This window comes from Natronorubrum texcoconense (assembly GCF_900100335.1).
Taxonomy (GTDB): domain Archaea; phylum Halobacteriota; class Halobacteria; order Halobacteriales; family Natrialbaceae; genus Natronorubrum; species Natronorubrum texcoconense.
The window spans coordinates 346,029-398,115 of sequence record NZ_FNFE01000005.1 but is presented as its reverse complement, the minus strand read 5'-3'; the positions used below and the strand labels follow the sequence as shown (position 1 = coordinate 398,115).

General features: G+C 63.3%; 46 protein-coding genes and 1 pseudogene. 21 read left to right on the top strand and 26 right to left on the bottom strand.

Features of this window, described 5'->3' with window-relative positions; translation table 11 throughout:
- The 3 genes from BLT08_RS16565 to BLT08_RS16555 form a co-directional block, all read left to right on the top strand.
- The coding region (locus BLT08_RS16565) for an aminotransferase family protein (RefSeq protein WP_090310166.1) at positions 1-1,032 on the top strand (1,032 nt) is incomplete at its 5' end.
- A 130-nt stretch (positions 1,033-1,162) separates the two neighbouring features.
- Positions 1,163-1,678 carry an Lrp/AsnC family transcriptional regulator gene (locus BLT08_RS16560; RefSeq protein WP_090310123.1) on the top strand — a complete coding sequence of 172 codons (516 nt, stop codon included), beginning with the start codon at positions 1,163-1,165 and terminating at the stop codon, positions 1,676-1,678.
- Between the two features lie 107 nt (positions 1,679-1,785).
- The gene (locus BLT08_RS16555; protein ID WP_090310121.1) at positions 1,786-2,796 is read left to right on the top strand and encodes an ornithine cyclodeaminase family protein; all 1,011 of its coding nucleotides are present in this window, start codon (positions 1,786-1,788) and stop codon (positions 2,794-2,796) included.
- Positions 2,797-2,857: 61 nt separating this feature from the next.
- Here BLT08_RS16555 and BLT08_RS16550 read toward each other — a convergent pair whose 3' ends face one another.
- The 3 genes from BLT08_RS16550 to BLT08_RS16540 form a co-directional block, all read right to left on the bottom strand.
- Complete coding sequence (locus tag BLT08_RS16550; RefSeq protein WP_090310119.1) at positions 2,858-3,268, bottom strand: Zn-ribbon domain-containing OB-fold protein; 411 nt, start codon at positions 3,266-3,268, stop codon at positions 2,858-2,860.
- On the bottom strand, positions 3,265-4,440 hold the full coding sequence (locus BLT08_RS16545; protein WP_090310118.1) for a thiolase domain-containing protein: 1,176 nt from the start codon (positions 4,438-4,440) through the stop codon (positions 3,265-3,267). The genes BLT08_RS16550 and BLT08_RS16545 overlap by 4 nt, the downstream gene beginning before the upstream one ends.
- Positions 4,441-4,601: 161 nt before the next feature.
- Entirely contained in the window at positions 4,602-5,798 is a 1,197-nt protein-coding gene (locus BLT08_RS16540) for a 3-hydroxyacyl-CoA dehydrogenase (RefSeq protein WP_175529353.1), read from the bottom strand.
- A 173-nt stretch (positions 5,799-5,971) separates the two neighbouring features.
- Between BLT08_RS16540 and BLT08_RS16535 the strand changes: the two genes are divergently transcribed.
- Positions 5,972-6,406, top strand: a complete 435-nt coding sequence (locus BLT08_RS16535) for a GNAT family N-acetyltransferase (protein ID WP_090310114.1) — start codon at positions 5,972-5,974, stop codon at positions 6,404-6,406.
- Between the two features lie 162 nt (positions 6,407-6,568).
- Here BLT08_RS16535 and BLT08_RS16530 read toward each other — a convergent pair whose 3' ends face one another.
- Positions 6,569-7,543: an LLM class flavin-dependent oxidoreductase gene (locus tag BLT08_RS16530; protein WP_090310112.1), complete on the bottom strand. Its 975-nt coding sequence runs from the start codon at positions 7,541-7,543 to the stop codon at positions 6,569-6,571.
- 102 nt (positions 7,544-7,645) lie between these two features.
- On the opposite strand from BLT08_RS16530, the gene BLT08_RS16525 reads away from it, so the two are divergent.
- Both BLT08_RS16525 and BLT08_RS16520 read left to right on the top strand, forming a co-directional pair.
- A complete protein-coding gene (locus BLT08_RS16525) occupies positions 7,646-8,812 on the top strand; it encodes an enolase C-terminal domain-like protein (RefSeq protein ID WP_090310110.1) in 1,167 nt (388 codons plus the stop codon).
- Between the two features lie 6 nt (positions 8,813-8,818).
- Positions 8,819-9,601, top strand: coding sequence for an enoyl-CoA hydratase/isomerase family protein (locus BLT08_RS16520; protein ID WP_090310109.1), 783 nt, complete (start codon positions 8,819-8,821; stop codon positions 9,599-9,601).
- Between the two features lie 24 nt (positions 9,602-9,625).
- Here the strand turns inward: BLT08_RS16520 and BLT08_RS16515 are convergent, their stop codons facing one another.
- Positions 9,626-10,762, bottom strand: a complete 1,137-nt coding sequence (locus tag BLT08_RS16515) for an acyl-CoA dehydrogenase family protein (protein WP_090310107.1) — start codon at positions 10,760-10,762, stop codon at positions 9,626-9,628.
- Between the two features lie 152 nt (positions 10,763-10,914).
- Between BLT08_RS16515 and BLT08_RS16510 the strand changes: the two genes are divergently transcribed.
- Together BLT08_RS16510 and BLT08_RS16505 are read left to right on the top strand one after the other, a co-directional pair.
- Entirely contained in the window at positions 10,915-11,829 is a 915-nt protein-coding gene (locus BLT08_RS16510) for a CoA transferase subunit A (RefSeq protein ID WP_245724254.1), read from the top strand.
- 70 nt (positions 11,830-11,899) lie between these two features.
- Positions 11,900-12,664 (top strand): CoA-transferase subunit beta, encoded by a 765-nt coding sequence (locus tag BLT08_RS16505; RefSeq protein ID WP_090310105.1) that lies wholly within the window; start codon positions 11,900-11,902, stop codon positions 12,662-12,664.
- 24 nt (positions 12,665-12,688) lie between these two features.
- Here BLT08_RS16505 and BLT08_RS16500 read toward each other — a convergent pair whose 3' ends face one another.
- From BLT08_RS16500 to BLT08_RS16495, 3 genes are all read right to left on the bottom strand, one after another.
- A complete protein-coding gene (locus BLT08_RS16500; protein ID WP_245724253.1) occupies positions 12,689-13,735 on the bottom strand; it encodes a zinc-dependent alcohol dehydrogenase in 1,047 nt (348 codons plus the stop codon).
- A gap of 94 nt (positions 13,736-13,829) precedes the next feature.
- Entirely contained in the window at positions 13,830-13,991 is a 162-nt protein-coding gene (locus BLT08_RS23115; RefSeq protein ID WP_175529352.1) for a hypothetical protein, read from the bottom strand.
- Positions 13,992-14,011: 20 nt separating this feature from the next.
- Positions 14,012-14,386, bottom strand: a complete 375-nt coding sequence (locus tag BLT08_RS16495) for a VOC family protein (protein ID WP_090310102.1) — start codon at positions 14,384-14,386, stop codon at positions 14,012-14,014.
- A 176-nt stretch (positions 14,387-14,562) separates the two neighbouring features.
- Between BLT08_RS16495 and BLT08_RS16490 the strand changes: the two genes are divergently transcribed.
- Positions 14,563-16,206: a thiamine pyrophosphate-binding protein gene (locus tag BLT08_RS16490; RefSeq protein WP_090310100.1), complete on the top strand. Its 1,644-nt coding sequence runs from the start codon at positions 14,563-14,565 to the stop codon at positions 16,204-16,206.
- A 174-nt stretch (positions 16,207-16,380) separates the two neighbouring features.
- Here the strand turns inward: BLT08_RS16490 and BLT08_RS16485 are convergent, their stop codons facing one another.
- Positions 16,381-17,172 carry an HpcH/HpaI aldolase family protein gene (locus BLT08_RS16485; RefSeq protein WP_090310097.1) on the bottom strand — a complete coding sequence of 264 codons (792 nt, stop codon included), beginning with the start codon at positions 17,170-17,172 and terminating at the stop codon, positions 16,381-16,383.
- 174 nt (positions 17,173-17,346) lie between these two features.
- Between BLT08_RS16485 and BLT08_RS16480 the strand changes: the two genes are divergently transcribed.
- Complete coding sequence (locus BLT08_RS16480) at positions 17,347-18,534, top strand: CaiB/BaiF CoA transferase family protein (RefSeq protein ID WP_090310096.1); 1,188 nt, start codon at positions 17,347-17,349, stop codon at positions 18,532-18,534.
- Positions 18,535-18,555: 21 nt separating this feature from the next.
- Here BLT08_RS16480 and BLT08_RS16475 read toward each other — a convergent pair whose 3' ends face one another.
- Positions 18,556-19,776 carry an MFS transporter gene (locus BLT08_RS16475; protein ID WP_394328199.1) on the bottom strand — a complete coding sequence of 407 codons (1,221 nt, stop codon included), beginning with the start codon at positions 19,774-19,776 and terminating at the stop codon, positions 18,556-18,558.
- A gap of 242 nt (positions 19,777-20,018) precedes the next feature.
- On the opposite strand from BLT08_RS16475, the gene ddh reads away from it, so the two are divergent.
- From ddh to BLT08_RS16460, 3 genes are all read left to right on the top strand, one after another.
- The gene (ddh, locus tag BLT08_RS16470; protein ID WP_090310092.1) at positions 20,019-20,948 is read left to right on the top strand and encodes a D-2-hydroxyacid dehydrogenase; all 930 of its coding nucleotides are present in this window, start codon (positions 20,019-20,021) and stop codon (positions 20,946-20,948) included.
- An 83-nt stretch (positions 20,949-21,031) separates the two neighbouring features.
- Positions 21,032-22,201: an acyl-CoA dehydrogenase family protein gene (locus BLT08_RS16465; protein ID WP_090310090.1), complete on the top strand. Its 1,170-nt coding sequence runs from the start codon at positions 21,032-21,034 to the stop codon at positions 22,199-22,201.
- Positions 22,202-22,335: 134 nt separating this feature from the next.
- Positions 22,336-23,508 (top strand): MFS transporter, encoded by a 1,173-nt coding sequence (locus BLT08_RS16460; RefSeq protein ID WP_090310088.1) that lies wholly within the window; start codon positions 22,336-22,338, stop codon positions 23,506-23,508.
- A 219-nt stretch (positions 23,509-23,727) separates the two neighbouring features.
- Here BLT08_RS16460 and BLT08_RS16455 read toward each other — a convergent pair whose 3' ends face one another.
- The 4 genes from BLT08_RS16455 to BLT08_RS16440 form a co-directional block, all read right to left on the bottom strand.
- On the bottom strand, positions 23,728-24,276 hold the full coding sequence (locus BLT08_RS16455) for a helix-turn-helix transcriptional regulator (RefSeq protein WP_090310086.1): 549 nt from the start codon (positions 24,274-24,276) through the stop codon (positions 23,728-23,730).
- A gap of 207 nt (positions 24,277-24,483) precedes the next feature.
- Positions 24,484-25,005, bottom strand: coding sequence for a DUF7519 family protein (locus BLT08_RS16450; protein ID WP_090310084.1), 522 nt, complete (start codon positions 25,003-25,005; stop codon positions 24,484-24,486).
- Complete coding sequence (locus tag BLT08_RS16445; RefSeq protein WP_090310082.1) at positions 25,002-26,966, bottom strand: DUF58 domain-containing protein; 1,965 nt, start codon at positions 26,964-26,966, stop codon at positions 25,002-25,004. Before BLT08_RS16445 ends, BLT08_RS16450 begins: the two co-directional genes overlap by 4 nt.
- Complete coding sequence (locus BLT08_RS16440; RefSeq protein ID WP_090310079.1) at positions 26,963-27,790, bottom strand: DUF4129 domain-containing protein; 828 nt, start codon at positions 27,788-27,790, stop codon at positions 26,963-26,965. Before BLT08_RS16440 ends, BLT08_RS16445 begins: the two co-directional genes overlap by 4 nt.
- 175 nt (positions 27,791-27,965) lie before the next feature.
- Here BLT08_RS16440 and BLT08_RS16435 point away from each other — a divergent pair, with 175 nt between their 5' ends.
- Positions 27,966-28,550: a GNAT family N-acetyltransferase gene (locus tag BLT08_RS16435; RefSeq protein ID WP_090310076.1), complete on the top strand. Its 585-nt coding sequence runs from the start codon at positions 27,966-27,968 to the stop codon at positions 28,548-28,550.
- Positions 28,551-28,793: 243 nt separating this feature from the next.
- Complete coding sequence (solA, locus tag BLT08_RS16430; protein ID WP_090310073.1) at positions 28,794-29,951, top strand: N-methyl-L-tryptophan oxidase; 1,158 nt, start codon at positions 28,794-28,796, stop codon at positions 29,949-29,951.
- 125 nt (positions 29,952-30,076) lie between these two features.
- Here the strand turns inward: solA and BLT08_RS16425 are convergent.
- A pseudogene (locus BLT08_RS16425) lies at positions 30,077-31,028 on the bottom strand (D-2-hydroxyacid dehydrogenase).
- Positions 31,029-31,133: 105 nt separating this feature from the next.
- On the bottom strand, positions 31,134-31,586 hold the full coding sequence (locus tag BLT08_RS16420; RefSeq protein WP_090310070.1) for a RidA family protein: 453 nt from the start codon (positions 31,584-31,586) through the stop codon (positions 31,134-31,136).
- A gap of 135 nt (positions 31,587-31,721) precedes the next feature.
- Here BLT08_RS16420 and BLT08_RS16415 point away from each other — a divergent pair, with 135 nt between their 5' ends.
- Positions 31,722-32,738 carry an alcohol dehydrogenase catalytic domain-containing protein gene (locus BLT08_RS16415; protein WP_090310066.1) on the top strand — a complete coding sequence of 339 codons (1,017 nt, stop codon included), beginning with the start codon at positions 31,722-31,724 and terminating at the stop codon, positions 32,736-32,738.
- Positions 32,739-32,761: 23 nt separating this feature from the next.
- On the opposite strand, the gene BLT08_RS16410 is transcribed toward BLT08_RS16415, so the two are convergent.
- Positions 32,762-34,087, bottom strand: a complete 1,326-nt coding sequence (locus BLT08_RS16410) for an aminotransferase family protein (protein ID WP_090310063.1) — start codon at positions 34,085-34,087, stop codon at positions 32,762-32,764.
- A gap of 184 nt (positions 34,088-34,271) precedes the next feature.
- Here BLT08_RS16410 and BLT08_RS16405 point away from each other — a divergent pair, with 184 nt between their 5' ends.
- A complete protein-coding gene (locus BLT08_RS16405; RefSeq protein WP_090310060.1) occupies positions 34,272-35,081 on the top strand; it encodes a redoxin domain-containing protein in 810 nt (269 codons plus the stop codon).
- A gap of 112 nt (positions 35,082-35,193) precedes the next feature.
- On the opposite strand, the gene ggt is transcribed toward BLT08_RS16405, so the two are convergent.
- The 6 genes from ggt to BLT08_RS16375 form a co-directional block, all read right to left on the bottom strand.
- On the bottom strand, positions 35,194-36,831 hold the full coding sequence (gene ggt, locus BLT08_RS16400) for a gamma-glutamyltransferase (protein ID WP_090310058.1): 1,638 nt from the start codon (positions 36,829-36,831) through the stop codon (positions 35,194-35,196).
- 110 nt (positions 36,832-36,941) lie between these two features.
- A complete protein-coding gene (locus tag BLT08_RS16395; protein ID WP_090310055.1) occupies positions 36,942-38,375 on the bottom strand; it encodes a M20/M25/M40 family metallo-hydrolase in 1,434 nt (477 codons plus the stop codon).
- A 174-nt stretch (positions 38,376-38,549) separates the two neighbouring features.
- On the bottom strand, positions 38,550-38,957 hold the full coding sequence (locus tag BLT08_RS16390; RefSeq protein WP_090310051.1) for a Zn-ribbon domain-containing OB-fold protein: 408 nt from the start codon (positions 38,955-38,957) through the stop codon (positions 38,550-38,552).
- Positions 38,958-38,959: 2 nt separating this feature from the next.
- Positions 38,960-40,168, bottom strand: coding sequence for a thiolase family protein (locus BLT08_RS16385; RefSeq protein WP_090310048.1), 1,209 nt, complete (start codon positions 40,166-40,168; stop codon positions 38,960-38,962).
- A gap of 126 nt (positions 40,169-40,294) precedes the next feature.
- Positions 40,295-41,470: an MFS transporter gene (locus tag BLT08_RS16380; RefSeq protein ID WP_090310045.1), complete on the bottom strand. Its 1,176-nt coding sequence runs from the start codon at positions 41,468-41,470 to the stop codon at positions 40,295-40,297.
- Between the two features lie 119 nt (positions 41,471-41,589).
- Positions 41,590-42,765: an NAD(P)/FAD-dependent oxidoreductase gene (locus BLT08_RS16375; RefSeq protein WP_090310042.1), complete on the bottom strand. Its 1,176-nt coding sequence runs from the start codon at positions 42,763-42,765 to the stop codon at positions 41,590-41,592.
- A gap of 300 nt (positions 42,766-43,065) precedes the next feature.
- On the opposite strand from BLT08_RS16375, the gene BLT08_RS16370 reads away from it, so the two are divergent.
- The gene (locus tag BLT08_RS16370) at positions 43,066-44,226 is read left to right on the top strand and encodes an NAD(P)/FAD-dependent oxidoreductase (protein WP_090310040.1); all 1,161 of its coding nucleotides are present in this window, start codon (positions 43,066-43,068) and stop codon (positions 44,224-44,226) included.
- Between the two features lie 4 nt (positions 44,227-44,230).
- On the opposite strand, the gene BLT08_RS16365 is transcribed toward BLT08_RS16370, so the two are convergent.
- On the bottom strand, positions 44,231-45,523 hold the full coding sequence (locus BLT08_RS16365; RefSeq protein ID WP_090310037.1) for an MFS transporter: 1,293 nt from the start codon (positions 45,521-45,523) through the stop codon (positions 44,231-44,233).
- Positions 45,524-45,874: 351 nt separating this feature from the next.
- On the opposite strand from BLT08_RS16365, the gene BLT08_RS16360 reads away from it, so the two are divergent.
- The 3 genes from BLT08_RS16360 (at position 45,875) to BLT08_RS16350 (ending at position 48,432) form a co-directional block, all read left to right on the top strand.
- Entirely contained in the window at positions 45,875-46,840 is a 966-nt protein-coding gene (locus BLT08_RS16360) for a 3-hydroxyacyl-CoA dehydrogenase family protein (RefSeq protein ID WP_090310034.1), read from the top strand.
- A 291-nt stretch (positions 46,841-47,131) separates the two neighbouring features.
- Positions 47,132-47,968 carry an RNA ligase family protein gene (locus BLT08_RS16355; protein WP_090310032.1) on the top strand — a complete coding sequence of 279 codons (837 nt, stop codon included), beginning with the start codon at positions 47,132-47,134 and terminating at the stop codon, positions 47,966-47,968.
- A 185-nt stretch (positions 47,969-48,153) separates the two neighbouring features.
- Positions 48,154-48,432 carry a PadR family transcriptional regulator gene (locus tag BLT08_RS16350; RefSeq protein WP_006091191.1) on the top strand — a complete coding sequence of 93 codons (279 nt, stop codon included), beginning with the start codon at positions 48,154-48,156 and terminating at the stop codon, positions 48,430-48,432.
- A 529-nt stretch (positions 48,433-48,961) separates the two neighbouring features.
- Here BLT08_RS16350 and BLT08_RS16345 read toward each other — a convergent pair.
- Both BLT08_RS16345 and BLT08_RS16340 read right to left on the bottom strand, forming a co-directional pair.
- The gene (locus BLT08_RS16345; RefSeq protein ID WP_090310029.1) at positions 48,962-50,194 is read right to left on the bottom strand and encodes an orc1/cdc6 family replication initiation protein; all 1,233 of its coding nucleotides are present in this window, start codon (positions 50,192-50,194) and stop codon (positions 48,962-48,964) included.
- A gap of 691 nt (positions 50,195-50,885) precedes the next feature.
- Positions 50,886-51,194 carry a hypothetical protein gene (locus tag BLT08_RS16340; RefSeq protein WP_090310026.1) on the bottom strand — a complete coding sequence of 103 codons (309 nt, stop codon included), beginning with the start codon at positions 51,192-51,194 and terminating at the stop codon, positions 50,886-50,888.
- Between the last annotated feature and the right edge of the window lie 893 nt (positions 51,195-52,087).

Below are 52,087 nucleotides of genomic sequence, written 5' to 3'. Positions count from 1 at the left end.
GCGGAGGTGACGCCGGGGAACCTCTCGAAGACGTTCTTCTCGACCAGCGGCACCGAAGCCGTCGAAGCCGCGATCAAGATCGCCCGCATGTACACGGGAAAGCAAAAGATCATCTCGCGGTACCGCTCCTACCACGGGGCGACCCACGGCTCGATTAGCGTCACTGGCGACCCACGACGACTGATGGCCGAACCCGGCGTTCCGGGAACGATCAAGGCCCCCGATCCGTACGCCTACGGTTCGACCCTCGAGCCGATGGAGAGCCTCGAGTACATCGACGAGATGCTGATGCTCGAAGGCGACACCGTCGCGGCGGTGCTCGTCGAACCGGTCGTCGGCTCGAACGGCATTCTCGTTCCGCCCGACGAGTACCTGCCCCGGCTCAAGGAGATCGCTCACGATCACGGCGCGCTCTTGATCTGTGACGAAGTCATGGCCGGCTTCGGCCGCACCGGCGAGTGGTTCGGCAGCGACGTGTTCGACGTGACGCCCGACATCATGACGATGGCGAAGGGGCTCTCGGGAGCCTACGCGCCGCTAGGCGCGACGATCGTCACCGACGAGATCACCGACCACTTCGAGGACGAAATGTTCTGTCACGGCCACACCTACGCGGGCCACCCCGTCGCCTGTGCCGCCGGGCTCGCGGCCATCGAGACCTACCAGGAGGAGAACCTCATCGAACACGCGAGCGAGGTCGGCGACTACCTCGGCGATCGGCTCGAGGAGCTCGCTCAGGACCACCCGAGCGTCGGTGAGACGCGGGGTGTCGGCCTCTTCCGCGGGATCGAGCTGACGAAAGATCCCGACGAACGCGTGCCGTTCGGGGAGCGCGAGGACAAGATCTCGACGGGGACGACCGTCGTCGACGAGGTCGCCGCGGCCGCCTCCGACGGCGGCGTCTACGTCGCCAACATGATCAACACGCTCATCATCGCGCCCCCGCTGCCCATCACGGAAGACGACATCGACGAAGCCGTCACGGTTCTCGACGACGCCCTCGAGGTGTCCGACGCCGCGATGGATCGGTGAACCATTACAGATACGGAGACCGACGACGCCGTAACGGCTCTCGACGCTGCGATCACCGCGGCGCGTCGAAGCCGGGGACTTCGTCGCGACGTATCGAACCTTATTACTACGGTGCTACGTAGTAAATAGTATGAAACCCACAAAACCGCTGCCGGATCTGGACGAAAACGATCTCGAAATACTCAGAGAGCTCGAGCAAAACGACGAGAAGAACCTCGAGGAGCTCGCGGCCGAGCTCGATCTCTCGAAGTCGACGATCCATTACCGACTAAATCGCCTCAAAGAAGACGGCGTGATAACGGACATCTCCGCCGATATCGATCCCCAGTCGCTGGGGCTCGCGATGGTCGTCATCACCGAGGTGAACGTCTCGCACGAGCGCGGCTACGCCGACGAGATCGGTGACGGATTGGTCGACGTCGAGGGCGTACAGCAGGTCTACTACACCATGGGGGACGTCGACTTCGTCGTCATCTCGCGGGTCCAGAACCACGATCAGATGAACGAGGTCATCGACGATATCGTCGCTATCGACGGCGTCAACGAAACGTCCTCCCGATTCGTCATGCGGGAACTCAAGGACGGAAACAGGCTACTGGAGAACATGTCCGACGAGATGATCGGCAACGTCCTCGAGACCGAGTGAACGAAATCGAGACCCAGTAAGCGATCCACACGCGCCAGCGTGTATACTGCATCTTCACCCCCTGTCTAACGGTTGGCTTTTTCTACCCTGCGTGTGATGGATCGAGTATGACAGACACGCTGTTTCTCACCAGCGACGAAGTCGACGGACTCGCAACGCCGGCCGAATACGTCGACGTCGTCCGAGAGGGCTACCGCCAGCGAGGAGAAGGCGCCCCGGCCCTGCCGCGACAGACGTTCCGCAACGAGAATCCGGACGGAAAGCTCACGAACTACTCGACGATCCTCCCCGACACGGGTGCGATGGGTGGCTACGTGTACACGTCGGGCTTTAGCGGACCCAACGCCTGGTTCGTGACGCCGCTGTTCGACGCCGAAAGCGGCGAGCCCATCGCGCTGATCGACGGCGCGAGCATGAATCCGTTCAAGACGGGCGCGGCCGGCGCGGTCGCCGTCGACGCGCTCTCGCGGGACGATGCACGTACCCTCGCCGTCATCGGCAGCGGCGCGCAGGCCCGTGGCCAACTCCACGCGACGACGACCGTCCGCGACTTCGAGTCGGTCCGCGTCTTCTCGCCGACGCCGGAGAATCGAGAGACCTTCGCCGCGGAGTTCGACGACCACCTCGACGCGTCCGTCGAGGCCGTCGACTCGAGTGCGGCCGCCGTAACCGGTGCCGACGTCGTCATCACGGCGACGAAGGCGGCCGATCCGGTCTTCGACGGCGACGACCTCGAGCCCGGGACGCACGTGACGGCGATGGGTCAGTACACCCCCGGCCGCCGCGAACTCGACACGACCACCATCGAGCGCGCGACGTACGTCCCCGACCTCCGCGACCGCGTGACGCAGGACGCGGGATCGTTCCTCGCGGCGCTCGAGGAGGGCGTCGTCGACGAGGATCACGTTCACGCCGAACTCGGTGAGGTGGTGGCGGGGACCGCTCCCGGTCGAACGAGCGACGACGAAATTACGGTGTTCGACAGCGGCGGAACGGGTATCGAAACGGTCGCCGCCGGCTACATGCTCTACGAGAAGGCCCTCGAGGAAGGGTTGGGTACCGAACTCCCGATCGCCCCCGCCAGCGAGGCGCTGACCGGCCGGCTCCCGTCGGAATAGCTGCGACCGCGGTCCAGATCAGTACGGTCGATTTTCTACGCGAACGAGCGTGAACGATCCGTCAGTCGTCGACGGGAGTGAACACCGGGACGGCGACGTCCGACGCGTCCGTATCGACGAACCGGACGTCGACTCGCGTGCCGATTTCGACGTCCTCGGGATCGGCGTCGACGTTCGTCATCAGCCGCGGCCCGTCGTCGAGTTCCACGTACGCGAGTACGAGCGGAAGATCCGCCTCCGGCCAGCCGCTTATCGCTCGAGCGATCGAGTACGAGTACACCTCCCCGCCGCCCGACGCCTCGCGCCACTCGACGTTTTCGCTGAAGCAGTCCGGGCAGAGCGACCGCGGATAGTGGTAGACGAGGCCACAATCGAGACACTCGCGAACCAGTAGCTCGCCGCTCGCGGCCGCGGCCCAGTACCGTTCGGTCTCCGGGTTCGGTTCGGGAACGGGACGAGGCTCCCAACTCATGGGGCTTCCCTCCCCAGAACGACGGTCGCTGCGCCGTGGCGAGTGCCGATGCTCCCGCCGGTTCCGTGGGCGAGCGCGACGTCGGCGTCGACCTGCACCTCGGGATTGGCCTCGTTTCTGAGTTGGCGAACCGCCTCGATGACCTTCGTCATTCCGCCGCGGTTGGCGGGGTGGTTCGAACACAGTCCGCCGCCGTCGGTGTTGAACGGCAGTTCACCGTCTGGTGCGCGGAGCGTTCCGCCCTCGACGAACGACCCGCCGTCTCCTTTCGCACAGAAGCCGAGATCCTCGATCGCCTCGAGCACCGTTATCGTAAACGAGTCGTAGATCGACGCGTAGTCCACGTGCTCCGGCCCCAGGCCGGCTTCCTCGAAGGCGCGCGACCCGGACTGCTCCGCGGCGGTTCTCGTGAGGTCGATCCGTCCGGCGTCGTGGTGACCGATCGCCTCCCCGAAGCCGAGCACTTCGACGCACTCTCGGTCCAATTCTGAACGGACGTCCTCGGAGACGACGAGCAGCGCACCGCCGCCGTCCGAAATGACACAGCAGTCGAGGAGGTGGAGCGGATCGGCGACCACCCGCGACTCGACGACGTCCTCGACGGACACCGGCTCCCGATACATCGCGTGTTCGTTGTACTGGGCGTGGTGCGAGGCGGCCGCGCGGATCTCCGCGAGTTGCTCGCTTGTCGTCCCGTGCTCGTGCATGTGACGCTGTGCGGCCATCCCGTACATGCCCACGTTGGTGGCGCCGTAGACCCGTTCGAAACTGTCCTGGACCGTTCGAATGTCGCGCGCACCGGAGCCCGTCGCCTGTCCGCGCGACCGGGGACGGCCGGCGAGCGTGACGAGCGCGACGTCGCACCGACCGTCGCGAATCGCGCTGGCCGCGTGTCCGACGTGACTCACGTACGACGAGCCGCCGAAATCCGTCGTGTCGGCGTACGACGGGTCGAGTCCGAGATAGTCCGCCATGATGAGCGGCGACAGTCCGCTCTCGTACTCCGGAACCCCCGCCGTGAAGTAGCCGTCCACGTCGGCCTTCTCGAGGCCGGCATCCTCGAGTGCGCCCGCGGCGACCTCCGCGTGCAACTGCATCGTCGATTTGTCCGGTGCCTCTCTCGTGGGGTGTTCGAACGCCCCGGCTACGTATACTGACTCGGCCATTGCCATTAGCGAACAGTTCACAAGCAGTCCCGTAAGCGTTTGTGATTCGGCGGATCACGTTTGCAACGACGGAAGACAGCAGCGGGCCCAACCCGAAGGATGTCTCGTCACGGTCTGGATCGACTGAACGCTACATCGAGTCGTCAAAAACGTGTGTCCGCAACCGTTCAGTAGAACGTCTCGCCGGTTTTCGCCTTTTGGACGAGCAGATCGCACGGAAGCGTCTCCGCGAGTTTGTTCGTGTCCTCGTGGCGGCTCGCAACCTCGGTCAGCTTCCGGACGACGACGTCGGCGCCGACTTCGTCGGCCTTCTCCAGCGGCCCCATCGGCCAGTTGCCGCCCAGCCGAGCGCCGGTGTCGATATCATCGACGCTCGCGACGTCGTTTTCGACCATCTTGGCGGCTTCGTTGACGACCGGCGCCCACACCAACAGCGTGTCGAACCCCTGTCCGGCGTCGACGGGAATCCGGGGTTCGTCGCGTTCGTCGTACTCGTAGTAGCCGGCGTCGGCCTTCCGACCGTACCGTCCCTTCTCGTAGAGCTGGTGGAGGAGCGGACAGACTTCCGTGTCGTAGGACATCGGGCGGTCGTCGACGAGGTGATCCTGTTCGCCCTCGACGCGGAGCTGGATACCGCCCGTGAAGTCGGCGAGTTCGAACGGGCCCATCGGGAACCCCTCCTCGTACTTCATCGCGGAGTCGATCTCCGTGAGGGAGTGTTCGCCCCGATAGACCATCCACGCCGGTTCTTCGCCGTACGGCCGCATGAGCCGGTTGACGATGAACGAGGGAACGTCTACCTTACAGCGGATCGGCGTCTTACCGAACGACTCGACGAGCGATTCGGCGGTGTCGGCCACGCCGTCCGGCGTGTGTTCGGTCATGATGACCTCCACGAGTTCCATCAGCATCGGCGGGTTGAACCAGTGGGTCCCGATGACCCGCTCGGGATCGTCGGTCGTCTCGGCGAGTTCCGTGATGTTGAGTCCGGACGTGTTCGTCGCGAGGATGGCCTCCTCTGGTGTCGCCGCCTCGAGGTCCGCGAAGATGTCCTGCTTGACCGCCTGCTGTTCGACCGCCGCTTCGGTGACGAAGTCCGCGTCGCCGACGGCGTCGTCGAACTCGGTGGTGAACGTGAGCCGGTCGAGCGCGGCGTTCGTCTCCGCCTCGGTGGCGCCGTCCTTCTCGACGCGCTTCTCGTAGGACCACTCGATCCGTTCCGCCGCCTCCTCGAGTTGCGACTCGTCGATGTCGGTGATCGTCGTCTCGTACCCGGCCAGCGCGGCGACGGCGCCGATTCCGCGACCCATCTGTCCCGCACCGACCACTGCCACGGTCTCGATGTCGTCGATATTCACGACCATGACCACACGATTTTCGGGGCGCTCCATAAGGGTATGCGAAGGCGAGAACGCCCGCTCGTCGAACGGTCGAGCGGACGGACGACGACCAGTTCGACGCCCGAGCCGCCACACGAGGGCGGGACGACCCGTTCGATCCCCGGAATTTACGTCGTGACGATACCTAACTACGAGCGATGACGACAGCCGATATTCGAGAGATCACCACCGAGTCCGGCCGGCGCGAACTGTTCCCGCTCGTCACCGAACTCCGCGATCACCTCGATCTCGAGACGTATCTCGAACTGTTCGAGGAGATGCGCGAGGAGGGATACCGACTGTTCGCGCGGTACGACGGCGACGAGGCGGTCGCGGCCGCCGGCGTGAAGATCTCGACGAACTTCTACCTCGGCCGCCACGTCTACGTCTACGACCTCGTGACGGCCGAGGGTGAACGGTCGAAGGGACACGGCGAACGGCTCCTCTCGTTCGTGCACGACTGGGCCGCCGAGCGCGACTGCGACGCGGTCGAACTCGAGTCGGGGCAGTGGCGCGACGACGCCCATCGGTTCTATACGGAACGGATGGGCTACGAGGAGTACTGCACCTCGTTCGTCTATCATCTATCGTAGGGCTCTGTTGGACGCGAAAACGCAAAGCGAAGCCGGTCCAGCGTCGCAGCGATCGGTCGGACGGTCCGTCGGTGCACCGGTGCACCGCGGTGGGATCGTTGACTATCAGTTCGCGAATTCGGACAGTCGAACGCTCGAGTCGGAAAGCCGAACCGACGCGTCTCAGTCGACGATATCGGCGAACCGCCGCAACTGCTCGCGCTGATCCGCCGCGGTGAAGCGGGTGATGAACGTTTCCACGCCGGCGTCGGCGTACCGCTCGAGGTGGTCCGCGACGACCGACGGCGGGCCGAACGCCCCGCGGTTCCGAATGTCGTCGTCGCTCAGTGCACCCCAGGAGGGGTAGTACCGATCGAGGAAGTCGCGAGCCTGGTCGATCGCCGCCGCTTCTGTTTCCGCGATCACCACGTCGTGATAGTAGGCCGCGTCGAAGCCCGCGGGGTCGCGACCGGCGTCGTCGACGATCTCGCGCGCCCGGTCGAGTCCGCCTTCGTACATCTCGGGCGACATGCCGATGGGAAGCCAGCCGCCGCCGCGGGTCGCGATCCGGTCCCGTATCTGTCGCGGGAAGCCGTCCCGCGGGTCGAACGTCGCCGAGGCGATGTAGATGGGCGGCGAGCTCCCGCACGGACGGATGCCGATATCGGCGTCGTCCAGTTCGAAGAACTCGCCGTCGACCGAGACGGGGTCGTTACTCCAGAGCCCCTCGAGGATCTCGAGTCCCTCGTCGAGTAACGCGCCCCGGCGCTCGTAGGGTACGTCGAGTTGGTCGTGTTCGGTCTCGACGCCGTCACCGACGCCGACTCCGACGCCGAGTGCGAGGCGGCCGCCGCTCACCAGATCGACGGTCGCCGTCTGGTGGGCGACGTGAACCGGATGTCGAAGCTGGGGCAGGTAGACCGCGGTGCCGAGGGTGACCGATTCCGTCGCCCCGGCGACCGCGGCGAGGGTCGATAACGGTTCGAGGCGCGGTTTCGCCAGCACGCTGTCTCCGGCCCACACGCCGTCGAACCCTAGCGATTCCGCTCGGCGAGCGAGCCCGATCACCTCCGATTGCACGCGAGCGGCCTGCTCGAGGGAGTCATCGGCGGAGAGAACGACGCCGCGTGTCGGCAGTACGTAGCCGTGGGATACCATACCTCATTGTTTCGACCCACTGCCCTAACCGTTTGCGCTCGGCTTGCGCATCACCGCGATGCAAAGTCATTTGGAACACCTTCGCCATGTGATAGCGTACCGATGGCACCTACGATCACGCGCATCGAGTCTGTCGAGTTCGGCTACGACCTTCCCGACGTCGGCTACGCGCCGAACGGGTTCAGCATCGTCTACGAACCCGGCACGACGACCGAACGGAAACTGTTCGCGCTCCGCGTACACACCGACGAGGGAACGACCGGCGAGTACGTCGGCGGCAACTCGCCTGGCGCCGCCCAGCTCAACATGATCGCCGACTACCTTATCGGCAAGAACCCGCTCGAGCGCGAGCGCCACTGGAGCGCGTTCAAACGCGCGCTGCGGAAGTACGACTGGATGGGAATGGGACCGATCGACATCGCGCTGTGGGACTTCGCCGGGAAGCACTGCGGCGCGCCGATCCACGAACTGCTCGGGAGCTATCGCGACTCCTTCCCCGCCTACGCCTCGACGTACCAGGGCGACAGGAACGGCGGCCTCGACTCGCCCGACGCGTACGCCGACTTCGCCGAAGACTGTCTCGAGATGGGGTATCAGGGGTTCAAGATCCACGACTGGGGCGGCGACTGGACGGATCCCGACGAGACGGTCGCGGTCGTCCGCGAGGTCGGTCGGCGCGTCGGCGACGAGATGGACCTCATGCTCGACCCGGCCTGCAACCCGGCCACGTTCGCCGACGCGCTGAAGATCGGGAAGGCCTGCGACGACGCCGACTTCCTCTGGTACGAGGATCCCTACCGCGACGGCGGCGTCTCCCAGCACTCCCACCGAAAGCTCCGCGAGATGCTCGACACGCCGCTCCTTCAGACCGAGCACGTTCGCGGCCTCGAGGCCCACACCGATTTCGTCGCGACGGAATCGACCGACTTCGTACGCGCGGATCCCGAGTACGACGGCGGGATCACCGGCGCGATGAAGATCGCCCACATGGCGGAAGGGTTCGGACTCGACGTGGAGTACCACGCCCCCGGGCCGGCCCAGCGCCACTGTCTGGCGGCGACGCGCAACAGCAACTACTACGAAGTGGCGCTCGTCCACCCGATCTGTCCGAACACCCAGCCGCCGGTGTACGCGGACGACTACTCCGACATGTTGGACACCGTCGACGCGGACGGACACGTCCACGTTCCGGACGGACCGGGTCTCGGCGTCGAGTACGACTGGGACGAGATCGAAGCCAGGGAGATCGGGCGGCGAGTCTACGAGTGATCGAGCATGGCCGACGACATCCGATACGAGACCGACGGGGGAATCGCCGCGATCACGATCGACCGTCCCGAGGTGCACAACGCCTTCCGACGGCAGACGATCCTCGAACTCAACGAGGCGCTGCGCGAGGCGGCCGACGACGACGGCGTCTACGTCGTCGTCCTGACCGGCGCCGAGGGCGGGTTCTGTGCGGGGGCCGATATCACGGAGATGCCGAACTGGCGCAAGGAGATGACCGAAGAGGAGTACGCGGGCTACCTCTGGTCGGTCCAGAACGTCGTTCGACAGCTCCGCCGAATGGAGAAGCCCTCGATCGCGGCGGTCGGCGGGCCCGCAGTCGGCGCGGGTTGTGACTTCGCGCTGGCCTGCGACCTGCGCATCGTCGGCCCGGACGCGATCCTCCGCGAAGGGTTCGTCCGCGTCGGCCTCGTCCCCGGCGACGGCGGCGGCTGGCTGTTACCGCGGCTCATCGGGGAGGCGAAAGCGAAGGAGTACCTTCTCACCGGCAACGATATCACCGCCGCAGACGCCGTCGACCTCGGTCTCGCGGTCGACAGCGCAGACGAACCCGTCGACCGCGCACGCGAGCTGGCGGCCGAGCTGCTCGAGCTTCCCGCGCTGGCGGTTCGACGGACGAACCGGCTCGTCGATCCGGAACAATCGTTCGAGGAGTACTGCGAACGGGCCATCGCGTACCAGTGGGAGTGCGTTACCGATCCCGAACACCGAGAGGCGATCGAAGCCTTCGGTGAGAATCGCGATCCGGAGTTCGACCGCGACTACTCGTGACGGTCATGACGGAGGTACCACGGATCACGCGAGGTTCGGCAGTCCGTCCTGCTTGAGCACCGCTGCGATCTGATTCTTCTGTATCTCGTCGGTGCCCGCCGCGAGCCGGCGTCCTCGAGCCAGCCGGTAGAGATACTCGAGGGGGTGGCCCTGCTGATAGCCGTTCGCGCCGTGGATCTGGAGGGCTTCGCTGACCACGTGCTCGACCATCTCGCTCGCGCGGAGTTTGGCCATCGACGCGTCGAGGCGTGCGGGAATGCGCCCCTGCTCGTGTGCGCGGGCCGCCGTTCGATGGGTGAGCGCCCGCGAGGCCTCGAGTTCGGTCGCCGCGTCCGCGAGCTTCCACTCGATTCCCTGGAACTCGTCGATCGGCTGGTCGAACTGCGTGCGCTGCTCGGCGTACTCGAGCGCCTTCTCCAGCGCACAGCTCGCGAGCGCGTTCGCCAGCGTGGCGCTTCCGACGCGCTCCCAGTTGAGCGCCCGGAGCTGGTTTTTGAACCCCTCGGGGCCGCTCGTAACGACGTTTGCCTCCGGAACGACGACGTCCTCCATGATGAAATGCGTCTGGTGGTGGCCGGCCATGTTGGCGTAATGTTGTGCGACCTCGACGCCGTCCCAGTCGAACTCGACGATAACCGAGCCGAGGCCGTCGGGAAACTTCGTCCAGACGAGCGCCGCACTCGAGTGCTCGACGTTGCTCACCCACGTTTTCTCGCCGTTGAGCACCAGATCGTCCCCGTCTTCCTCGATTCGCGTTCCCATTGCGCCCACGTCCGAGCCCGCCTCCGGCTCCGAGATGCCGATCGCGATGCTGTCCTCCGCGGCGAGAACCGGCGGCAGATATCGTTCCTTGGCGTCCTCGGTGCCGAACAGTTCGATCGCTCGCGGCGCGACCAGCTGCTGATTGTAGAGGAACTCCGCGGTGTCGGGACAGACGCGACCCACGGCCTCGATGGTGAGGATCGCGTCGAGTTCGGTCATCCCGCCGCCGCCGTACTCCTCGTCGAAGTTGACGCCGAGAAATCCACGGTCGGCCAACAGTCGCGCGTTCTCCCACGGCGGCTCGCCGTCCCACTCGAACGCTCGATCGGCGAACTCGCGCTCCGCGATGTCCGCGACCGACGAGACCAGTAACTCCTGCTCCGGGCTGAGCGATAGCATGTGAGTTGGTATCGTAGCTACCGGTATCAATGTACTGTAACCGGATCCCCGGCCGTGACTGGGAGCCTCAGGTGGCGAAATCGGATCGAAGTGCCCCCAAAGGCAATTCTTATGTGCGAATTACGCCATTCGTACGGTAGTCCACCACAGCTATGAGCAAGGTCACGTCCATGCACGACGCCATCAGCACCGGCGTCTCCGACGGTGATAGTATCTATCTCGCAGGGTTTACGCACCTGATCCCGTTCGCCGCGGGTCACGAGATCATCAGACAAGAAAAGCGCGATCTCGAGCTGATCCGAGCCACGCCGGACCTGATCTACGACCAGTTGATCGCCGCCGGCTGCGCGCGGAAGGCGACGTTCTCGTGGGCGGGGAACCCGGGCGTCGGCAGTCTGCCGGCGTTTCGCCGCGCGGCCGAGGACGGGATCCCGACGGAACTGGAACTCGAGGAGTACACCCACTTCGGGTTGATCGCCGCGCTCGACGCCGGAGCGTCGAACCTTCCGTTCGCCCCGCTCCGCGGGTTCATCGGTTCGGACCTGCCCGAACACAACGACAATATCGCTCGCATCGAGAGTCCGTTCGACGACGACTACGTCTACGCCGTCGCGCCGATCCAGCCGGACGTCGCGGTCATCCGTGCCCAACGCGCCGACGACGCGGGGAACGCTCACCTCTGGGGGATCCAGGGCGAGGTGAAGATCGCGGGGTTAGCCGCCGACACGGTCATCCTCTCGGTAGAGGAGCTGTGTTCCGAGGAGACGATCCGCAGCGATCCGAACCGAACCGTCATTACGAGCGACGACGTCGATCACGTCGTCCACGACCCCTACGGTTCCCACCCGTCGTACGCCCAGGGCTACTACGGCCGAGACAACGAGGCCTACATCGAGTGGGCCGAGATCGCGAGCGACGTCGACCGGGTCGAGGCCTGGCTCGACGAGTGGGTCTACGGCGTCGAAAACCGCCGGGAGTACGTCGAGAAACTCGGCGCCGAGCGACTGCTCGACCTGCAGCCGGAGCACTCGTACGCGACGCCCATCGATATGGGGGCGTACCGATGACCGGACCCCGCGCGAACGGACGCGAGGATAGCGGAACCGATCGAGCGACCGACTCTACGGAGGGAATCCAATGAACTACACGAAGAGCGAACTGATGGTGGTAGCGGCCGCGAGGGAACTCGAGAACGACGACTCGGTGCTCGTCGGTATCGGCAAGCCGAACCTGGCGTGTAACGTCGCCAAGCGGACCCACGCCCCGGAGCTGAAGATGGTCTACGAGTCGGGGACGATCGGATCGAACCCGTCCTCGCCGCCGCTTTCGATCGGCGACCCGGTGCTCGCGTCGGGGGCCGTCTCGATCGAACCGATGCGCAACGGGTTCAACTACTACCTGCAGGCCGGTCGCCTCGACGTGGGCTTCCTCGGCGGCGCACAAATCGACAAGTACGGCAACATCAACTCGACGGTCATCGGCGACTACGACGATCCGACGGTTCGGCTGCCGGGAAGCGGCGGGGCCTGCGAGATCGCGGGCCACGTCGATCGGACGCTGATGGTCACGCCCCACTCGGAGCGACGGTTCCCCGAGGAAGTCGACTTCATCACGAGCCCCGGCTTCGTCGACGGTCGCGAGGGCCGGGAAGAACTCGGACTGGACGGCGGGCCGGAAGCGGTCATCACCGACCTCGCCGTCTGCCGATTCGACGAGCGCGGGGAGATGTACGTCGACACCCTTCACCCGAACGCTTCGCGCGAAGATGTGCGCGCCGAGACCGGCTGGGAGATCGAGTTCGCCGACGATCTGGGGACGACGCCGGAGCCCAACGAGGAGGAACTCCGCTTGATCCGCGAGGATCTCGACCCGAACGAGATGTACACCGATCAGGCCGAGTGAGAACCGGTTCGGGCGCTTCGTTCGCTACGGATGCAGCGTGATTTTGATCCCCTCCCGCCGTCGGGTCGCGTCGAACGCCTGCTCGTACTCCTCGAGCGGAAACGATGGACCGAGCGCCGGGGAGAGATCCGTGTTCTCCGCGATCGCGATCGCCCGTCGCCAACTCGAGTCGCGCCGGCCGTAGACCGTCGTGATCGAGACGCCCCGCCGAACGAGCCGGGTGAGATCGACGGGAACCGTCTCCGAGCCGTGGAAGATGCCGATCTGGACGATTTCGCCGTCCCGACGCGTCGTCGACGACGCGAGCGATATCGCGTCGGGATGGCCTGAGGCCTCGACGAAGACGTCGACCTCCTCGGCGAGGTCCGCCTCGGCGTCCTCGGTCGTGACCGTGTTCGTCGCACCGAGCTCGCGCGCGAGCGGCAGTCGATCCTCGCGGTCGTCCGCCGTCCCGATAACCGTGACCGAACTCGCTCCGCCGGCGACCGCCGCGACGAGCGCGCCGATCCCGACCGATCCGGGGCCGGCGATCGCGACGCTGTCGCCGGGTTCGAACTGGGAACGTTCGATGCCGTGGACGGCCAAGCCGAGCAACTCGAGAAAGACCCCCTCGTCGGCGCTCAGCGAGCCGATGGGGTAGAGCGTCTCCTGTGGCACCACGGCGTACTCCGCGAGTGCGCCGTCGAGGTCGGGATGGAGACCGACGATTCGCCGATCGGGACAGATACCGAACGATCCCGAGCGACAGAGCCGACAGCGGCCACAGCCGAGGACGGGCTCCACCGCGACGCGCGTCCCCGCCTCGAACCCCTCGACGTCCGGACCGGTCGCGTCGATTACGCCGGCGAACTCGTGGCCGAACAGCTGCGGGAGCTCATCCGCGTAGTGGCGTTTGCTTTCGTGCCAGTCGTAGATCAGCGCCTCCGCGCCGCCGTCGATACCGACCGACTCGACGCGGATTCGCACCTCGCCGGGCCCCGGCTCGGGGACGGGAACGGACTCGAGTGCCATTCCCGGTTCGGGTCGCGTCTTACAGAGCGCAGTCATTCGATCCGCTGTGTTCGGCGTCACACCCGCGGTGACGCGAGGGGAGACCATATAGTTCGGGTCGGAGGCCCTCAATTCGGACTAATCCGAGTCAGAAATCTTCGGCTCCTCCCCCCGTTCACAAACCGGTGAGTACCACGTAGAGCACGCTGAAGAGGGCGAACCAGAAAAGCGATCGAAAGAAGAGTTTGCTATAGGTGTCTTTGATCGGCATCAGCTCGTGAAACTGGGATTCGGCTTCGAGCAGCGATTCGATGAGAGTTTGTTTTTCGTTACTCATGAAAACGACTCCGTGCTCGGTTACGCCTCGATGTTTTCGATGAGTTCGACGACGTATCCCTCCGGGTCGGTGACGAACGCGATCTGGATCCCCTTCTCCTCGACGGTCCGCGGATCGTCGACGACCTCGCTGTCGTACCGTTCGACGAGCGTCTCGATCGTCTCGCTCATATCGGCGACTTCGACGGCGAGGTGGTCAATGACGGCCGGCTCGGGGTTTCGCTCGGTGTCGTCGTGTTTGAACTGGATCTCCGCGTCGCTCTCCCCGGCGACGTACGTGTTGGTCACGCCGTCGAGGTCGAACTCGCGCGTCTGCTCGAGTCCGAGTCCGTCGCAGTAAAACGCCAGCTGTGCATCGATGTCGTCGACCCAGATAGCCGCATGGAGGACGTCCATGCTATCTCCCACCAAGGCCCGATACAAAAGCATATCGTCAGCGACGCCGGTTTCGCGACCGTTGTGGGTCGGGGGCTGCTGTGCCGCGAGCGATGCGGCGAACACCAGTGGAAATTACACTGTCTTTTACGAGAGATACCCTAGACCTTTACACTGTCTTCGGTCTCAGTACGGCTATGAAGGTCAACGAGGCAATTATCGATTGTCTGACTGAGAACGACGTCGACACGCTGTTCGGTATTCCGGGCAAACAGTCACTGCCGCTGAACGAGAGTATCAGCGAACGCGACGATATCCGGTTCGTCATGGCTCGCCACGAAACCGCCGTCTCGCATCAGGCGTGGGGGTACGCGGAGACCAGCGGCGGAATGGCCGCCACCGTGGTCATCCCCGGACCGGGCGATATGAACGCGATGAACGGGCTGAAAAACGCACTGAACGACTGTACGCCGCTCCTGCACATCGCCGTCGAGACCGAACCGGAGATTCGCGGCGGCGACGGGATCCACGAGACGCCGCCGGATACCTACGACAACGTCGTCAAGGAGAACATCACCGTCGAGACGCCACAGAGTACCGTCGCCGAACTCCAGACGGCGATCGACGCCGCACAGACGGCCCCGAAAGGCCCCGTTCGGATCGGTATTCCGAAAAACTTCCTCAAGATGGACGTCCCGCTCGCAGAACGGGGCGAGATCGAACGCCAGTCGTTCAGCGGCGTTCCCGCCGAGAAGGTCGACGCTGCAGCGGACCTCCTCGCTGAGGCCTCGAGTACGGTCATCATCGCCGGCGGCGGGATCAGAGCGTCCGAAGCGAGCGACGAGTTGCGAGCGGTCGCCGAACGCCTCGACGCGCCGGTCGTTCTCACGTACAAGAGTAAGGCGGTCTTCCCCGACGACCACGAACTCATGGGAGGAGTGCTGTGTGGCGGAACTGGGACGGCCGTAAAGGAACTCATCGCCGACGCGGACGCGGCGCTCGGCGTCGGGACCGACTTCGACGCGGTTACCATGCAGAACTGGTCGGTCGAGGTCCCGGACGACCTGGTCCACGTGACGCTCGACCCCGACGACATCGGAACCGGCTACGATCCGGCGGTCGGAATCGTCGCCGACGCCGCCAGAACGCTCAACGAACTCGACGGTGCGCTTTCGGACCGGTCGATCTCCGGTGCGAACGGCGCGGAGCGCGCACAGGCGACGAGGGACGCGATCGACGAGCGCCTCGAGGAACTGCGAGCGGTGTCGGACGCGCCGCTGACGTCGGTCAGGGCGCTGGACGCGATTCGTGAGGGAACGCCCCGCGATGCGGTCGTCGCCGTCGACGCGGGCGGGTTCCGGCTGTGGACGCTGGTAATGTTTCCAACGTACGAACCCCGCGATTACGTCAATCCGGGCTCGTGGGCGACGATGGCGTCGGGGCTGCCCTCCGCGATCGGGGCGAAGATCGCCAACCCCGAGCAGGACGTCGTGGCGCTCACCGGAGACGGGGGACTGCTGATGTGTCTCCACGAACTGCACACGTTGGCCGACGAGGAGATCGACGTCACGGTCGTCGTCCTCAACAACAGCGACTACGCCATCATCAGCGAGGAAGCTGGACGCAGCTACCGGATGGACGAGGGCGAGTACGGCTGGGAGGAGAACCCGGTCTCGTACACGACCGTCGCCGACGGACTCGGAATCGACGTCGAACGGGCGGAAACGCCGGACGAGATCGAAGCGACCGTCGCCGATGCGATCGCGAGCGACGGACCGACGCTCGTCGAAATTCCGACCGACCCCTACGAGCCGCAGTCCGGCGTCTGGATGAACGAATGAGGTAATCGTACCGCGGTCTCGAGTTCCCGAATTCGACCACTGCGCCCCGGATCCGGGCTCTACAGCGGTTCCCGAACGATTCACACTGCGTGCCAACTGGCAACAGATACTAGGACAATCCGATAACTGCGACCGGAACGACCCGGTTGCCTGCGGATCACCGACCAGCGGCGGTTACTCGCGTTTGGAGACGCTCTCCTCGTAGGTTTCGCGGATCCGTTCGCCGGTTTCGATGAGCGTCGTCATGTCCTTGCCCGCGATTTGAAAGTCGAACCCTCGTTCGACGCGGTCCGCGACGTCGGCTTCGCGAACCGTGAGCGTGCCGACGGGCGTGTCGGCGTTCGCTCCGGCTTCGATACTGCGAGCCATCGCGTCGGTGAGTTCGGGTGCGTCCCACTCGGCGAAGACGCCGAGCGACGCCGAGAGGTCGGCCGGGCCGACGAAGAGCGCGTCGATCCCGTCCACCGCCGCGATGTCGGCGGCGTGTTCGACGCCGGTCGGCGTTTCGATCTGCGCGATCGTGAGCAACGATCGGTGCTCCTCCGCGACGTAGTCGACGAAGTTCTGGCCGTAGCCGGCCGCGCGACCCGACGCGATCCCGCGATCACCGTCGGGCGGATACCGCGTCGCCCGGACGAGTTCGGTGGCAGCGTCCGGCGTGTCGATCATCGGCACCATGATCCCGTCGACCCCGATATCGAGGATGCGTTTGATCCGGACCGGATCGTTCCAGGCGGGACGGACGATCACCCCGAGTTCACCGGGTGACGCAGCGGCCGCACGGGCGAGTTCGGCGACGGTCTCGAGACTCATCGCGGTGTGTTCCGTGTCGATGAGAACGAAGTCGAATCCCGCTCTCGAAGCCGCTTCGACGATCGCCGGGTGACCGATCGATACCCAGGTCCCGAGAACGTCGCCGTCGGTAAATCGAGACCTGAAGCGCTCTCCGTCCGCGTCAGTTGTCATCGTGCCCTCGCTTTCGATGCGAGGAGCAAAAGCCTGTGGGTTGGAGTGACACGGCCTCGGTTCGGGGACGGCTCTTCGTTACGGTGGTCGACATCGAGAGGCGGTGACCGGTCCGTGCACGTGTGTGATAGGCCTTCCCAAAGAACTTTCTCCGACGGTGATATCGAGAGTAGTATGAAGCCCTTAGACGATTTAACCGTCGTTGATTTTACACAATCGATAGCGGGCCCCGTCTGTACGCAGTTGCTCGCCGAGATGGGGGCAACCGTTCTGAAGGTCGAACCGCCATCGGGCGATTCGTTTCGGAACCTGATGAACGGGAACATGTTCACCCCGTTCAACCACGGCAAGCAGAGCCTGTGTGTCGATATCAAAACCGACGCAGGACGTTCGATCGTCACGGAACTCGTCGACGAAGCCGACGTGATCGTAGAGAGCTTTCGGCCCGGCGTCCTCGAGAAGTACGATCTCGACTACGAGTCGGTTACGGCCCGAAACGAGGACGTCATCTACTGTTCGTTGTCGGGCTTCGGTCGAACCGGCCCGTATCAGTCGTATCCCGGCTACGATCCCTGTATTCAGGCCGTCTCGGGGCTCATGGCGACCACCGGCTACAGCGATCGGCCGCCGGTCCGAATCCGCGCGAGTCTGATCGACTGCGGGACGGGTGCGAACGCCGCGTTCGCGATCCTCGCCGCCGTTCGCCACCACGACCGCGGCGGGGACGGGACCCACATCGACATCTCGCTGTTCGACGTCGCGATCTCCTGGATGTCCTACTGGATCACGAACTACGACCAGTCGGGATCGCTCCCCGAACGCGCGGGAGGCAAAGGAATCGGCAGCGCGCCGAACGGGGTCTTCCCGACGGCCGACGGACACATCTACGTCGCGACGCTCTCGGAGGCGATGTACGAGCGACTCTGTACGGCCCTCGATCGAACCGATCTGCTCGAGGAAGACCGGTTCCAGACGATCGACGACCGCATGGACCACCGGGAAGCACTCCGTGACGAACTCATCCCGGAGTTCACGGAATTTACGTCGGCAGCACTCGAGCGAAAACTACTCGATGCGGGGATTCCGGCCGGAGCCGTCCAGACGGTCCAAGATCTCGTGGAGAACGACGAGCACGTCGAGGCGCGGTCGATGATCGTCGACAGCTACAATCCGGAGGTCGACGAGCGGGTCCTGACGGCGTCGCTTCCGTTCCGTTTCAGTTCGAGGATTCACGACGGGCAGTTCGCCTCGCGACCGCCGAAGAAGGGCGAACACACCGATCACATCCTCGAGGCCCTGTCGTACTCGGCCGACGAAATCGAGCGGTTTCACGAACACGGTGCGGTCATCTCGAGTTCGTAGCCCCTCGCCGACTCGGAACGCTCAGTTCTCGGGGATCCGGAACGCCAAGAGAATCATTCCGGCGGCGAACACGGCCAGAACCATAAACATCTCGTCGAAAAATCCTCGATCGGCCGCGGCACCGAACAGGACCGGACTGGTCGCACCGATCGTGAAGCCGACGGATCGAAGGATGCCGAACCCCGTCCCGCGGATTTCCTCGGGGAGGGAGTGAAGCAACGACGGTTCGACGACCGTCGCGAAGCCGAGCAGGGTGCTCACGAGAGCGGTCACCACGATAAGGATCCAGATGTCGTCGACGTACGGGAGCGCGATGAGGCCGATCGTCGGTCCGCTCGCGACGATCGTGAGCGAGCGGCGGATGCCGAACCGATCGTACGCACCCCCTGCGAGTGGCTTGATCAGAATGCCGAGTGCAAAGAAAATCCCGAACAGAAAGCTGGCGACGGTCGTCGAGAGCCCTTTGATTTCGATCAGATACGTCGGATAGAAGCTCGTGAACGCCTGCCAGACGTAAAGTCCGAGGATCAACACCGCCGTCGCGTACACGACCGCCGGCTGGCGGAACACGGACGTGAGAACGTGAAGATCGTCGCGGCTGAACCCGGAGTCGCCGTCCGAAGCACTCGGAGAGCGGGGCGGGACGACGACCCAGAGGGCGACGGCTGCGAGCAGGAACAACGGAATCGCGAAGCCGAATCCGAGCTGCCACAGAAACGCCGCCGCGATCACGCTGGCGACCGGCGGCAGGACCGACTGGCCGGCGTCCTGCGAGGCGGCCGTCACGCCGTTCGCAGCGCCGAGGCGATCCGTGTACAGTCGTGGCAGGACGGTGTACCGGCCGACCGCGTACAGCGCCGTCCCGAACCCGAACAGCGCCGTGGCGGCGAAGAGCACGATCGACGAGTTGGCGGTGACGACGAGCGTCAACGTTACCGCGGAGATCACCGCGCTCGCCGTGAGCGTGAATCGCTCTCCGAACCGGTCGGCGAGCACCCCGCCCGGAAACTGTCCCAGTGCGTACGCGAGGAACAGCACCGTTAGCAGGAGGCCGGCGGTCGTCAGATCGAGCCCGTAAGCCGTTCTGAGGTACGGCAGCATCACGGGGTAGATCATCCGCACGCCGATGGAGAGAAACCAACCGGCGGCGACGGCGGTGAGTATTCTCCCGCGGCCGCCGCTCCAGAGGTCGGCCACTCCGTTCCTGAGGTCGGAGAGGCTCCCGAAAGGGTTGCTTCCCACGGCGGATCAGTACTCCAGTACCGATGATAAGTATTCTGTTACGACTGGACAGAGCACGGCGGAATTCGAGAGACGACGGATGGCAGTGCCCGAGACGACGGGCAACCATCGTCCCGATCCGGAGCGACGGCCGACGACGACTCGGCCGGAAGCCGACGCACCGAGCGTTTCGACGGAAGCCCTACGCGCTCTCCAGTCCCACCGTGGGAAGATTGATACGACGACTGCACCTCCGGTAGTGCATGACAGGCAAACTCGAGCGCCTCGGCGTCCAGGAATCCGTCGAAGCCATCTTCCCGCCGTCGGAACTCGCGGCGTTCCTCTCCGACCTCCCGATCGACGTCTCGGTAGTCGACGAGGCGGGAATCGCGGACTGCGATGCGGTCGTCACGCGAAATCACTTCGACGCGCTGTTCGAGGTCGACTGGATCCACTCGACGCAGGCGGGCGTCGATCGCTTCCCGCTCGAGGCGCTCGCCGAGGATGGCGTCGCACTCACCAACAGCACCGGAATCCACGGGCGAACGGTCGGCGAAACCGTCGCGGGCTACCTGCTCGCGTTCGCTCGTCGGCTCCACGATCAGATCGCGAGCGCGACGGAGCGGCGCTGGGAGCGACCGGCGTGGGACGAAGCGTTCACGCTCCCGGGTACCACCGCCTGCGTCGTCGGCACGGGAACGCTCGGCCGCGGCGTCGCCGACGTGCTTGGCTCGCTCGGCGTCGAGACCGTCGGCGTGCGGCGGTCCGACGACCCCCTCCCGGAGTTCGACGAGATGTACGCCATCGAAGCCCTCCACGAACCCATCGCAACGGCCGACTTCGTTATCGTCACCGTGCCGTTGACCGAGGCCACCCGCGGCCTGTTCGCCGCGACGGAGTTCGACGCCATGCGATCGGACGCCTACTTCGTCAACGTCGCTCGCGGCGCAGTCGTCGACGAACGAGCGTTGATCGACGCCCTCGAGGCCGGCGACATCGCGGGCGCCGCACTCGACGTGTTCGAGACCGAGCCGTTACCCGAGACGTCTCCACTCTGGGAGCTGGACGATGTCATCGTCACCCCGCACGCGGCGGCGTACACCCGCGATTACTTCCGCGACGTGGGCGGTATCGTCCGCGAGAACGTCGAACGGATCGGACGGGGCGATGACCTCACCAATCGGGTCGTCTGAGACCGAGAGCGGTCGACGAGTCCCAAGACCGTGCGTCCGGCACGGGGGGAAACTGTTTAGCCAGCATGGTGGAAATACCGGTCATGGACTTCGAGCTGTCCGACGAACAGCGGCTGATCCGATCACAGGTACGCGATCTCTGCGACGAGTTCGGCGACGAGTACTGGCGCGAAAAAGACCTGAACCACGAGTACCCGACCGAGTTCTTCGACGCGTTCGCCGACGGCGGCTGGTGTGGAATTACGATCCCTGAATCGTACGGCGGACAGGGGTACGGCGTCCAGGAGGCGTCGCTGGTCCAGCAGGAGATCGCCCGATCCGGTGCCGGAATGGCGGGGACGTCGATCACCGCACACCACACGTTCAGCACCGAACCGCTCGTCGCGTTCGCCGACGAGGAGCACAAGGAGCGCTACCTTCCGGATATCGCCGACGGTTCGGTGCAGGTCTGTACGGGCGTGACCGAACCGAACGCCGGGACGGACACCTCTCGAATCGAGACGGTCGCCGAACGCGACGGCGACGAGTACGTGATCAACGGACAGAAGATCTGGACCTCGAAGGCCCAGGAGGCGGACGTGATCATGCTGCTTACCCGCACCGAGCCTCGAGCGGAATCCGACCGATTCGGCGGGCTTACGCTCTTTTTCACCGAGTTTAGCCGGGACATGGACGGCGTCGAAGTCGCCGAAATCCCGAAGGCGGGACGGGGAGCGTCGGACTCGAACGAGGTCTGGTTCACCGACGTACGCATCCCCGCCGACGACCGGATCGGCGAGGAGGGTAGCGGGTTCCGGTATCTCCTTCGGTTCGCCAACACCGAACGGATCGCGATCGCCTCGAACGCGGTCGGCGTCGGGCAAGCCGCGATCGAAAAAGCGGCCGCGTACGCCGGCGAGCGCGTCGTCTTCGGCAACCCGATCGGCTCGTATCAAGCGGTCCAGCATCCGCTCGCGGATTCGTGGGCGAAACTGGAGCAGGACGAGCTCATGATCCGGAAGGCGGCGTGGCTCTACGACACCGACCGCGACTGCGGCGCCGAGGCAAACGCCGTCAAACTCCGGGCGAGCGAGGATTCGCTCGAAGCCTGCGAACGCGCGATCCGCGCGCACGGCGGGATGGGCTACGCGAGCGAGTACGACGTCGAGCGCTACTGGCGCGAGACGATGATCAACGTCATCGCCCCGATCTCGAACGAGATGGTCAAAAACTACATCGCCGAACACGTTCTCGGTCTCCCGAAGTCCTACTGAGACTGCGCCGCTTTGGCGTCGCCGGGGGGAGTTCGAGGACGAAGCAATAGCGCCGTGTCGTTTGCCGGAAAATTCACACTGATTTGGCCGCATTGTGAGTACCCGATCATGACCGCGTCGACGCGTGAGGAACGATGAGCTGGCAGTACAAGCACACGGTACTCACGCTCTGTACGTTCGCGTTCTTCGCGACGATGGTCGCACGCCTCGCTATCAGCCCCGTCGTGCCCGCCATCACCGACGATTTTCAGATCGGAAACACCGTGATCGGTATCGCACTGACCGGGATGTGGTTGTCGTACGCGATCATGCAGTTTCCGAGCGGGATTCTCGCCGATCGGTACGGAGAGCGATCGATTATTTTGGTGTCGATCGGGGGAACAACCGTCATGAGTCTGCTGCTGGCGCTCTCCCCGGTGTACGCCGTGTTCGTGCTCTCCATGGTCGTGCTCGGCGCCGTCGCCGGACTCCACTACAGCGCAGCGACGACGCTTCTCGACCGGACGTACGATAACCTGGGGTTCGCTATCGGCGTCCACACGATCGGCTCGTCGGCGGCGGGACTGGTCGCGCCGATCGCCGCGGCCTGGATCAGCATTCAGTACGGCTGGCGGCCGGCCGTCGCGTTCGGTGCGGTCGTCGCCGCCCCGATATTCGCGCTGTTCGTCTGGCGAATCCACCCCGTCGAACCCCATCGGCCCGAGCAACCGCTCCGACAGCGGTTGCAGCTCGAGGAGGTCACGAACATCCTCAGCAAGCCGGAGATCCTGTTCACCGTCGCCATCGCGTCGGTTGGGGCGTTCGTCTGGCAAGGGACGGCATCGTTCCTGCCGACGTTCCTCGTCGAGCATCGCGGGCAGTCGGCGACGCTCGCCGGGATCGTCTTCTCCGGGTACTTCGTCATCCAGTCGATCGTCAAGCCCGGTATCGGCGCGATTTCGGACCGCTTCGGTCGCGACGTGACGACCTTCGGGTGCATGGTCACCAGTGCGGCGGGGTTAGGACTGTTCGTCGCGGTTCCCGGGGTCCTCGGTGTCGCCGCCGGCCTCATACTGATCGGGAACGGACTGAGCTGGGCGGTCGCCGTGGAGCCGCGATTCATGGACAACATGACCGACGAAGAGCGAGGCGCCGGCTTCGGGCTCGTCAGGACGGTATACCTCATCGTCGGCTCCTTTGGCTCCGTCGCGGTCGGGCTGTTTGCGGACGTCTTCGGCTGGGCGGCGTCGTTCGGTATGCTCATGGCCCTCTTGCTCCTCGTCGCCGTCGCGCTGGCCGTCAACTGGCTCCTGGATCTCGGTTACTGACGTCCTCGACCAGCGGTACGTACAGGTGTTCGCCGAACTACTCGAGCCCGGTGGAGCGGCTCAGATTCCCTTTCTGGTCTGGTCGGTACTGCATGCGGCAAGTTGACTGACGAAAGCGACGGCATCGGAGAGCACGTAGAGGAACAGCACGTCTGACGGGACTTCGAGTTTCAGCGGATCGTCTGCCGGGCAGTGCCGGCCGACCACGACGTCGTCACCTCACTGCTCGACTGGCTGTGTTGGTTCGATAGCGTCGAGCCACTCGAGGAACGTGTCGAGGATCCGGACCCGGAGGTCGATGAGTTCCCGTCGATACCCGACTCGCTCTCGGTCGTCGACTTCCGCCTCGTGAGTGGCGTCGATCGTCCGCAGTTCCTCGCGGGAGGTCTTCAGTTGATCCTTCAGAGCCCGGATCTCCGCCTGTTGGCCGTCGACCGAAAGATGGTGGAGAAAGCCCAGTTTCATCATCAGATGCGCGCGAAACGACGGATGAGAGACGTCTTGAATCGGCTTCGTGAGCAACGATTGCAGGTGGTCACGACCGTCGTCGGTGATCTTGTACGTCGCGGCTTGTGTGGTGCTGTCGGTCGTTTCGACGTACCCATCCTCTCTGAGTTGGTTGATCGTCGGAACGAGTATCCCGGTGCTCGCACCCCAGTAGCGACCGAAATTGTGGCGAAGTTGCTCGTGGACGGTTTTGACTGTGGCGCGCTCCCGTTCGGCCAAGACGCCGAGGATACCGAGACTCGCAAGCTCCCGTTGTTCCATAGCGAACCTACCGGGTCCACCATCTTAAAGCTAAACTCGAGGCACCGGAGATCCCGCTCCGTCAGAGGTAATGTGTCGTGAAAGGCGCTTTTAAGACAGAGACGTATCGATCGCTGAGAGTTCCATCGACCGACAGTGAGGTGAACTCGAGTCTGCCGAAAAGAAGACGCACTGTTCGTCGGTCGGAAAGTCGCACGGTCGTTCCTGTTATCCGTCTCGCAGACTCAGCACGACTGTAATCAGCCCTGCTGCGAGCAAGAGGTAGACGACGACGATCAGCGGCTGCGGACCTGTAAAAAGCAGCGACGAAAGATACGTGATAGCGATGATGCATAGGCCAGCGACGAGACTGGCAGTGGCGTGAACGTACTCGATACGTGCCGTCGATGCATCGGGGCCCAGTTGACGGCCGATACTGATCGCGTTGTTGCCGATATCCCAAGCCAGTACTGCGGCGGTGACGCCGACGAGAACAGCGATCAGTCGAGCACCGTCACCGGCGGCTACGAACCCACCGAGAACGAGTCCAGCCGTGGCGATCGAAAGGATCTGCCGATCGCTCACGACGAGAGCCAGTCCAACGAGAAGCCACGCGACCGTCGCGATACTCGCTCCGGAAAACGAGTACGGAACGGTCGTACTCCATCCGATGCCGGCGAGACAGACCGTGATCCAGGAACTGAGCTTTGCAGGTGGCCCGCCCGTGGACGGTGTCGTCGAACGGGTCATACACTACCTCGTATCGCGCGATCGAGCGATGTGTTCCAGCCGCGATCGACGACCGAAATTGCTGTCGATCGAAGCGCTTGGATTCGGAGCCGTCGTTCGACGCGGGCGAGCGCTCGCTCCGGGCTATCCGTTATCGTCGGGTCCGGTGAAACGATCGTCACAGTGACTCCCCGCGAGCGAAGGGTGTGAACGATCTCGACGGAACCGTCATCACAGAGCGGCGTGAACAGAAGTATCTGCGCGGATGAGGGTGCGAGAGTAAACCGATCGAGATCGTACCCCTCTGACTCTGGCGGTTGTGGGCCGATCGCGGCTGCTGTTCCCAACAACGACTGGCCTCGGTTCAGGTGAGCCGTCCCGCGATTCGGTGCAAGCCAGAGCGGGTCCTGACCGATCGACGCGAGCCCGACGCTGTGGCCCTCGGACAAGAGCGATCCAAACACGGTCGCTGCATCCGAGACCGATCGATCGACGGCGTGCTCCCTCTCGGACGTAGCGGGTGCACAGTAGGCATCGGTGCGAGCGTCTATCGCGACGATCACGACCGCCGATCGGTCCTCGTGGAACGACACCGTCGCCAACTCGCGGTCTCGAGCGTATCGGTTCCAGTCGATCCGCGTTACCGGATCGCTTGGGTGGAACTCACGGACGCTATGAAACTCGACGCCGGCACTCGGCTTGTTCGTCGAAAGCTGCCCGACCTGCTGAGAGCCGCGGTTTTGGAGAAGCCTTGTGCTCGAGGGCAGGGATTCGATCGTCGGCAGACACGTGATCGCCGGCTCCGATTCCGCCGAGACGCGATGTTCCGTCTCGGTCGCACCCGTGATCGTTCGGACGAGGAGGAGTGCCGGATCGAACTGATAGCGACCGCGTCGGGCGGAAATCGTATACTGCAGCGAGACCGTCTCGCCACGCCCGAGCGTCGTCCCCATTCTCGGTGACCCGGACGTGACGGTGAGTTCGGGCGGAACGCCATCGATCACGCGAAGGTCCCGTATCCGACGGTTGCCATCGTTTCGAATCGTTACCGTGACACCGACGTCGTCGCCCGGCTCGGGACGCGGCTCGCTCACGACGCGGTCGACGGTCACCTCGAGTTCGGGAACGTCGCTGAGTTGGCCGTACGCCGCGAATCCGACCCCGATCCCCCCTGCCAGAATGATCGTCGGCTGCTGGTAGAGGACGCCGAGGACGATTCCGATGAGTGCGATCACGCTAACCCCGTCCCAGTGACCGGTCCGCCGTTGCACGCGACCTGCATCGCTCTCTTCGTGTACTGGGTCGGTCTCATCCTCGGCCGACGACGGAGCGTGTATCGGTCGGCCGACCAGATATCGAGAGACGCGCGAGCGTCGATCGTCAGTAACCGCTACGCCGGCGACCGCCGCGATAGCGGTCATCGTCCGTCGGAGGTCGTAACGTGTCCGGACGGCTGCGAAACCGGTCGCCTCGAAAAGTCGGCCGAGACGCGATCGGGGGTGTGTTTCATCGTCGCTGAGCATCTCAGCCGCTACGTCGTCACCGGTCCAGGTACCCTCGGCGACGGCTCGGCTCGAGTCCGTTTCCGAGCGTTGATCTGAACGCTCGAGGACGTCCCGAACCAGACGATCGAGCTGTTCTCGGATCGTTCGATATTCGACGTCGGTTCGGTCACGTATCGACTCGACGGTGCGAATACGGTCATCGCCGGGTGTGAGTGTCTCGGTTGCACGCTCTCGAGCCGGTGGGATCATTTCGTTGACGGCGTTCTCGTATCGATCGCGAGCGATACGGTAACTCTGGACGAGAAAGAGCAGGAGCACCAGGTAAAACCCCAGTTGTCCGAACACCTCGAGAGCGAGAATGACCTCGTACGAGAGTCGATCGAGTATCCGGTCGCGGGCGACAAAGACGGCGACGCCGATCGCCAGCGAGACGGCCGCAAGAACGGTTGCCGCACCGCGGACGAGTTCGTCGTTCATCGGCGCTCTCCCTCGATCCGTAGTCGATCCAGGAGTTCTCGTGCGCGACGCTCTCGATCGGCCGTCGGCTCTCTGCCTCCGTAGCGGTGATCTTCGAACAGTCGCGTGAGTTCCTCGACGGTGCCGGGATCGAATCCGCGCTCGAGCGCTACCGTCCGTACGTCGCCCGGTGTCGCGGTTTCGTCGGACCGCTTGTCGACCGCCTCGGTGAGCGTCTGCCACACGCGATAGACGTCGTTATCCACCGGAACACTCGAATCGACGAACTCCGACGATCGCGACGGCGTGTGTGGGTCGGTCGTCAGCGCTCGGCTCTCGACCTGATCAGCAGTGGATTCGACAGTTGCTGGCGCGTCGTCACTGAGAACCAGACCGATGGTAACACGAACGATTAGGAGAGTCGCCAGAACACCGGCCACGAGAAGCGGGAAGGACTCGGAGACGGATCTACCGACCGCATCGGAGCTGCCACTCCATCCGCGAACGAACAGGAGGCCGAGTAACGCGACGACGACGATTCCGATGCCGAGTGTCACTGCAGCGTACTGCGGATTGGAGACGGCAACACGCCCGAGTACTGCGAGGCCGATGAGTCCTGCACCGAGGACGAACCACTCCGCCGGAAACGATCCGTCATCCTCCCCTCCGGGTTCTTCACCGAGTTGCTCTTCTACGAGTTCTGCCTGCTCCTCGTCGAGTTCAGGCGGCTCGGTCGACTCTGCTTCGGCGAACGAGACAGCCGTTGGAAGGGCCGGGGCACCGACTGACACCGCTAGAATCCCGATAATTCCGAGGCAGAGAACCCACCCGGCCCTCGTGTTCATTGCACGTGTACCGAAGTAATAGAGACAAATATGGATTGTTACTTCTGCAACCGAAAACTGTCAGTGAGAGTTTCGGAGGGTGACCGATAGCGAGTGCAGGCTCGTCGGACCGAACACCGGTTCGGTATCGTCTCAGCGCAGCAAATTTGATGAAGTCGCTCGCGAGAGGGGAGGCATGGACATCGACCCGGTTACCCTCGAGGCGGAGACGATTCGATTAGAGCCGTTATCCGTCGACGACCACCTCGCCGATCTTCAAGCGAACGGCTCCCAGTCGATCATTTTCCGTTGGTTCGGAGAGGATATTTCCGGTCCGGAGGCGATGCGCGACTGGGTCACGGCCGCCGTCGAAGACGGAGCGAGGGGACGGGCGCTTCCGTTTGCAACCGTCAGCCGGGAAACCGGCGAGGCGATCGGTTCCACCAGATTCGGCGCCATCCAGCCCGCCCATCGCAGCGTCGAAATCGGGTGGACGTGGCTCACACCCGACTACTGGCGCACGGCGGCCAACACCGAAGCGAAGTACCTGATGCTGGAGCACGCCTTCGAAGAATGGGACTGCGTGCGCGTCGAATTCAAAACCGACTCGAGAAATCGACGGTCGCGAGCGGCGATCGAACGACTCGGAGCGACCCAGGAAGGAATCCATCGACAGCACAGACACACCCATCAGGGGCTGCGCGATTCGGTCTACTTCAGCGTTCTCGATACGGAGTGGCCGGGGGTGAAGCGACGTCTCCTCGAGAAACTCGACGACTGAGTCGGACCGTGGTTCCCCCTGACTCACGCGCATTACCGCCGCAACGAGATAGCCGATCGATGTCCACCGCAGGCATCGCGAGGACTGATCGTCTCAGTTGTCACTCACTCATCCCGCCGTTTTTCCTGGTCTCAGTGTCTACACGCGACGATTCGAGACGCAATCAAAGACGGCGGACGCCCAGGGCCGATTTCGGCGACGGAAGATCAAAGGCTTTGCTACCACACACCAACGGTCGTATCGATGACTCGAGATTCGTACGACGTAATCGTCCTCGGCGTCGGTGGAATGGGAAGTTCGGCCGTCTACCACCTGGCCAAGCGGGGCGTCGATGTGTTGGGGATCGAGCAGTACGACGTTCCCCACGGACGGGGATCCTCCCACGGAGATACCCGAATCTTCCGACTGACACAGCCCGAACATCCGTCGTACGTTCCGCTCGCCGAGAGAGCACGGACGCTCTGGCGCGACCTCGAGGCCGAATCGGGCGAGCGTCTCCTCACCGAAACGGGGTCGGTCCGCGCCGGCCCCGCCGACGCAGCGCACGTTTCGGCCGCGGTCGAATCCTGCGCGGCGAACGACGTGCCGCACGAGATACTGTCCGGTGAGGTGCTTCGAAAGCGATTTCCGGGCTACGAGCTTCCCGACGACTACCGATGCGTCTACCAACCGAACGGCGGCTTTCTCGCCTGTGAGCGGGCCATCTCGACGCACGTGAACCTCGCTCACGAGCACGGCGGAACCGTCCACGCCCGCGAACGGGTGCTCGAGTGGACGCCTCGAGAACGCGGCGTCGAGGTCCGGACGGACCGCGGGACGTACGAGGCGGACCACCTCGTCGTCACCGCCGGCGCGTGGGCGGGGAAACGCACGCCGCTGCTCGAGGACGCGCTCTCACCGCAGCGACGGGTGATGCTCTGGCTCCAGCCGAGGGAGCCGGCGAAGTTTACGCCGGAAACGTTCCCGGTATTCAACGTCGACGTTCCCGAAGGGGAGTTCTACGGCTTTCCGGTGGCCGACCGGCCCGGGTTCAAGTTCGGCTACACGCCCTCCGAACCCGACGCCATTGATCCGGACGACTGGAACGACGAGCCGACGCTCGAAGACGAAAACCGACTCAGACGCCTCCCCGAAAATCACTTCCCCGCCGCCTCGGGGCCGACGCTGCGCCTCGCGACCTGCATCGTGACTCGCTCGCTCGACGGCCACTTCTACCTCGATACGCACCCGGAGTACCCCCACGTCTCGATCGCAGCGGGATTCACCGGCCACGGGTTCAAATTCGCCAGCGTCGTCGGCGAGGTGCTGGCGGATTTCGCGACCGACGGCAACACCGACAATCCGATCGGCGTCCACCGGTTCGGGAGTCGGCTACAGGAGTCGTCAGTGACCCACGACTGAAGTCGTGGGCTTCCTCTTGCATTTCTGTGAATAAGAAACTCGCGTGAGGACGAGACGGCACGATCGAGACGTCCGTACCGCTCTCGAGTCGATGAATCGGTTACGACGTCGGGCCGAGATCGATTTTAGGCGACCTGATTCTCGAGGTCGTCGTACGATCCGCCGTCGTTGACGCGTTCGATATTCCGGGCGAGGATGTCTGCGATCCGAATCCAGTACTCCGGCGTGTAGCCGGAGTTGTGCGGCGTGATGTAAACGTTCCCGAGCGTCCACAGCGGGTGCTCCTCGGGAAGCGGTTCGGGGTCGGTTACGTCCAGGGCGGCAGCATAGAGGTCCTCACCGCGGAGCGCGGCCACCAGTTCGTCGGTGTCCACGAGCGGTCCGCGGCCGACGTTGATCAACACCGCATCGGACGGCAACGTCGCCAGTTCGTCCGCTCCGATGAGTCCTCTGGTGGTCTCGCTCAGCGGACACGCGAGAACGAGGTAGTCGATGCCGACCAGCGCCCGTTCGATCTCCGAAGCCGTAGACATCGTCCGTCGGGCCGCCTTTCTCCGGCGTGTACCGAACGCCGACGGTCTCGACGCCGAAGCCCTCGAGACGCTCGACGATTGCCTGACCGATCGCCCCGAGTCCGACCACGCAGACGCGCGAACCAGAGAGGTCACCCATCGCCTGGAAGTGGCGCCACTCGCGGCGGGCCTGCCGACGGAGTCCTTCGTCGAGACGCCGCGTGATCAACAACATCCAGCCGATCACGTGCTCCGCGATATTCGGCCCGTGAACCCCGGACGCGTTCGTAACGGCGATATCTCGCTCTCGGAACGCCTCGAGGTCGAGGTGGCCGACGCCGGCCGACGAACACGCGAACAGCCGAAGGTTCTCTGCCGCTTCGAACAACTCCGGACGAAGGTCACGACCGACGACGACCGTCGCGTCGCGTACGAGTTCGAGTTCCTCGCGTCTCGAGGACGCGCGTCGAACCTCGATGTCGGAGCAGCGATTGCGGAGCCTGTCGGCGCACTCACTGGACGGGATACCGTGTGCTGTCGTGTGGAGAACGACGATCTTCTGCATGATAGCGCCTCGAACGCCAACGGGTTAAGCGTATACCGCCTGGCAACCGTTACGGCGTCGAAACGTGGGTTGGACGCCCGTTATGGGCAGCGTCGAGAGTCGGGTTCAGGACGACGGAGCCGACACGTGCTCGACTTCCCACTCCGAGTCCGGCACCACGGCTTCGATTTCGATCTCGATGTTGCCCCGGACGATCGATCCGATCTCGAGCAGCGCGCTCGCCGGGAGGTGCTCGCGGTCGAAAAATTCCCCTCGGACCTCGTGAATCGTTTCGAACTCGTCGTCCATCACGTCCTGGACGTACGTCCGGATCCGAACGACGTCGTTCATCTCGCCGCCCTGTTGCTCGAGCAACGCCCGGATCGTCTCGAGGACCTCTCTGGTCTGGGCTCCGATGGAATCCGTCGCCGTCTCGACGGGCGTGACGCCCGACAAGAACACGCGCTTGTACCCGTCGAAGTCGACGACAACGCCCCTCGAGTACGCGGTTTCGCTGACGACGTCCGAGTCCGCCACTAGCTCGTTTCCTGCAGTCGGGTCGATGATAGTCTTTCGCATACCACCGCCCAGTTGGTCGAACGAGCAGATAATACTGATCGTGATTCCACCGATTCGAGACGGCTACGACGCCGTGGTCGACAGGGGCGAACACAGGAAGTTAAGACGGTCAGCGGTGTGTTCTCTACCCACACTATGCGCGTCGCCGCACTCACCAGTCACGAGACGCCCCCCGAGGTCGAAATCCAGGACCGGCCAGCGCCGAGTCCGGGTCCCGGCGAAGCGATCGTTCGCGTCGAAGCCGCCGCACTCAACCACCGCGACCTCTGGAAACTCGAGGACGACGACCGGCTCACCGCCGAGGACCTCCCGTTCGTTCCCGGCGGCGACCTGGCGGGTATCGTCGAGGAGACGGCCGCCGACGTTTCGGCCGTTTCCGAGGGAGACCGCGTCGTCCTCTGTCCGCTCGAGACCTGCGGGACCTGCCGGTTCTGTCGCGAGGGTCCCGAGAACATGTGCGAGAACTACAGCAGCTACGACGGCGCGTTCGCCGAACGGGCGGTCGTCGACGCGAACCGGCTCGTCGGACTCCCCGAGACCGTCGACATCGTCGATGCTGCAGCGCTTCCGATCGCATACGTGACCGCGTTCAGGATGCTCGAGCGCGCCGGAACCACGGCCGGAGATCTCGTCTTCGTTCCGGGTGCGGCCGGCGGCGTCGGCGTGGCGGCGATTCAACTCGCGACGATTCTGGGTGCCGAAACGATCGGAACGTCGACCGACGAATCGAAGCTTCGAACGGTCGAGTCCCTCGGCCTCGATCACGCGATTCACACCGGCGATCCCGACGAGATGCGCACGGCGGTCGCCGATATCGGCGACGTCGACGTGACGATCAACCACCTCGGCGGACCGTTCACTCGCATCGGACTCCAGGTGTTGCGAACGAACGGGGCGATGGTCGTCTGTGGACGGACGGCTGGCCAGTTTCCCGAATTCGACGCTCGAGACCTCTACTTCGGTCACAAACGCCTCTTCGGAAGCACGCTCGGAACGCAGGTCGACCTCGAGAAACTCGTCGGCTTCGTCGACACCGGACGATTGGACCCGGTCGTCGCCAGGGAGTACCTGCTGGCGGAAACAGCGCGGATGATGGAGGACATGCAATCTCGGGATATGGTCGGAAAGCTCATCGTACGTCCCCAGCAGTAGTTCGAAGCGATCGATTCGGGAGTCTAGAACGCAGTTTCGATCGCGTTCTCGAGGATGTCGACCGCCTCGTCGATCTCGGTTTCGGTCACACAGAGCGGCGGTGAGACGAGAAGCTGGATACCGGGGCGGCCCATGCCGAATATCGCACCGTTCTCGCCGGCCGCGGAGAGGACCGATTTGACCGGGTTGTCGGCGTCGCTCACCCGCGGATCCACGAACGGTTCGCCCGTCTCGGGGTCGGTGAACTCGACGCCCCAGAGGAGGCCGCGGCCGTGAACCGACGAGACGACATCGAACCGCTCCTCCAGTGCGGTGAGTCGGGATTCGAGGTGGGGAGCAACCGATCGCGCGTTCTCGAGCAGTTCGTCCTCGTAGACGTCCATCGCGGCCAATCCCGCGGCGCAGCCGACCGGATGGCCGGCGAACGTCTGGCCGATATCGAACCCTTCTTCCGCGACGTAGTCCGCGATTGCCGCGTTCATCATCACGCCAGCCAGCGGAACGTACGAACTCGTGACCCCCTTCGCAAACGTCATCAGATCGGGTTGAACGCCTTCGCTCTGGGCACCGAACCACTCGCCCGTTCGACCGAAGCCGGTGATCACTTCGTCCGCGATCAACAGGATATCGTACTCGTCACAGAGTTCGCGGACGCGCTCGAAGTAGCCCGGCGGCGCGGTGAAGCCGCCGCTCGAGCCCGCGACGATTTCGGTGAGGATCGCCGCGATCGAGTCGGGGCCTTCGTTGCGGATGACGAACTCGAGGTGGTTTGCCGCCTGTTCGGCGAGTTCGTCGGGCGATTCCGCATCGAACGCCGCTGGAATCGGTGGAAGGAACTTCGCGTTTCCCGTCATCGCAGCGTGCGATTGGATATAGGAGCTCGTATCAGTGTCACCTGTCAGACTGGCCGTTCCGTAGGTCGCCCCGTGGTAGGACCGCCACCTGGTGAGTACCTTCGGCGCGTCGGCGTACTCCCGTGCGAGCATCACCGCCGCTTCGTTCGCTTCGCTTCCCGAGATCGAAAACAGCGTCTGAGACATCGACTCCGGCGCGACCTCGAGCAGTCGCGTGACGAGTTCGTTTCGGGTGTCGTTGTGCTTTCCGGAGGAGACGTACGGAATTCGGGCCAGTTGGTCCGCGATCGCATCGATAATCCGTTGGTTGCTGTGGCCCGCGTTGACGCAGTACAGCTGCGACTGAAAGTCCAGATAGGCCCTTCCGTCGGCGTCGAACACCTCGACGCCGTCACCGTCGACCAGCGTCGGAACGTCGTCGTTGTCCGCCGAGTACCAGTGGGGGATCGTTTTCGCCGCGCTCTCAGGTTCATCGTCTACTTGTTCGATTGCCATACTCGTTCTATGGTATCTATACCCACACACATTAGCTAATGGGTCCGCTTTCGGAGGCCCGAGCGATCAGTTCGCCGAGTTGAGAACTTGGGTGGTGAATCCAGCTACTACGAAAGCAACCCTTTCAGGTCCATTTCAGCAGTAGTGTTTTAGACGACCCGACGCGAACGAACCGTAGCCTCGCATGTCTACTGCCATCGACCCACACGGTGACGGCGCGACGATAACGCTGTACCGACTCCACGGCTGTCCCTACTGCGAACTCGTCGTTCGTCGACTCGAGCGATACGACGTGCCGTATCGCTCCCGATTCGTCGCGGGTGAACACAGTCGCCGAAACGCCGTCGCTCGCGCGTCGGGAACGCGATCGGTTCCCGTCGTGATCGATCACGAACGCGGGGTGACGATGCCCGAGAGCGGTCGGATCCTCGAGTACCTCGATCGAACGTACGGCGACGGAGTCGTGGACGAGAAAACCGCTTCGGACGGGTTCGATCTGGTCGAGTTCGCTCCGTCAGCGCATCCGACTGAAGGTGATCAGGCGCCGGACTTCACCCGTCCGCTCGTATCCGAGGAGTACTGGAAGGATACGGCGTTATCCGATCTGGTCGCGCGGGACGGACGCGTGTTACTGGTGTTCTATCCGTTGAACTGGGGCGGAAAGTCGGTGTACTGGTGGGACGAGATTCGCGAACGCGAGTGGGGCAACGAGCTGACGGTCGTCGGCGTCGGGATTTCACAGCCGTTCGATCACCAGCGGTTCATCGAACGCCGGGGCCTCGAGCACTCGCTCTACTCCGATCCCGGCAACGGCGTCGCGGAACGCTACGACGTCGTCCACGACCTCGACGGGATGACGGGAGTGTCGGAACCTCGTCCGGCGACGTTTCTGATCGGGGACGAGCTGACCGTCGACCACGCCTGGGTCGCCGACGAGTGGCCGCCGTCGCCGCCGTACGACGAGATCGAAGCGAACTGGACGGAACAGGCCTAACTCGGTCGTCATCACCTCGAACGACGGCGACGATAAGATGCAAAACTCGTCCCAACACCCACGGACCGGGTGACGCGCCGGACTGGCTAGCTTCGTCGAACCGACGGAGCGGTCAGAATCCGACGACGGAGCCGTCTTTACGCGGATCGGTGGCACCCGAGAGCGTCCCGTCGTCGTTGCGGGCGATCTGACTCCCGCCGAAGTGTCCCGGCGGTCGGACCCGCACCTCGTGACCGCGTCGAGCGAGTTTCGTCAGCACGGTCCCGTCGTAGCGCCCTTCGACGGCGAGCTGGCCGTCGACCTGATAGCGCCACCGGGGGTAGTCCATCGCCTCCTGCAGCGACATCCCGTCCTCGAGAAGATTCAAGAGGACCTGGAGGTGCCCCTGCGGTTGCATGTAGCCACCCATCACGCCGAAGGCGGCCCAGTCGGAATCGTCGAACCGCGCCAGTCCGGGAATGAGCGTGTGGAACGGTCGCTTTCCGGGCTCGATCCGGTTCGGGTGGTCGGGGTCCAGCGAGAACGAACTACCGCGGTTCTGGAGGGCGACGCCGGTATCGCCCGCGACGACGCCGCTGCCGAAGTCCTTGAAGCGGGAGTTGATGTACGAGACGACGTTCCCCTGCTCGTCGGCGACGGTCAAGAGCACGGTGTCGGCGTCCTCGGCGCTCCCGTTCGCGCTCGGGTGGCCGATATCGACGTCCTCCGTCGCTTCGGCTCCGATTTCGTCGGCTCGCTCGGCCGCGTACGCCTTGGAGCCGAGCTCCGGGACGTCCTCGAAGTCGGAATCGGTGACGTGAAAGAGCCCGTCGGTCAGCGCCCGTTTCGCCGCCTCGACGGCGAGGTGGATCCGTTCCGGCGAGTCCGGGGGATGGTCGCCCGCCCCGAGCGCCTCGGCGATGTTCAGGGCCTCGAGCGCCACGATCCCCTGATTGCTCGGCGGGAGCTGGAAGATTTCGGCGCCACCGTAGGTCGTGCTGATCGGATCGACGTACTCCGGTTCGAACGACGCCAGATCGTCGAGCGTCAGGAAGCCGTCGCGCGACTGGATCGCCGAGACGATCTCCTCTGCGATTTCGCCCTCGTAGAAGACGTCGGCCCCCTCCTCGGCGATCCGTCGCATCGTCTCGCCGAGCGCCGGGAGACGAACGTGTTCGCCAACCTCGGGTGCGCGACCCTCGGGCAGGTACGCGTCGCGAGCGTTGTCGTCGCGGAGCACCGACGCCGCCTCCGCCCACTGATTGGCGATGATCTCCGACACCGGGAACCCCTCGGTCGCGTACTCGATCGCCGGCTCGAGCACCCGCTCGAGAGAGAGCGTCCCGAGATCCTCGACGGTCCGCTCCCAGCCGCGAGCGGTACCCGGAACGGTAATCGTGTACGGACCGTAGGTGGGCATCTCCGCCGCCTCGGGTTCGACGCCCTGATCGGCGGCGATCCGGTCGCGAACGCGCTCGAGCGTCGCGTCGCCGGGTGCGCCGCCGCAGCTTCGAAGCGCGCCGACCTCGCCGTCGGCGGTCTTGTAGAGCGCGAAGACGTCGCCGCCGAGCCCGGTGCTGGTCGGTTCGACGACGTTCAGGGCTGCGGCGGTCGTCACCGCCGCGTCGAACGCGTTACCGCCCTCCCGAAGGATCGCTGCCCCGGCTTCGGCGGCGAGCGGTTGGCTGGTCGCGACGACTCCGTTCGGTGCGTACACGGTCGATCGGCGCGAGGTGAACTGATCGAGATCTGGCGCGTGCTGTCCGTCCATACGAAGGAAGTGGATAGACGGGGGCAAAAACATTATTGTCCGAATAGTCCAGAAAAGTGTGAAACTTAGTCCAGAAAATCCACACTATTAGCGGACAGTGTTCTGTCGGATCAGACGGGCGTCGATCCCGACTCGAGGTTCGCGTCGGCGAGTTCCGAGAGGAGCGCCACCGTCGTTCGCGCCCCGGCGCGAACGCAGGAGAGCTTGATGTTTTCGTCCGGTGCGTGGTTGTTCTCGTCCTCGTTCGCGTACGGGATCACGAGACACGGGACGTCGAGGGCGTCGGCGAAAACGTACGTCGGCACCGAGCCGCCCAGTGCGGGTTTCAGGATCGGTTCGGTGTCCCAGCCGTCGCGGACCGCCCGCATCGCCGGCTCGACGACGGGGCTATCCGCCGACGTCCGCTGTGGCGCCATCGCCGCGACGCGACCGAGTTCGACGTCGATTCCCGCCGGCGCGTGCTCCCGGGCGTGGCGCTCGAGCGCGTCGTAGACGGCTTGAGGATCCTGATCGGCGACCAATCGGTAGTCGATTTTCGCGCGCGCTCGAGACGGGAGGACGGTCTTCATTCCCTCGCCGTGATACCCCGCGTCGAGTCCCGCCACGTTCAGGTTCGGACGGGTGAGCAACCGATCGACGTATCCTTCGTCGGGGTCGGTTGCGAGGGCGTCGAGGCCGAGATCCGACAGGATGTCCGCCTCGTCGACCGGGATCGCGTCGAGGACCTCCCGGTCCCGCTCGGTCAGGGGTCGGACGTCGTCGTAGAACCCCTCGAGCGTGCTGCGTCCGTCCTCGTCCGTCAGCGACGCCAGGAGGTTCGCGATCGCGGTCGCCGGATTGGGTACGGGACCGCCGAAATTACCGGAGTGAAGGTCGCGGTTCGCGCCCCGGGCCTCGATATCGACGTACAGCAGTCCGCGCGCACCGAGGAGGACGTGCGGCCGGCCCGACGAGTCGATCGGCCCGTCGGCGACGATGGCGACGTCCGACTCGAACTCGTCGCTGTGCTCGCGGACGAGCCACTCGAGGTTCTCGCTCCCGCTCTCCTCTTCTCCCTCGATCAGGAGCACGACGTCGGCCGGGAGCCCGGTCGTCTCGCGCAGCGCCCGAATCGCACACAGGTGTGCGAACCACTGACCCTTGTTGTCGCCCGCGCCGCGGGCGTAGAGTCGTTGCTCGCCGTCGGGATCGTCCCGAACGGTCGGCTCGAACGGCGGCGAGGTCCACTCGGACGGCGTCGCCGGCTGGACGTCGTAGTGGCCGTAGAGCAGGACGGTCGGGCGACGGTCGCCGTTGCTGGTATCGTCAGATTCGCTCGCATGATCCGCTCTCGCGTGCGCGACGACGGCCGGCCGTCCCGGGGTCTCGACGACCTCCGCCTCGTCGCAGCCGTACTCGAGACACAGCTCTCTGACCATCGACGAACACTCGGCTATCCCCTCGCCGGTCGCGCTGATCGAGGGCTGGGCCAGCAGCGCCTCGAGATCCGTGAAAAACGTCTCGTCGTGGCGCTCGAGGGCAATTTCGGGATCTTCCGCGCTCACGATCGGTGCACCTCGCCGGACTGTCGGCTCACTTCGTGTGACATAATGGCGTGATTTCTCCGCCGAGGACAAAGCTTTACTGCAGGTGACGACGGCGATTCGCGAGGATTCCGTTCGGCCGCCCAGTGGAGAAGGGCGGACGGTGAGACTCAGCGGCTGCAACGGCGACGGGCATCACTCGTCGCCATCGATCGTCGTCGCCGCGAAGAACGGCTGCTCAGCGTGGCGACCACGGTCGTAGTCGTGCGGGTACTCCCGCGGTTCGACTCTGACGCGATCACCGAGTGCGAGATCAGCGTACGTCTCGTCGATGGCGGTCAGTAGCCGCGGCCCGTCGTCGAGTTCGACGACGCCCGCGACGATCTCGTCGGGAAAGCCGTCGGCCGTCGCGTGCTGTCGGGTGAACGAGTAGAGCTCCCCGATTCCGTTGGACTCGAGCCACTCGACCGACCGCGAGTGACAGTTCGGACAGACCGGTGCTGGCGGGAAGAACCGCTCCTCGCAGTCCTCGCAGGCGTGGATCAGGAACCGGCCGTCGGAGAGCGCCTCCCAGAACCGTTCGGTATAGGGCGTCTCGCGCATCGTCACTCACCCCTCGCGAAGACCGTCGCCGTCGCTCCGTTGACGTGGCCGTGCTCCGAGGTCGTCAGGACGTGGGTCGCATCCGGAACCTGGGTCGATGCGGTCCCCCTGAGCTGGCGAACCGCTTCCACGTAGTTGTACAGCGGCGTCACCATCGGTGGATGGCCGCGCCCGAGACAGCCGCCCGACGGACTGATCGGAAACTCGCCGTCGGCCGCAGTTCGCCCGTCGAGGCAGGCCTCGAGGCCCGCACCTCGGTCGACCAGCCCCAACTCTTCGGTGATGATCGCCTCGATGTGGGGGAAGGGAGCGTACGGTTCGTAGACGTCGATTTCGTCGGGAGAGCGACCCGCGTCGTGGCTCGCCTCCTGTGCCGCCTTTCGGACGGCTGGGAGTTCAGTTATTGAATCGTCGCGGGTCATCAGCAGGTGGCTCGCGGCGTGGTGGCTCCCCAGCCCGGCTACTTCGACCGCGCTTTCGGTTCCGTTACGCCTATCGCTGGCATCGTCTCCGTCTCTGTCGCCGTCTCCGCCGGCGTCAGCGCTCGTCACGACCAGCGCCGCGCCGCCGTCGCAGGGCGCCGGACACTCGTACATCCTGATGGGGTCGGCGATCGGACGCGAGCCGAGGACCGCCTCCCGGGTCACGGAGTCGTCGAAGAGCGTGTCGGGATCGGCCGCCGCGTTATCGCGGTTCTTGACGACGATCTCGGCCAGATCCTCGCGGTCGACGTCGTACTCGTGGCAGTACCGCTGCATGCTCTGGGCGTAGACGCCCGGAATCGACATCCCGATCGGGGACTCGAACTCGGCGTCGAACGTGCTGAGAATGTAATCGAAGTAGGGACCGGTCGTCTCGATCGTCGAGTTCCGTTCGACCGCGAACACGAGAGCGGTGTCGACCGCGCCGCTCCGAACGTCCGAAACGGCCGTCTGAAACGCTTTCCCGCCGCTGGTTCCGCCCGTCGAGACTTCGATCGTCCGATCGACCTCGAGTCCGAGCAGGTGTAACAGATTCGTCGAGAAGAACTTCTGTTCCGTCCACGGCCGCGGCGAAGGCATGTAGAGACCGTCGACGTCCGCCAGCGACAGGTCGGCGTCCTCGAGCGCCTCGTGGATGACGTCCACCGCCAGTTCCCGTTCCGGGACCGAGTACGTTCCGTTCGGAAGTAGTCCGACGCCGGCTACAGCTGCTGTGCGAGCTGCTGTCATGTGGTGACGTACCGTACAGTCCGGTCCGTAATACGTCTAGGTGTTCGCGATGGGTACCGATCGAAAACGGGCGGAACCCGGAGTGTCACGATGGCCCTCGGTGCCGCGAGCCGAGACCCTCGCCGGCTACAGATCGAGGCCGAACGTCCAGTTTACGACGAACGCGGCGACCGCGAGGGTCAGCAACCCCGCGAGGAAGGCGAACGAGACGCCCCAACCGAAGAGGTCGGCGACGAGTCCGACAACGACCGAGCCGAGCGACGCCGTGATAACGTAGACGGTCCGGACGAGGCCGAAGCCGGCACCGCGTTCGGCGGCGCCCAGTTCCTCGAGAAACCGAGGCAACAGCGCGGCCTCGAAGCTCATCCCGATTCCGAGGAGGATCACGCCGACTGCGGCACCGGCGAGTCCGGGACCGGCGACGAGTACGACGAGGCCGACGGCACCGACGAGCAGACAGCTAGCCGTCGCCCGATCCCGACCGAACCGGTCGGAGGCCGCACCGACGCCGACCTGGGCGATCCCCTGGGCGACGAAGTACGCGGAGAACCCCATCGCCGCGACCGTCGTCGAGTAGCCGCGCTGTTCGATGAGAAAAACCGGGAGGAACGAGGCCGACCCCTGCCAGACGAACTCGCCGACGATGGCGATGAACAGGGTAAAAGCGATCACCGGACGCGAGAGGAGTTCGAGCAGCGACCGGAGTTGGAAGCGCTCGCGCAGCGGCAGTTCGGGTCGGCGGGGCTCGGTCGGGCGAACCGACAGGGCGAAGAGGGCGAACGCCGGGATCCCGACGGCGGCGGTGAGGGCGACGGCCGGCCGCCAGCCGTACGTGACGCCGACCCAGGCGACGGCGACGGGAGCGATCAGTCCCGCGACGGTCGCTCCCGAGTTGTGGATGCCGATCGCGATCCCGACGTTGTCGTGGATTCGCGACAGCAGCGTCGTCGCGACGCTGTAGTGTAACCCCGCGACGGCGCCGAGTACTACCGTCGCGAGGACGAACACCGAGAACAGCGGTGCGACGGCGATGAGCAGACACGCGACGGCGGTCCCGCCGAGCGCGACGAGGATGATCCCCCGTTCGCCGTATCGGTCGCCGAGCACGCCGCTCGGGAACTGTGCAAACCCGTAGGCGAGCCACATTCCCGTCAGCGACGCCCCGATAACCGCGTTCGAGACGCCGAACTCGTCGGTGATCGCCGGGACGACCGGACTGATCGCCAGCCGGCCGAACATGGTTACGAAAAAGGCGAGGGTACAGAGTGCGAGGACGGTGTCTCGGTAGCGCCAGCGAATCATCGTTCGAGTAGGGTGACCCTCAGACTCGACGCCGCGGCCAGCGGGCCACTCGAGTCCGGCAGTCTCAGTTGCGACTCACGCGAGAGGGACAAGAATGTAGTGGAATCGGTATCCGAGGGCTACCGGTCGTCGCCGTAGGACTTCTCGCTCACACCCGAAAGCGACTCACCGTCCTCGAAGCGCTCGAGACGGTACGCCTCGAGGTCGATTCGCGGGTCCTCGCCGAGGATCGACAGCGCGATCGACTCGCCGAACGCCGGTGCTTCCTTGAATCCGTGGCCGCTGCCGCCGAGCGCGTTGTAGAGGTTGTCGACGCCGGTCGGAACGCCGACGATCTGGTGGGAGTCCGGCGTCACGGAGATGACGCCCGACCAGGAGTCGACGACCGCCGCGTCGGCGAACGTGGGTAGGCGGGACTCGAGTCGATCACCGACCGCGCGGAGGAACGACTCGTCGACGCCCTGGAGACCCGCCGCTCGGTCGACGGCCGGGCGGTCGATCCCGCCGACGAGGACGTCACCGCCGGGTTCGGGCTTGAGATACATATCCGGCGACTCCGAGTGATCGGAGAGCGTCGGGGTTTCGACGCCGTACGGTTCGTCGCCGCGCAGGACGGCGACTTTCGACTCGTACCACTCGAGCGGCACGTCGACGCCGGCCATCGACGCGATCTCCCGCCCCCACGGTCCCGCGGCGTTGACCACGACGTCGACTGGTTCACGCCCCGCGGACGTCTCGATCGCCGTCACCGCCGTTCCATCCGTGATCAGATCCGTAATCGCGGTCCCGGTACGGATTTCGACCCCGTTCTCGCGAGCCCCAGTCGCGTAGTCGGTCGCGACGAGGTACGGATCGGCGAAGCCGGCGCGGGGCTCGTACGCGCCGAGTGCGACACCTCCTGAATCGATTCCGGGGAGATGCGACTCGAGGTCGGTCGGCTCCACGAGGTCGACCTCGAGGCCGGCGCGTCGCTGCCGATCGACCAACGCTCGGAACTCGTCTACGCCGTCGGCGTTGGTAAGGACGAGATAGCCGTTTTGTCGGAAGCCTCCATCGCCCCCGGCGACCGATTCGAACCCCTCGAGGAGTTCCCGGCCGCGAATCGCCGTCTCGATCTGCACTCGATTCGTGTAGTGGTGACGGACGATTCCGGCCGAGTAGCCCGTCGTCTCGCTCGCGAGAGCACCGCGTTCGAAGACCGTGACTTCGAGATCGGCGTCGCCGAACTCGCTCAGGTAGTAGGCGATCGAGAGTCCGTACACACCGCCACCGACGATGCTGACGTGCGTTGCCATTTACGATCCCTCGAGGGTGAGTGGTTTCCCTCGAGTGCGGTTCGATTCGATCGCGAACGCGTCGATGATCCGGGGCGAGGCGTTCAGTCGACGCGTAGCAGTCACTGCCGTCGGGGAATGCATGCTAGCGATAACCGCACACACCGCGATAAATGATCGGACTGTCGGTTCGATAGTCGACCGTTGGGCAGGTCGTGCTCCCGATGGCGAAGACGGAATGGGAGTGTGGGGGGACGGATCAGGTAACGACAGCTTTTGCCCGACGAAACGCGTATGTAGCCGTTCGAATAACCGTGTGCCATGAACACGACTGACGGGGACCTCGAGCACGTTGTAATCGTCGGCGCCGGCGTCGCTGGCTGCCACGCTGCCAGAGATCTCGCCGCCGACCACGACGTTACGGTACTCGATCGAACGGGGGTGGCAGCCGAGGCGACCGGCCTCTCAGCGGGGATCGTCGCGCCAACGCTGTTCTACAGCGACATCCCGGGCGTCGCACGCCACGCGAACGCGTTCTTCCGGGAGTTCGACGGCACCCACGGGTTCGGGTTCACGGAGCGGAATCGGATCGACGTCATGACGGACGACGAGCTCGCGGACGCTCGAGCCCTCACCGAACGACTCGGCGACGAAGGGTTCCCAGTCAGCTTTCTTGGATCTAACGAGGTGACCGACCGCTATTCCGAGTTCGACTTCGAGGGTTTCGCGGGTGCGGTTCTGTACGAGGACACCGGTTGGGTCGATCCGTACACCTATGCGACTGCGCTGCAGTCTGCGGCGGAAGCTCGCGGCGCCGAGTTCCACCTCGATAGCGAAGTTACAGACATCGACGTCGAGAACGGGACGGTCGTCGGCGTCGAAACCGATGCTGGACGCGTCGACGCGGACGCCGTCGTGATCGCTGCCGGTTGGCGTACCCGGGACCTGCTGCCGGACGGCGTCGACGTTCCGATCCGACCGTATCGGACGCAAGTCGTCGTCCTCGAACCCGACGAACCGCTCTCGGAGCGGTTCCCGCTCGGTCGTATCAAGAGCGAACACCTCTACTTTCGCCCGGAACACAACGGCGATCTGTTGATCGGAGGGGGCCATCACCCGGTCGAGACACCAGCGACGGCCTCGAGCGACGCGGACGAGTCGTTTCGGCTCGAGGTAGCGGATTTCGTCCCCGGATTCATCGACGGCTTCGGCGATGCCGGGTTCGTCAACGGCTGGGCGGGGATCGACGCCGCGTCGCCGGACACGCGCCCGATCGTCGACGCACCCGAGAACGCACCGGCGGGATTGCTCGTGGTGACCGGATTCAACGGGCTGGGGATCATGACGTCGCCCGTAGTGGGACCGACGGTGCGGCAGCGATTGACCGGTACCGACGCCGGGTTTCCGACCGAGCCGTTCGCCGCGGACCGGTTCGAACGCGTCGACACGTCGTTCGAGTACGTTTCGACATCGGAAATCTGAAAAGTTATTCGGCTGCTTCCACTCGACGGTCGCCGGTTCGAGAGAGCAGTATCGCCAGCACGGCACCAGACGCGGGGAACACGGCGAGTGCGACGAACGTCATCCCGACGGTAACGACCGAGAGGAGGTAGCCGGCGATAGCCGCACCGGCAGCACCGACGCCGAAGACGCCGAGGTAGGTGTAGCCGTACGAGAGACCCCGATCACCGGGCGGGCTGTACTCGGCGATCGTCGCCTGATACATCGGCTGCAGCGAGAACAGGAGAAATCCGAGCAGTGCGCTGATGATGAGCAGCGGCACGACACCAGCCTGTGCCGCCGGAACGAACAGGACTGCGACGACGGCCAGCGAACCGAAGATAACCGCGAGACCGGTTTCGGTGCGGATTCGGTCGGTCAGTTTACCGCCGACGTACTGGCCGCCCATCCCGATCATCAGCAATCCGGCGTAGAGGTAGGACGCGGGATTGAACTCTTCGGCCATCGGACTGTCCGGATCGAACAGTTGGAGTTGGTCGGCGACGTTCGGAACGAAGTCGCTCAAGACGTCCGGCAGGAACGTCAGCGTCCCTCGATAGAAGAGGCCGTTCATCATGACGACGACGATTGCGATGCTGAACCCGAGCGTAAACAGCGCTCGACTGTCCGTGACGAACTTCGACAGCGACATCGACTCGTCGTCCGTCGGCTCGCCGCCGTCGGTTTCCGTCTGTACGGCGGCCGTTTCGTCGAAGCTGGCAGTCATCGCATAGAGGATAGCGATGACGGCCGGGACGACTAACAGGGCAGTGACGTAGCGCCAGTCGAAGAACAACAGCAACACTGCGGTTAGCAGCGGACCGAACGCGATGCCGAAGTTGCCGGCCATTCCGTGATAGGCGAAGCCGGTGCCGCGCTGTTCGACGCCCGTCGAAATCAGGGACAGTCCCGCCGGATGGTAGACGCTCGCTGCGATCCCCCAGACACAGAGGGCGATCGTGATCGTGACGATTCCCTGAGCCGCGCTCAAGAGGAGGAACGAGCCGCCCATGCCAGCGAGACAGACCAAGACGAGTTCTCGTGACCCGAACTTGTCGACGAGCACTCCGGCCGGGAGGGCACCGATACCGAACAAACCGTACCCGACCGCGACCGCTGTCCCGAGAATCGCCGTACTCAGACCGAAGTCAGAGAGCCAGATGACCATCAAAATCGGAATCGAGAGCTCGTACGTGTGGACGACAGCGTGCGAGATCATCACGAACCCCGTGATAGATTTGTCGTTGTCGTTCAGTCCAGTTGACTGCTCCGTACTCATATATGATTCACAAACTGGCACCCACCGTGATAACGATTACTAAGTCAGAGCACAATAGACGAACAGCTGGAGATTTGGTTGAATTTGATCCACTAATACCGATATTAGCTCGAACAAAGTTGAGTGGAGCGGTATCGAGTCCGTCAGGCAAATACGTTTGGTGAGAGATGTTTTCGATAGGTGGACAGTGTATAAAATAGACACATTCGACATGCGTATGGAACGTCCAAGCTGAATAGGAGTCGAATCACTACTACGAATCAGATACTGCGACGACCCGCCACTGTCTCGAGTCGAACACTGCTGCGTGCTTCACCGTGAACTTTTGTCGGTTGGGACAGATTGACAGCCATGGAACCCCCCAAAACGGTCACGGTCATCGGTGCCGGTTCGATGGGCAGCGGCTTCGTCGTCCAGTTCCTCCGGTCCGGGTTGGACGTCACCCTCGTCGACCACCGCGACTCGAATCTCGAGCGAGCACGAGACCGGGCCCAGTCCGCCGCCGCCTTCCTCGCCGAGCGTGATTTAGCGGAGATCGATCCGGCCGCAGTCGAGACGGACGTGACCTACACGACCGACCGCGCGGCCGCGGTCGAAGACGTCGATATCGTTCTCGAGACCATTTCGGAGGAGTTGGACGCCAAGCAGGAGCTATTCGGGGCGCTTGACGACGAAGCTGATTCGGACGCAGTTCTGGCCTCGAACACGTCCGGGTTGCCGATCACGAAAATCGCCGACGGAGCTTCGGAGGCAGCGGACCGCATCATCGGCTGCCACTGGTGGTATCCGCCGTATCTCCTCCGACCGGTCGAGGTCATCGCCGGTGCGGAGACGAGCGACCGAACGGTCGACCGGCTTCGAGCGTTCCTCGAGACCGTCGATCGCGATCCGGTCACCGTCGATCGCGACGTTCCGGGATTCGTCTGGAACCGAGTCCAACACGCCGTCATCCGAGAGTGTCTCCACATCGTCGAAACGGGTATCGCGTCCGCCGAGGACGTCAATCGCGCGATTCGTGATGGCTATGCGACCCGAACGGCCGCGATCGGACCGCTCGAGACGGTCGACATCGCCGGATTAGAGCTGTTTCAGACGAGCGCGAACGACATCTATCCGGATCTCACGGATCGAGACGAGGCGAACCCGCTGTATGACCGGCGAATCGGCGAGGGACGGACCGGGATCGAAGCCGGTACCGGATTCTTCGAGTACGATCGCGATCCGGACGAGATCACGGGACGGCGAGACGAGCGAGTTGCTTCGATCCGCCAGGCGCTGAGAACGCTCGAAGACGACGACGCCACTGAAACCGAGTAGCGAGAACAACGGGCACAGTGGGTTAACCGTTCTCTCGTCGCCTTTCTGTAAGTACTTCACACCACGCTGTCCGCAGTTCGTTCGCTCGTTTCAGAACGGACAGAACGAGGAGTCCGGATCGTTATAATCCGTCACTCATCAACTAACTGGCCGTACGTTGTACTCTCGTAGCGAGTAGATCGGCGATGAAGATCGGTCGACAGAGTAACAAGTGACGAGCAAATATTTCACGATGATCTGCCACGTACTGCCGAAACATTCCTGTCAGCGTTTAACACTACCTGCTCGCTAATGAAATCGTATCCCACGATACCGTACGTTACAGACGCGCCCGACGAACTCTTCGAGACGGGCCATCTATGGCTTCTCGAGAAAATCGATGGAGCGACCCTTCGGTTCCAGCTCCAGGAGTCGGGATTGATCCGATTCGGCGACCAAAATCGCGTCTACGATAATCCGGACGACGTCCCGGAGCCGTACCAGCACGCCGTCCGCCACGTGAGTGAAAATCTCGACCGAGACGCGCTCCGGAACGCCGTCGACGACGTCGAAAGCGTCGTTTTCTTCGGCGAGGCCGTACACCGCCATACGATCGACTACGACTGGCAGCGAACGCCGTCGTTTCTCGGCTTCGACAGCTGGTCGGCCCGAAAAGACGGCTTCTACCCCGTCGATACCGTCGAGCGAATCTTCGATCGGCTCGGGCTTCAGTCCGTAAATGTCTTCGAGCGGGAACGTCGCGCTCGAGATTTCGATCCCGACTCGTATCACGTTCCCCAGTCCGCGTGGTACGACGGTCCTGCCGAAGGTGTCGTCGTTCGGAACAAACGCGGCCAGCGAGCGAAACTACTCCATCCATCGTTTCGTGGGGAACACGAAGTGGATCCGATCGATGTATCGGCAACGGAGTTGGCCGCGAACTACGCGACACAGCGTCGGTTCGAACGGGTCGCGACCACTCTTTCAAATCAGGATTACGCAGTGACGTTCGAGACGCTCTACGAGCGCGTTCTCGAGGATATCATTCGCGAAGAATATCCGCGACTCTCTCACGCCGACACGTCAATCGACATGAAGACGTTTCGGTCCGAAGTCGGTGCGCTGACTCGAGCGTTCCTCGATGACTGATCGATAGATCTGTACTCGTTGTTGTCAAACCGGTCGGTCGAGATACCCTGGTCTGTCGTCGTCGATTTCGACTCGCACAAGTCGGGTTGGGCCTACGGTAAATCCGAATGTGAAATATTCTTGTCGGTTTTCCGCGCCGTGAACGTAACTGGTATTTTATATAATAGGAGCGAGCATGATACTACATGTACGATCTCACAGGGTTTCAGCGCGACCTGTTGTACGTCATTGCCGGACAGGATGACCCACACGGACTGGCGATCAAAGAAGAACTCGAAGACTACTACGAGAAAGAGATCCATCACGGCCGTCTCTACCCGAATTTGGATACGCTCGTCGACAAGGGTCTCGTCGAGAAGGGTACCAAGGATCGGCGAACCAACGTCTACTCGGTCACCCGTCGCGGAACGCGGGAGCTCGAAGCGCGCCGAGATTGGGAGAGTCAGTACGTCGACCTCGACTGACACAGCGGTAATCAAGAACAGACGACGCCATCGTCGACGGTGATGGCACGAATCTCGAGCACAGTGTTTTTTTGCAGTACGTTGAGCGAGAGGGCAAATCTATCAGCTGCAACCCCCGTGTTTCCGTCGTTTGCAGCGGATATCAATTTCCGAATGCCGTCAGCAGACCCTACATTTCCGTCGTTCAATTCAACCCCCCTCGTTTCCGTCGTTTCCGTACGCCCCACCCCGGGTTTCCGTCGTTTCTGACGTGCGTCGACTTCGCGATGGGTTGGTCACACCCCTCGTTTCCGACGTACGACTTTTCGCGGCGGCGAACGGACACCGATTCACCGATACTGTCGACAGGCCCCTCATTTCCGTCGTTCAATTCAACCCCCCTCGTTTCCGTCGTTTCCGTATACCCCTCCCCAGGCTTCCGTCGTTTCCTCACGTCTCACCCCGGACTTCTGTCGTAATCGTCACTGGAATGTTCAAAAGAGCAATGAATGAGCGAGGTGGATGCCTCGAGGCTTGATCCCGAGGCAGTTCACTCGCTGTTCCAGTTCTGCATCCGGGAATCCTCCAGGATGGTTTCACGAACGACCTGCGGGTCCTCGATAAGCCGATTCTGCAGGTGGATGCCGCCTGCACTCCCTTTATTGATTTTCTCGATCTCGACGACGCCGAGAAACGCCTGTTCTTTCAAGATATCCCGGAATCGGCGGACTGAGAGGATATCCATATCGAGATACTCGCAAATCTGTTCGTACTGATCGTAGACGCGACTGGTGAGGAACGCGTCGTCGTCGGAGTTGACGCTGAGTTCGGTCAGCGCGAGTAACGCGGCTTTCGCCTGCGTGGGTGCGCCGTTGACGAGTTCTCGGAACCGATCCTTTTCGGCGTGCTGTTGGGCCTGTCGAACGTGTTCTTCCCGAACTTTCTCGGCGCCCTCCTCGTATGCGACCTCGCCGGCGTGACGGAGGATATCGATCGCCTTTCGGGCATCACCGTGTTCCTGCGCGGCGAACGCCGCAGAGAGCGGAACGACGTCGTCGGAAAGAACACCGTCCTGGAATGCGTCTGCCCGGTTGAGCATGATTTCTCGGAGCTGATTCGCGTCGTAGGGTTTGAAGAACAGCTCCTTGTGCTGGAAGCTACTCTTTACGCGTTCGTTCGTATTGTCGACGTACTGGATCTTGTTACTGATCGCGATGATGCCGATGCTACAGTCGATCTTCCCCGCTTCTTCGGCTCGAGAGAGCTTCATCAGCAGACTATCGTCGTTCATCAGATCGATCTCGTCGAGGATGATGATGACGGAGTCGAACTGCGCATCGAGCGTCTTCCACAGGAGTTTGTAGTACTTCGACGTGCTCAGCCCGGTGTGAGGAACGGTGATATCGGTAACGGACTCGTCGTTCAGTTTCGCGGCGAGCGAGGAGATCGCCTGCGTTTCCGTGTTATCTTCCGCACAGTCGATATACGCCGTTCCGATCGCCACACCGTCCTGTGCCGCGTTTCGAGCGCGTTGACAGACGTGCATCGAGACCAACGATTTCCCGGTCCCTGTCTTGCCGTAGATCATCACGTTTTCCGGAGAGTATCCGTGAACCGCACCGTTCAGCCGTTTTGCTAACTTCGAAATCTCCTCGTCGCGACCGACGATCCGGTCGGCCTCCGGAACGTGGCCGATTTTGAGGAGATCCTTGTTCGAGAAAATCCGATGGCCCGATTCGAACAACGGATCGTCCACGGCGTTAGAGGAGGGGTCAGATGTCATTCAGTATCACACGATGTGGTCGGAAAGCGCATAAAACTGGCGGTGGAAACCACCCCACATTTCCGACGTAATTCCGCCGAACATACGCATTTTAGCATGCATCGCGGGGAAATAAGACAGTTGATAGTACAACCAGATTTCCGACGTAAGCCAGATCAAGGACAGTGGAGATAGAGAAAGATGTTTTCCTCCCCCCACACCCCACGTTTCCGTCGTAACTGACCGAGAAGGGGGTGGGGTCAATGGAAACGGGGGTTCGAGAGAGAACGATTAGCGGGAGAACTGTTCTGCCGACAGATGCTAATCAGTATAGAGACAACAGAGAAACCCTCGTTTCGGCCGACGAAACGAAATAACATCCGTTACGTCAGTAAACGAAATAGACTTAGTGGACTTTTCTCAACCTAGCTTCTTTAATCTAGGTGTTAGGGATGTTAGATCTCAGTCTACACGGCTCTACATGGCTAGGGAACATCACGTTTGACTTTTGATCGTCCCCATCTCTACGCCGTCTTGCAGAAACGACGGAAACGTGGGGGGTGCAATCAACTGCTATCTGCAAAGCAGCCCCTACCTCTCGCGGGATACGACGGAAACGTGGGGTGGGTGTCTCCCCACTAACGGTCTCTCTCTCTTTCTCTCTCTCTTTCTCTCTCTTTGATCGTTCAGTGTAACAGTTGTTGGCGTGTTCTTATGCGGAGTTCCAGATGGTAGATAGCTCCGCTCTGAAGTCTTCGATCAACTCGATCGCAGCCTGACCTTCGGCTCCGCGTTCCCGTTTATTGTCCGCTGGTAGATCGTAGACCGTAATCTCTGCACTATCGAGATCGGTCAACGTCCCGTTTTGACTCTCGAGATTGAGAATACCTCCCTGGAAGATAACGATCGCACGACGGTCATTCACATCTAAGAACTGAATTTCCAGTCGCTCCAGAACTGCTGTCACGTCAATCGACGACGGAAACGTACACCGTTGGGTGACGTCGACAGCCTTGCTCATTACTCCCTAATTCACGGCGCATTCTCATAGATCCTTGCATCGTTTTCACTTCTGAGACGATCCACGACGGAGCACCCGGTCGATCCTTGGTACGAAACAGAATCCTCGATCCGGTTCGGTTCTTCGTACGGAACAGACGGGACCTCGAGTTGGATTGCTTTCGCCGACCCTCCGTTCTCAGGTGAACCGTTTTTGCGATGCCAAAAAACCGTCACTCGTCGAGAAATATCGATCAAGAATACCGCTGTGATGCCAGCTACCCTGCTCTCGTTCGATGTCTTACTCTCGTTCGGTGTCTTGCTCCCGAACGATGTAGATGATCCGTAGTCACGGTTCATCGCTTGGCACAGTTCGGACAATGTAAGTCATAGTTCGTACCGTCTCAGTCACAGTTCGTACCGTGTAATGTCGTCCGAATCGCATTCGGGACAGCTTTTCGTGTTCGTTTCCATGTTCGTCCCGCAGTGACGACATTCGAACAGCGTTTGTTCCCGATTTCGGGAAAGGAGTTGTTTCAGTTTAATCATAGGGAATCATGGTTCAAGGCCGTTCTTTACCGCCGATCTCGTATTCAGTAGACAGCTGGTTTCGGCGGGCATCGTTGCTACAGCGGCGACGAGATCCGTGTATCGGTTTCTGCGTTCGGTCGTGAGTTGTACAGTTCATCATATATAGGTGATCCAACCGCGGTGAAAGTGGAACTGTCCAACCTGCGATTCGCGTTGGAGAACGTCAGTACTGAGTAGGCCGGCGGTGCTCGAAATCGATTGGCAAGCAACACGACATGATTCACTGGTCTTACTAGCGAGCAATTATAGTCTGTCGATCGGCGTCTCAGGAAGCGGGTAGTACTGGCACCTTAGAACGGTACTGGCGCCTTGGAACGGTACAGA

What these genes read in the sequence shown, in the direction of transcription:
- BLT08_RS16560 (WP_090310123.1), top strand. Translation starts at nt 1,163, where the DNA reads ATGAAACCCACAAAACCGCTGCCGGATCTGGACGAAAACGATCTCGAA.
- ggt (WP_090310058.1), bottom strand. Translation starts at nt 36,831, where the DNA reads ATGGACGGACAGCACGCGCCAGATCTCGATCAGTTCACCTCGCGCCGA.
- BLT08_RS16380 (WP_090310045.1), bottom strand. Translation starts at nt 41,470, where the DNA reads ATGATTCGCTGGCGCTACCGAGACACCGTCCTCGCACTCTGTACCCTC.
- BLT08_RS16435 (WP_090310076.1), top strand. Translation starts at nt 27,966, where the DNA reads ATGGACATCGACCCGGTTACCCTCGAGGCGGAGACGATTCGATTAGAG.
- BLT08_RS16485 (WP_090310097.1), bottom strand. Translation starts at nt 17,172, where the DNA reads ATGACAACTGACGCGGACGGAGAGCGCTTCAGGTCTCGATTTACCGAC.
- BLT08_RS16520 (WP_090310109.1), top strand. Translation starts at nt 8,819, where the DNA reads ATGGCCGACGACATCCGATACGAGACCGACGGGGGAATCGCCGCGATC.
- BLT08_RS16555 (WP_090310121.1), top strand. Translation starts at nt 1,786, where the DNA reads ATGACAGACACGCTGTTTCTCACCAGCGACGAAGTCGACGGACTCGCA.
- BLT08_RS16340 (WP_090310026.1), bottom strand. Translation starts at nt 51,194, where the DNA reads ATGAGCAAGGCTGTCGACGTCACCCAACGGTGTACGTTTCCGTCGTCG.
- BLT08_RS16535 (WP_090310114.1), top strand. Translation starts at nt 5,972, where the DNA reads ATGACGACAGCCGATATTCGAGAGATCACCACCGAGTCCGGCCGGCGC.
- BLT08_RS16420 (WP_090310070.1), bottom strand. Translation starts at nt 31,586, where the DNA reads ATGCGAAAGACTATCATCGACCCGACTGCAGGAAACGAGCTAGTGGCG.
- BLT08_RS16355 (WP_090310032.1), top strand. Translation starts at nt 47,132, where the DNA reads ATGAAATCGTATCCCACGATACCGTACGTTACAGACGCGCCCGACGAA.
- BLT08_RS16390 (WP_090310051.1), bottom strand. Translation starts at nt 38,957, where the DNA reads ATGCGCGAGACGCCCTATACCGAACGGTTCTGGGAGGCGCTCTCCGAC.
- BLT08_RS16530 (WP_090310112.1), bottom strand. Translation starts at nt 7,543, where the DNA reads ATGGTATCCCACGGCTACGTACTGCCGACACGCGGCGTCGTTCTCTCC.
- BLT08_RS16375 (WP_090310042.1), bottom strand. Translation starts at nt 42,765, where the DNA reads ATGGCAACGCACGTCAGCATCGTCGGTGGCGGTGTGTACGGACTCTCG.
- BLT08_RS16545 (WP_090310118.1), bottom strand. Translation starts at nt 4,440, where the DNA reads ATGGCAATGGCCGAGTCAGTATACGTAGCCGGGGCGTTCGAACACCCC.
- BLT08_RS16465 (WP_090310090.1), top strand. Translation starts at nt 21,032, where the DNA reads ATGGACTTCGAGCTGTCCGACGAACAGCGGCTGATCCGATCACAGGTA.
- BLT08_RS16360 (WP_090310034.1), top strand. Translation starts at nt 45,875, where the DNA reads ATGGAACCCCCCAAAACGGTCACGGTCATCGGTGCCGGTTCGATGGGC.
- BLT08_RS16410 (WP_090310063.1), bottom strand. Translation starts at nt 34,087, where the DNA reads ATGGCAATCGAACAAGTAGACGATGAACCTGAGAGCGCGGCGAAAACG.
- BLT08_RS16445 (WP_090310082.1), bottom strand. Translation starts at nt 26,966, where the DNA reads ATGAACGACGAACTCGTCCGCGGTGCGGCAACCGTTCTTGCGGCCGTC.
- BLT08_RS16345 (WP_090310029.1), bottom strand. Translation starts at nt 50,194, where the DNA reads ATGACATCTGACCCCTCCTCTAACGCCGTGGACGATCCGTTGTTCGAA.
- BLT08_RS16480 (WP_090310096.1), top strand. Translation starts at nt 17,347, where the DNA reads ATGAAGCCCTTAGACGATTTAACCGTCGTTGATTTTACACAATCGATA.
- BLT08_RS16450 (WP_090310084.1), bottom strand. Translation starts at nt 25,005, where the DNA reads ATGACCCGTTCGACGACACCGTCCACGGGCGGGCCACCTGCAAAGCTC.
- BLT08_RS16455 (WP_090310086.1), bottom strand. Translation starts at nt 24,276, where the DNA reads ATGGAACAACGGGAGCTTGCGAGTCTCGGTATCCTCGGCGTCTTGGCC.
- BLT08_RS16370 (WP_090310040.1), top strand. Translation starts at nt 43,066, where the DNA reads ATGAACACGACTGACGGGGACCTCGAGCACGTTGTAATCGTCGGCGCC.
- BLT08_RS16505 (WP_090310105.1), top strand. Translation starts at nt 11,900, where the DNA reads ATGAACTACACGAAGAGCGAACTGATGGTGGTAGCGGCCGCGAGGGAA.
- BLT08_RS16440 (WP_090310079.1), bottom strand. Translation starts at nt 27,790, where the DNA reads ATGAACACGAGGGCCGGGTGGGTTCTCTGCCTCGGAATTATCGGGATT.
- BLT08_RS16510 (WP_245724254.1), top strand. Translation starts at nt 10,915, where the DNA reads ATGAGCAAGGTCACGTCCATGCACGACGCCATCAGCACCGGCGTCTCC.
- BLT08_RS16550 (WP_090310119.1), bottom strand. Translation starts at nt 3,268, where the DNA reads ATGAGTTGGGAGCCTCGTCCCGTTCCCGAACCGAACCCGGAGACCGAA.
- BLT08_RS16525 (WP_090310110.1), top strand. Translation starts at nt 7,646, where the DNA reads ATGGCACCTACGATCACGCGCATCGAGTCTGTCGAGTTCGGCTACGAC.
- solA (WP_090310073.1), top strand. Translation starts at nt 28,794, where the DNA reads ATGACTCGAGATTCGTACGACGTAATCGTCCTCGGCGTCGGTGGAATG.
- ddh (WP_090310092.1), top strand. Translation starts at nt 20,019, where the DNA reads ATGACAGGCAAACTCGAGCGCCTCGGCGTCCAGGAATCCGTCGAAGCC.
- BLT08_RS16365 (WP_090310037.1), bottom strand. Translation starts at nt 45,523, where the DNA reads ATGAGTACGGAGCAGTCAACTGGACTGAACGACAACGACAAATCTATC.
- BLT08_RS16540 (WP_175529353.1), bottom strand. Translation starts at nt 5,798, where the DNA reads ATGGTCGTGAATATCGACGACATCGAGACCGTGGCAGTGGTCGGTGCG.
- BLT08_RS16495 (WP_090310102.1), bottom strand. Translation starts at nt 14,386, where the DNA reads ATGGACGTCCTCCATGCGGCTATCTGGGTCGACGACATCGATGCACAG.
- BLT08_RS16385 (WP_090310048.1), bottom strand. Translation starts at nt 40,168, where the DNA reads ATGACAGCAGCTCGCACAGCAGCTGTAGCCGGCGTCGGACTACTTCCG.
- BLT08_RS23115 (WP_175529352.1), bottom strand. Translation starts at nt 13,991, where the DNA reads ATGAGTAACGAAAAACAAACTCTCATCGAATCGCTGCTCGAAGCCGAA.
- BLT08_RS16515 (WP_090310107.1), bottom strand. Translation starts at nt 10,762, where the DNA reads ATGCTATCGCTCAGCCCGGAGCAGGAGTTACTGGTCTCGTCGGTCGCG.
- BLT08_RS16460 (WP_090310088.1), top strand. Translation starts at nt 22,336, where the DNA reads ATGAGCTGGCAGTACAAGCACACGGTACTCACGCTCTGTACGTTCGCG.
- BLT08_RS16405 (WP_090310060.1), top strand. Translation starts at nt 34,272, where the DNA reads ATGTCTACTGCCATCGACCCACACGGTGACGGCGCGACGATAACGCTG.
- BLT08_RS16350 (WP_006091191.1), top strand. Translation starts at nt 48,154, where the DNA reads ATGTACGATCTCACAGGGTTTCAGCGCGACCTGTTGTACGTCATTGCC.
- BLT08_RS16415 (WP_090310066.1), top strand. Translation starts at nt 31,722, where the DNA reads ATGCGCGTCGCCGCACTCACCAGTCACGAGACGCCCCCCGAGGTCGAA.
- BLT08_RS16490 (WP_090310100.1), top strand. Translation starts at nt 14,563, where the DNA reads ATGAAGGTCAACGAGGCAATTATCGATTGTCTGACTGAGAACGACGTC.